This is a genomic window from Janthinobacterium saanense, assembly GCF_014200675.1.
GTDB lineage: Bacteria > Pseudomonadota > Gammaproteobacteria > Burkholderiales > Burkholderiaceae_D > Janthinobacterium.
Window position 1 is genome coordinate 56,874 of record NZ_JACHCI010000017.1, and the last position, 55,899, is coordinate 112,772.

Consider the following 55,899-nt stretch of genomic DNA (forward strand, 5'->3'; position numbering starts at 1 on the left):
CTGGCCACCTGCTTTGGCTTCCTGCTGTCGCGGCCGCTGCGCCGCATCGAAACGGCCATCGAACGGCTGGGCGACAAACGCTATGAGCAACCCATCGTGGTGGGCGGTCCTGCCGATACGCGCCGCCTGGGCCAGCAGCTCGACTGGCTGCGCCAGCGCTTGCACGACTTGGATGCCGACAAGGAACGTTTCCTGCGCCATATCTCGCATGAATTGAAAACGCCGCTGGCCGCGCTGCGCGAAGGCGTGGCCTTGCTGGAAGATGAAGTGGCGGGTAAGCTCAGCGATGGCCAGCGCGAAATCGCCGGCATCCTGCAGCAGAATACGGCCTCCTTGCAAAACCAGATCGAAGACTTGCTGCGCTACAATACCGCCGCGTTTGACGCCCAGCGCCTGGCTTGCAGCAAGGTCGATTTGCTGGCACTGCTGCATGCCGTGGTGGCCGAGCAGCGGCTGCAATGGCAGGCGCGCCGCCTGACGGTGGAGGTGCAGGGCGAGCCTTTGATGGTGCAGGCGGACCGCGACAAGCTGGCCACGGCCCTGGCCAATATCCTGTCGAACGCCGTGCGCTTCAGCCCGGAAGGCGGTACCGTGCATTTCAGCTTGGCGAGCGACGGCAGGCGCGCCAGCATCGATTGCATCGACGAGGGCAGCGGCGTGGCGCCCGAAGACGTGCAGCGTATTTTTGAACCGTTTTACCAGGGAGTGCGCCAGGCCGCCAGCGCGCGCAATGGCAATGGCATCGGCCTGTCCATCGTGCGCGAATATATTGCCGCCCACGAAGGCAGCGTCGCTCTTTTACCGCGCCCGGCCGGCGCCCATTTTCGGATAGAACTGCCCTTATGATGAATTCCCTAACTTCCCGCGCCGGCCTTGTACTGTGCGCCATGCTGCTGGCCGCCTGCGCCGCCACGCCCGCGAAACAGACGCCCGTACTGGTGCAGACGCCGCCGCGCGTGATTCTGGTGCCCGACCCCAGCCTGGCCGAATTGCTGGCCTACCATGCCAGCGTGCGTTTGATGACGCCGTCCGAGCTGGCCAAGGCCCAGCAGGATATGGCTGCGCAGGATGCGTCCGCCAAAAACAATCTGCGCCGCGCCATGCTGGCCGCCACCGTGCACGGCACGGGCGACTTGGCACGCGCGCAGGCATTGCTCGAGCCGATAGCTCAAAGCACGGACCAGCCTGCACTGGCGCCGCTGGCGCAATTGCTGTCCGCCCATTATGCAGAAACGCGGCGCCAGGATGAAGCCATCGAGAAACTCAATGGCCAGGTGCGCGACGCCCAGCGCCGCAATGACCAGCTCAATGAAAAACTCGAAGGCTTGAAAAATATCGAGCGCAGCCTGTCTGTGCGCCCCGCCGCAGGAGCGCCGAAATGACGGATCAAGCTCACACGAATCAAGCCCACATCCTGTTAGTGGACGATGATCCCGACCTGCTGCGCCTGCTGACGATACGCTTGAAGGCGGGCAATTACCGCGTCACGGCCGTGGGCAGCGCGGAAGCGGCGCTGGCCCGGCTGGCCGTGGAATTGCCGGCGCTGGTCATTACCGACGTGCAATTGCCTGGCCGCGACGGCCTGGCGCTGTTCGACGATATCCGCCGCCAGCACTCTGCCCTGCCCGTCATCTTGCTAACCGCCCACGGCACCATCCCCGACGCCGTCGACGCCACCGCGCGCGGTGCGTTTGCTTACCTGACGAAACCGTTCGATGGCAAGTTGCTGATGGAAAAGGTGGCCTACGCCGTCAACCTGTCCACCGTCATGCCCACGCCGGCCTCCAGCGATGAAAGCTGGCGCGCCGAGCTGATCAGCCGCAGCGCGCCGATGGCCGAATTGCTGGCCGAGGCGCGGCTGGTGGCCGGCTCAGACGCCAGCATCCTGATACGTGGCGCCAGCGGCACCGGCAAGGAATTGCTGGCGCGCGCCTTGCACAACGCCAGCCGCCGCGCCAAGGCGCCGTTTATCGCTGTCAACTGTGGTGCGATCCCCGAGCAATTGCTGGAGTCGGAATTGTTTGGCCACGTGAAAGGATCATTCACGGGTGCGGTGGCCAACCGCGAAGGCTTGTTCCAGGCCGCCGATGGCGGCACTTTGTTCCTGGACGAGATCGGCGACATGCCGCTTCCGCTGCAAGTCAAATTGCTGCGCGTGCTGCAAGAGCGGGCCGTGCGCCCGGTCGGCGCCGACCGCACGCAGCCGGTCGATGTGCGGCTGCTGTCGGCCACCCACCGCGACCTCGATGTCGCCATGGCTGAAGGGCAATTCCGCGAAGACTTGTATTACCGCCTGAACGTGGTGACCCTGGTCTTGCCGCCGCTGGCCGAGCGCCGCGAAGATATCGCCTTGCTGGCCAATCACTTCCTGCAAAAAGTGGCTGCCAAGTATCAAAAGCCCTTGAATGGTTTCGCGCCCGACGCCTTGACGGCGCTGGTGGGCGCGCCCTGGCCCGGCAATGTGCGCCAGCTATTCAATGTCGTCGAGCAAGTGTGTGCGCTGGCGACGGCGCCGCTGGTGCCCTTGACCCTGGTGCAGCGCGCCTTGCGCGTGCCCTCGCTGGAAGCGCTCAGCTATAACGAAGCCAAGCAGCGCTTCGAGCGCGACTACCTGGTGCAATTGCTGCGATTGACCGATGGCAACGTGGCCGACGCCGCCCGCCTGGCCGACCGCAACCGCACGGAGTTCTACCGTTTGCTGCAGAAATACGAGCTGACGCCAGCCTTGTTCAGGGGCGACGGCGAGCCTGTCGCTGATTAGCGACAAGAATAAACTGTTTAAATTCAAGGGCTTGGCATGAAACATTGATAGGCTTACCATAAGCTGTCGCTGCCAGGCGACAAAAAGCCGGATTTTTCGGGCCATGCCAGGCTGAAAAAATCGGTATTTATGCCAAGTCATTGATTTATAAGGGTTTTTAAAAGCTGGCACGGCCTTTGCTGTATGGGTAGATGTGACGCTTCAAAGTGTTGCTTTAACTTCATATTGAGAGGAACTACCATGCAAACATCGAAACTGTTCAATACTCTGGTTGCCGCCGCCCTGCTGTCGGGTGCTTCGATTACCGCTACGCATGCAGCTGACTCCGCACCGAAAGCACCAGCGGCACCTGCCGCCGACACCGTTGTCGCTGCCAACGCCGCTGCCGCCGTGCCTGATGAAACCATCACTTCCTCGGCCAAAGCCGCCCTGAGCGCCGACGCTCAAGCCGCTGCCCTGCCAGTTAATGTAGCGACCAAGCAAGGCGTGGTCGTGCTGTCGGGCGACGTGCCGAGCGCCGAAGCCGGTGACCGCGTGGTCCAGATCGTCGCTTCCGTGAGCGGCGTCAAAGAAATCAAGAACGAACTGAAAGTCAAAGCCGCCGGCTAATCACCGTTCGTGCTGTTACTCCGGGTCGCCCTGTCTGCGGACAGGGCATTTTTTTTGCCCGCAGACTTTAACCTTAGGGGCATCGTGACCAAACCGTCACGCAGGGAGCCGGGCAACCAGCGTAAAATAGTCAGCAATGGCGCCATTTCTGGCGCTTTTGTCATCCCTGGCACAGCGTTGCAAGGCTGTGCCGCTAACAGGCTATCGCATGTCCTCTTCCTCTCCCCTGGCGCTGTTGCGCAAGCTGAAACCCGATAATTTCACCATTGCCCTGCTGTGTACCGTGGCGCTGGCCAGCTTCCTGCCCTGCACCGGCACGACGGCCGTGGTCTTCGGCAACATCACCACCGTCGCCATCGGCGCCCTGTTCTTCCTGCACGGCGCCAAGCTGTCCAAGGAAGCCGTCATGGCGGGCGTCATGCACTGGCGCTTGCACCTGCTGGTGCTGGCCAGCACCTTTGTCATGTTCCCCTTGCTGGGCCTGGCGCTGCGTCCGCTGGCGCTGACCTTCCTCACGCCTGAGCTGTACGTGGGCATCCTGTTCCTGTGCGCATTGCCATCCACCGTGCAATCGTCGATCGCGATGACCGCCATGGCGCGCGGCAATGTGCCGGCCGCCATCTGCAGCGCCTCGGCTTCCAATTTTATCGGTATCTTTCTCGCCCCCATCCTGGTGGGCTTGCTGGTGGCCAAAGGCGCGGCCAGCAAATCGTCGCTGGACGCCGTCTTGTCTATCGTCATGCAATTGCTGCTGCCTTTCCTGGCCGGCCAATTCCTGCGCCGCTGGATAGGCCGCTGGGTCGACCGCAACAAGGCCGTGCTGAAATACGTCGACCAGGGCTCCATCTTGCTGGTGGTCTACACCGCCTTCAGCGAAGCCGTTGGCGAAGGCCTGTGGCATACCCTGTCGGTGGAAACTTTGGTGGCGCTGGCGCTGGTCAATTTGCTGTTGCTGGCGCTGGTCTTGGGCATCGGCACTTTCGTCAGCCGCCGCCTGGGCTTTTCCAAGGAAGACGAAATCACCATCGTCTTTTGCGGCTCCAAGAAAAGCCTGGCCAGCGGCGTGCCGATGGCCAAAGTACTGTTTTCCGCCCGTGAACTGGGCATGGTGATCCTGCCGTTGATGCTGTTCCACCAGATCCAGCTGATGATCTGCGCCGTCATCGCGCAGCGCTATGCGCAGCGGACTGAGGGGCAAGAGGCGCCGGTGACGACGGCTTGAGTACATCGTTCAGATCGATGTAAGGAATACCGCGCCCTGCGCGGTATTTTTTTGTCTATGAAACCCGATTGTGCTGCCCATCTTCAAGCAGCTTTATCGCCTGCCGCAACCCCTCAACCATCACCGCATAAGCCTCCCGCCGGCCCGTTTCATCCGGCGCCCGCAAGACATACGACGGGTGGTATACGGCGACTATCCAGCGGCCCTGATGCTGGAACGGTGCACTCAGTATGGACTGCAGGGTGGCTGTGCTGTCTTGCAGTAATGACTTCAAGGCGGTGCTGCCCAGTGCGACGATGACTTCAGGCTGCACGCGTTCCAACTCTTCTTCCAGCCACGCATGGCAGGCGGCGATTTCGCGCTGGGCGGGGGTTTTGTGCAGGCGGCGCTTGCCGCGTGGTTCCCACTTGAAGTGTTTGACGGCGTTGGTGAGGTAGACGCTGTTGCGTGACAGCTTGGCCTCTGCCATGGCCTGCTCCAGCACGGCGCCGGCCGGGCCGACGAAGGGCAGTCCTGCCAGGTCTTCCTGGTCGCCTGGCTGTTCGCCGAGCAGCATGATGCGCGCTGGCTGTGGTCCGCTGCCGGGCACGGCTTGCGTGGCGTGTTGCCAGAGTGTGCAGCGGCGGCATTGCTGCAGCGTGGTCAAGGTGTCGCGCTGGGGCAATGCCCGTTCGTGGCGGATCGGGATGGTGGCCGCGCCGCTGCGCTGCCCAACGGTGGCCGTTTGTCCGGTACGCCGTTCGCCATTGGCGGCGCCCGTGATCATGGCGGGCACGATGGCGCCTTCCGGCAGGTTTTTCCAGAAGCGCGAAGGGATATGGCTGCGCAGCAGGCCGGCATTCACGCGTGCGGGGTTGAAGATGCTGCGGTAGTAGGTCAGCCACAGCGCTTCGCCGTGATCATCGATATCGGCTGCGCCCTTGAGCAGCGCGGGGCCGGCGTGCAGGGTGGCGCCATCCCACATCATGGTGGCCGTCGGCGTGGCGATCATCCAGCTGATGCTGCCCATGCGACGTGCGAAGTGGCGAGCCACTTGCGGCAGCACTTCGTGAGTGGGTTCGAACCAGGCCACAAAGCGCGGCGCATGATCATTCGCACCGGTGTCTGTACGCTCCCTGAAACGCACGTAGGCATGCATATCGTGCTCTTCGCGGCGGACAGCCTTGACCATGCCGTGCAGGCGCGCACCATCGGCGTCGGCGGGCGAAATCACAGCGTGTTCGCCACGCTGCCAGCGCCACAGTACCTGGTAGAGAAAAGCCCAGCGGTCGGCGGCGCTATAGCAGGCAGCGCATTCTAGCAGTTCGACCAGCTGGCGCGGCAGGCGCAAGGCGGGTGCATAATTTGTTGCATAAGCTGGCGCATCATCACTCACCTCGTCCACCGCGCCTGAAAACAGGTCGCCATCATTTGCCGGCGACTGCCATTGCACCGATGCCGGCGGCACGCCGCTGGCAATCAGGCCGCGCACCGCCACGCGCCACTCCTCAAACGATTGCACCCGGCGCACGACCATATTCTTCACGCTGCCTGCAGTTCTGGCCACAGATTCATCTGTTGCGGCGCGTCCGCCATGGCGCGCCGCAGCTGGTCGGAGGGGCAGCTATCGCGCGAGGGAAAATAATCGGCCGTGATGATGAAGGGGGCGATTTTTTTCATGCTGCAGCGTAGCCGCGACAGGTCGGCATAACGCACCTGGCGCAAGCGTCGCAGGTCGACGATGCGCTGTGCATTGCGCAAGCCGATGCCGGGCACGCGGGCGATCATATGCGGTGCGGCGCGGTTCAGGTCCAGCGGGAAATGTTCGCGGTGCGCCAGTGCCCAGGCCAGCTTGGGATCGATGTCCAGCGCCAGGTTGCCGCCTTCTGCCGGCAGCAGTTCGCTGGCCTGGAATCCATAGCTGCGCAGCAGGAAATCGGCTTGATACAGCCGATGTTCGCGCAGCATGGGCGGTGGCGCCAGGGGCACGCTTTTCGGGCTGTCCGGGATGGGGCTGAAGGCTGAGTAATACACGCGTTTGAGCTTGTAGCTGCTGTACAGCGTTTCAGCGGTGGACAGGATTTTCTGGTCGTCGCTGGCGTCGGCCCCGACGATCATTTGCGTGCTCTGGCCGGCCGGTGCGAAGCGTGGCGACTTCGGTTCTGCGGCTTTTTCATCGAGCTTGCGGCGGATGGAACCCATCGCCAGCTTGATGGTATGGACGCTCTTTTCAGGCGCCAGTTTTTGCACGCTGTCTTGCGTGGGCAGCTCGATATTGACGCTGAGCCGGTCGGCATAGCGGCCCGCCTGGGCGATCAGGGCCGGGTCGGCGTCCGGTATGGTCTTGAGGTGGATATAGCCGCGGAACTGGTGTACCTCGCGCAGCTCGCGCGCTACCTGCACCAGCTGCTCCATGGTGTAGTCGGCCGACTGGATGATGCCGGAACTGAGAAACAGGCCATCGATGTAATTGCGCAGGTAAAAATCGGTGGTCAGCTTCACCACTTCGGCCACCGTAAAACGCGCGCGCGGCACGTTGGAGGTGCGGCGGTTGACGCAGTACTGGCAATCGTACAGGCAGTAATTCGTCAGCAGTATCTTGAGCAGCGAGACGCAGCGGCCGTCGGGCGTGTAGCTGTGGCAGATGCCCATGCCGGTGGTGGCGCCAAAGCCGTCCTTGCCAATGGAGTCGCGTTTGGGCGCGCCGCTGCTGGCGCAGGAAGCGTCATATTTGGCCGCATCGGCCAGGATCTCCAGCTTGTCAGTCAACTCCATGATACGCCCATATACTGTGTTTTTATACAGTATATCAGCAAACTGTCACTGCGCCAGCGATGTTTCCAGCAACAACAGCAACGCTATATATCGGTGTATATTACGGTCCTGTTCTTCATCTAAAAAGGGATACGACCATGCGCCTTAACACTCTTGCCACCTTCCTCAGTGCCGCCCTGCTTGCTACTGCCGCCTCGTCGGCTTTTGCCGGTGAAGTGGTGGTGTCGGCTGCCGCCAGCCTGACGAATGCATTCAAGGATGCCGCGCAGAGCTACGAGGCGCAGTATCCGGGCAGTAAAGTGTCCCTGAACTTTGCCGCCTCGGGCGTGCTGCTGCAGCAAATCGTCAAGGGTGCGCCGGTCGACGTGTTTGCCTCGGCCGACCAGGAAACCATGGATGCGGCGCAAAAGCAGGGCCTGGTGCTGGCGGCCGACCGCCACGATTTCGTCGGCAACAGCCTGGTGCTGATCGTGCCGCACGATAGCAAGCTCGATATCAAGCGCCTGGACGACCTGGCGCAAAAAGGCGTCACGCGCGTGGCGATTGCCAATCCGGCCAGCGTGCCGGTGGGCCGCTACTCGGAAGGCGCTTTGAGAAAAGTGAACCTGTGGGACAGCGTGCAGCCCAAGGCCATCAGCACGCAAAATGTGCGCCAGTCACTGGACTATGTGGCGCGCGGCGAAGTCGACGCGGGCTTTGTGTATGGCACCGATGCCGCCATCGTCAAAGACAAGGTCAAGGTGGTGCTGGAAATCCCGCTCGATACGCCGGTCACTTACCCTATCGCCACCATCAAGGGCAGCGCCAACGCGGCCGAAGCGAAGCGCTTTGTCAGCTATCTGCAAACGGCGCAAGCACAGGCCATCCTGGCCAAATACGGTTTCAAGAAACCATAATTTTTTACTGAAGTAGCACTGCATGGATATCGCCTGGACCGCGCTGGCCCTGTCGCTGAAGGTGGCGGCGTGGGCCACGGCGCTTAATTTATTGCTGGGCATCGGTACCGGCTATCTGCTGGCGCGCGCCCGTTTTCCCGGGCGCGACTTGCTCGACGCCTTGCTGACCCTGCCGATGGTGATGCCGCCCACGGTGCTCGGCTACTATCTGCTGGTGCTGCTGGGCCGGCGCGGCACCCTGGGCATCTGGCTGCAGGAACACTTTGGCATCAACCTGATCTTCACCTGGCAGGGCGCCGTGATCGCTTCCACGGTGGTGGCTTTTCCGCTGGTGTTCAAGCCGGCGCGCGCCGCCTTCGAGGCGGTCGATGGGCAGCTGGAACAGGCGGCCCGCGTGCTGGGCATCTCTGAAATGGGCATCTTTTTCCGCGTGACCTTGCCGCTGGCCTGGCGTGGCATCCTGGCCGGCGTGCTGCTCGGTTTCGTGCGCGCGCTCGGTGAATTTGGCGCCACCCTGATGGTAGCTGGCAGCATCCCCGGCAAGACGCAAACCCTGTCGGTGGCCGTGTATGAAGCGGTGCAGGCGGGCCAGGATGACGCCGCCAACATGCTGGTGCTGATCACCTCCGCCGTCTGCATCGTGGTGCTGCTGGCTGCCGGCCGTTTGGCGCCGGGGCGCATCGTACACAAATAAAGCCTATGCGACTCGACCTCGACATCCGCGCCACCCTGCGCTCCGGCAAACGCAGTTTTAATCTGCACGTGCAATGCACGTCCAATAGCCAGCGTATCGCCGTCTTCGGCCCATCCGGCGCCGGCAAGAGCATGACCCTGAAGGCGATTGCCGGCTTGTTTACGCCCAGCGAAGGCCATATCCGCCTGAATGGCCGCACCCTGTTCGATTCCGCCGCCGGCATCAACCTGGCGCCGCAGCAGCGCAACGTGGCATATCTGTTCCAGGATTACGCACTGTTTCCCCACCTGACGGTGCGCCAGAACGTGGGTTTCGGCCTGCGCCGGGGCTGGTTCAATCCGGGCGCACGCACCAGGCTGGAAAAAGTCGACCAGTGGCTCGACGCGTTTCATTTGCAGGAACTGGCGCACCAGTATCCCGACGAGTTGTCTGGCGGCCAGCGCCAACGTGTGGCGCTGGCGCGGGCATTGGTGTCCGATCCGGCCGCCCTGCTGCTCGATGAACCGTTTGCCGCCCTCGACCCTGTCCTGCGTGTCAAAATGCGTCTGGAGCTGAGCCAGTGGCAGCAGCGCCTGGAAGTGCCGATCATCCTGATCACCCACGATCCGGAAGACGCGCGTATTCTGGGCGAACATGTGCTTTACCTGCGCGACGGCCAGATCGATAATGCAGAAAATAAGGCGGCCTGATGGCGGATATAGAAAACAAGACAGCGGAAATCGGCCTGCAAGGCTCGGTATGGATGACGGTGGGCGGCGAAAACCTGGGCGGTGCGGGCCGCGTGGAGCTGCTGGGCGCCATCGCCGAACATGGCTCCATCACGCAGGCGGCCAAGGCCGTCAAGATGAGTTACAAGGCGGCCTGGGACGCCATCGACGCCATGAACAACCTGGCTGGCGAACCGCTGGTCGAGCGCCTGACGGGCGGCAAAGGCGGTGGTGGTACGCACTTGACGCAGCGCGGGCGCCAGCTGGTCGATAATTTCCGTATCATCGAACGCGAGCATGCACGCTATCTGCAGCAACTGGGCAGCCAGGCGGAAGGCATCGCCGACGATCTTTTACTCATACGGAGAATGGCCATGAAAACTACCGCGCGCAATCAATTCCTGGGCAAGGTCGCCCAGCTCAAGACGGGCGCCGTCAACGATGAAGTCATCCTGGAACTGCCGGGCGGGCAGCACATCGTCGCCATCGTCACGCGCGATAGCAGCGAAAGCCTGGGCCTGGCCGTGGGTGTGGAAGCGTTCGCGCTGATCAAGGCGTCATCGGTGATCCTGGTGGCCGACAGCGAAGGCGCCCGCTTCTCCGCGCGCAATCAGCTGCTTGGCAGCGTCACGCGCGTGCAGACGGGCGCCGTCAACACGGAAGTGGTGCTGGACCTGCCCGGTGGCGGCACCATCGCCGCCATCGTCACCAATCAAAGCAGCAGCGACCTGGGGATTACCGAAGGCGGCAAGCTGACGGCGATCTTCAAGGCGTCGAGCGTCATCCTTGGCGTACCCGCGTAAGCCCGGTTTTAATCCTGCAGCCGCGCCAGCCACGCGCGCGCGGCTGCCAGTACCTGCTCCAATTCTTCCCTCACGCTTGCCAGCAGCGCCGGCACCTCAGCCAGGCGTTCCGTATGGATGGCCTCCTCGGCGGCAAAAGCGGCCTGTATCAGGCGCTTGGTGCCCAGGGTGCCGACGGAGCCGCGCAAGCCGTGCAGGAGGCGCGCGGCGTCGCTGTGGCGGTTTTCCTGCAAGGCGGTCACGGCATCGTGCACGGGCGTCATGCCCTTGTTCAGCGCATCTTCCACCATGCGCCGCAAGACGCCCCTGCCCTTGGCGTCGTGCCCCATCACGCGCATCAGCGGCGCCATGGAAAACACCTCTTCATCCCCAACTGCCGACGCCGTGGCTTTTTCCATGGCGGGCGCGGGTGGACGTTCGGGCAGGTGGCGCTGAATCACTTCCATCATCTCTTCCACCACCACCGGCTTGGCGATGAAGTCGGTGATGCCGGCCGTCATGCAGCGTTCGCGTTCGGACGCCAGCACGCCGGCCGTCATGGCGATCACGGGCAGCGTCAAGCGCAGCTCGGTGCGGATGATGTGGGTGGCGCTGAAGCCATCCATGACGGGCATCTGCATGTCCATCAGCACGATGTCGTAGCGCAGCGCTTCCACGCGCAGCCGCTCCACCGCCTGCAAGCCATCGCCCACCACGTCCAGGGTGGCGCCCATGTGTTCCAGGATGCCGCGCGCCACTGCCTGGTTCAAATGATTGTCTTCGACCAGCAGGAAGTGCACGCCGGCCAGCGCCGTGCCTGCCGGTTGCGCGTGCAGGCGCGCTTCGCCGTCGTCATCCTTGGCAATCAGCGCCTGGTGCAGGGCGTCGAACAGGCTGGAGCCGGTGATCGGCTTCATCAGCACCACGTCTGCTTCGGCGGCGCTGGAGATTTCTTCCAGATGGTTGCGGGCAAAGGCATTGACCATCACCACGATGGGCTGGTGTTGTCCCGTCGCCGCTTCGCGGATAGCCTTGGCCGTGGCCAGGCCATCCATCACCGGCATATGCCAGTCGGCCAGCACCACATCGTAGGGCTCTTGCCGGGCCAGCCGTTCGCGATACAGCTCGATGGCGGCGAAACCGGAATCGACCTGGTCGACATTCCAGCCCCAGGCTTCGATCAGCTTGACGATCAGTTCGCGGCTGGTGCGGTTGTCGTCGGCCACCAGCAGGCGCAGCTGCCCCAGCGCCGGCGTGCGCCGTTCGGCCTCGGCCTGGGCCAGCACCTCGAACGGTACGCTGAACCAGAAGCGGCTGCCCTTGCCTTCGCTGCTGGTGACGGCAATCTCGCCGCCCATCATGTGGACCAGGTGCTTGCTGATGGCCAGCCCCAGGCCGGTGCCGCCGAAGCGCCGGGTGATGCTCTGGTCGCCCTGCGAGAAGGCGGTGAACAATTGTTCCTGCTGCTGCGCCGTCATGCCGATGCCCGTATCGCGCACTTCGAAGCGCAGCCATGAACGGTTTTGCTGGCCCGGCTCGTCCTGCGCCAGGCTGACGGCCACCACCACTTCGCCGCTTTCCGTAAATTTGATGGCGTTGCCGGCCAGGTTGACGAGAATCTGCTGCAGCCGCTGGGCATCGCCCACCAGGCGGCGCGGCACGTCGGGCTCGACGGCGATGGCCAGTTCCAGCTCTTTTTCGCCGGCATTCATGGTCATGGTGGTGGCCAGGGTATTCATCAGCTCATCGAGGTCGAATTCGATGGGCGACAAGTCCATGCGGCGCGCCTCGATTTTCGAGAAATCAAGCACGTCGTTCAGGATGCCCAGCAGCGACTGGCCGGCCACGCGCACCATGGTCAGGTATTTGCGCTGTTCCGTGTCGAGTCTGGTATTGCCGAGCAAGTACACCATGCCCAGCACGGCATTGAGGGGCGTGCGGATTTCATGGCTCATATTGGCCACGAAATCGCTCTTGGCGCGATTGGCAGCTTCTGCCCGGTCGCGTTCCTGTTCCAGTTCGCCAGCGCGTGCCTCGACTTCCTGCTGCAGCCGTTCGCGCTCGCTCATCAGCCCGTTGAAGGCGTCGGTCAGTTCGCCGATCTCGTCGCGCTGCCGCACCGGAACGGGGGTAAAGCGGCTGCCGCTGACGCGCAGGGCCAGCAAGGTATTGCGCAGGCGCACCAGCGGCGACAGCAAACGCACGGTGACCCAGCCCAGCACCAGGGCGGCCAGCAGCGAGGCGAAGACACTCCACAGTATCAGCCGGTACAGCACGCCGTCGAACGGCTCAAACGCATCGTCGACGGGCAAGGAGGCGGCCAGCAGCCAGTTCACCGATTTCAGGCGCTGGAAGCTGTTGACAGCTTGTATGCCCTGGCTATTGGTGCTGATCATGCTGCCTTGACCATCGTTCTTGAGCAGTTGCGTGGTGGCCAGATTGGCGTTTGGCGAACGGGGCTGCATCAAGCGGCTGGCGTCCGGGTGCAGCACATACAGGGGTACGGGGTCGCGCGTGAGCACAAAATAATAGCCATTCTTGCCGACCTTGGCCTGGCGCAAATGGCCCAGCAGATTGTCCTTGTACAGGCGCAAGACGCCGATCACCACGCCCACCACCTCGCCTTTGCCATCGAGCACGGGAGCGACCATCTGTACGATGGGCAAATGGCTGGTCTTGCCCAGCATGGGTTCGGTGATCATGGCTTTGCGCGTGCGCATCACCGTCTGGAAGTAATCGCGGTCGGCTACGTCGATACCGTTGCGCGCCGGCACTGCTGGCACATCGGCCACCACTTTGCCCTGCTTGTCGAGCACCAGCACATCATCGAACAGGGCCAGCACGGCCCGCTGTTCATAGTAGGTGCGCAACTGGCTGGCGCTCTGCATCAGTTCAGGCGGCTGGTGCTGGGCCGTCTGGGAGATGATGTCGAGCAACATTTGCAGCTTGTCGTCGAGTTCTTCCGCCGTGCGCGCGACCAGCGCCGTTTGCTGGCTCAGCAGCACCGTGGTGAAGTCGTCGCGCATGCGCTGTACCTGGATCATGGTGACCAGGGCGATCATGGCGATCGAGGTCAGGCTGGTAGCGAGGGCGACTTTTGCTTTGATGCCGAGAGGTTTCATGATTTATTTTCCTATCAATGCCCTGGCTTGGCAAGCAATCAGCAAGCGCCTTGGCGCATTGCTGCGCTGGCGAATCTTGCGCTATAGCGATGTTGCATGATGTTGCCATATAATTAAAGGCTGGACGCAGCTATTTGCACGGTTTTTCGCTGAAATTGTCACATGGCAACGTACTATGCAGTAAACTTGAATTGCATTTTTTCTAAAAGGTATACCCATGACTGTAGCGCTACTTTCGCCTATTCCACCCGTGGTGTCTGTGGAGGCGTTGCGCGCGCGTTGCTCGACGTGCAGCATGCACCAGCTGTGCCTGCCTATGGGTCTGGATGTGGGCGATATGGACCGCCTGGACCAGATCATCGGCCGCCGCCGCAAAGTGCCCCGTGGCAGCTCGCTGTTCCGTATCGGCGACGCGTTCCAGAACCTGTATGCCATCCGCCTGGGCCACTTCAAGACGTACCAGATCAATCCGGGCGGCGAAGAGCAGGTGACGGGTTTCCAGATGGCTGGCGAACTGCTGGGCATGGACGCCATCAGCGCCGACCGCCACCATTGTTATGCGGTGGCGCTGGAAGATAGCGAAGTGTGTGAAATTCCGTTTTCCAGCCTGGAGCAATTGCTGGGCAATATGCCCACCCTGCTGCGCCATTTCCACCGCATGATGAGCCAGGAAATCACGCGCGAGCAAAGCGTGATGCTGTTGCTGGGCAATATGCAGGCCACGCAGCGTTTTGCCGCCTTCATCGTCAACCTGGCTTCGCGCTATGAAGCGCGCGGCTATTCGGCCAGCAATTTCCAGCTGCGCATGTCGCGCGAAGAAATCGGCAACTATCTGGGCCTGACCATCGAAAGCGTCAGCCGCTTGCTGTCCAAATTCAAGAAGGAAGGCTGGCTGCGCGTGTCCAACCGTGAAATTGAAATCTTGCAGCCAGAAAAATTGAAAGCCATCACGGCCGGTACGGATACCTGCAAATAAGTTTTACAGTTCCTCATCTGCTCGCAGTGTGATGCTGCGCTGCACCGGCCAGGTCCAGATACCCGACAAACGCCACTCACGCTTGTGGTTTTCCACCAGCACTTGCCAGCGGCTGCGTTCCAGCATGGGCAGTGCCACTGAAAAATTCCCCTGCGCATCGGGCTGCAGCAGCAGCTTGATGTCTTTCTCAGGCAAGGTGGCGTGCGCCAGGTGCAGTTGCAGCGGCGCCCGGTAGGCCTTGCCGAAGCTGTGCACGGAACCCGTCAGCCGTCCTTGCGCCACGTCATAGGACAGGCTGGTATCCATGGCCAGATTGCTGGCGACCGTGTCGCGCCGCAAGTCCTGATTGATGGCCTTGCCCTGCTTGTAATAATCGCCGACGACCAGCGCATCGGGTTGCGTAAAAGCGATATAGGCCATGAAGCTGCCGACGATGACGGACAGGCCCGGCCCCACCATCAGCAGCCAGGGCCAGCGGTGTTTATACCAGGGAGCGACGGGCGCTTGCAGGGGCGATGGATGAGACATAAAGTTTTCCTTTTTTTTAGCGCGGTACAAAAAACACCGCTTTTTCATGGACATGCAGCGAGGCGTCGTCGACGGAGGTGAGTGCGATGCCGATCTTGTTCGAGCCTTTTGCGCCTACGCCGTGCGGCGCGCGCAGGCGGATCGGCCAGGCCAGCGTTTCCGTCGGCCCCAGAGTCACCTCGTCGCGCGTGAGCAGGCTTAAACCGGGCAAGCCGTCGACCGTGATGCGGTAGGTCTGGCGCTGTTCCGAAGTGTTCATGATTTGCAGGCGGTACACGTTTTCTATCATGCCGTCTTCTACTTCGCGCCCCAGCGAACCACGGTCGCGTATCACGTCCAGTTTCAGCGGCGTGCGCAAGAACAAGGAACTGCAGACGGCGATGGTGATCAGGGCCAGGATGGCGGTGTAGACCAGCACGCGCGGGCGCATGGCGCGCCGGCGTATCTGTCTTGAATCAAAGTTGTTGGCCAGCGCATGGTCAGTGCTGTAGCGCACCAGTCCGCGCGGGCGGTCAATCTTGTCCATCACACTGTTGCAGGCGTCCACGCAAGCGGCGCAGCCTATGCATTCATATTGCAGGCCCTGGCGGATATCGATGCCGGTCGGACACACTTGCACGCACAGGGTGCAATCGATGCAGGCGCCCAGATGCGCTTCGCCACTGGCGGTTTTCTTGCTGAGCGCGCCGCGCGGCTCGCCCCGCTTCGCATCGTAGGTGACGATCAGGGTATCCTGGTCGAACATGGCGCTCTGGAAGCGAGCGTACGGGCACATGTATTTGCAGACCTGCTCGCGCAACCAGCCCGCGTTGCCATAGGTGGCCAGGCTGTAGAACAGCACCCAGAACCATTCCCATGGACCGAAATTGAGCGTGGACACTTCATGCGCCAGTTCCTGGATCGGCGTGAAGTAGCCGACAAAGGTAAAGCCCGTCCACAGGGCGATGGCGCCCCAGGCCAGGTGTTTTATCGTTTTCTTGGCCGTCTTGCGCAAGGATGGGCCTTGCCTGTCGAGCGCCATGCGCGCGCTGCGCGTGCCTTCGATCTTGCGTTCGACCCACATGAAAATTTCCGTGTACACCGTTTGCGGGCAGGCAAAGCCGCACCAGACGCGCCCGGCAATGGCCGTGACGAGGAATAGCAGATAGGCGCAGATGATCAGCAGGGCCGCCAGGTAGATAAAATCCTGCGGCCACAGCACCACGCCGAAAATGTAGAACTTGCGCGTGGTCAAATCGAACAGCAGGGCCTGCCTGCCGTTCCAGTTCAGCCATGGCAAGCCGTAGAACGCCAGCTGGGTCAGCCACAGGCAAACCCAGCGCCAGGTGGCGTAGCGTCCCTTGGCCTCGCGAGGGTAAATCTGCTCGCGGGCCGCGTACATCTGGATGACTTGGGGTTCAGACATTATTTTGCCGGTGGCTGGGGATTCGACAAGCTCCACACATAGGCCGACAGCACATGGACTTTGGATTCGCCGAGGAATTCACCGAAGGCCGGCATGGTGTTGTTGCGTCCCTTGCGGATGGTTTCCATGATGGTGTCGGCGCTGCCGCCATACAGCCAGATCTTGTCCGTCAGGTTGGGTGCGCCCAGTTGCTGGTTGCCTTTTCCGTCCGCGCCATGGCAAGCCATGCAGGCGCCAAACTTGGCCTTGCCCAGCACCGATTTGATCGGGTCTGCAGTCGAGCCGGATAGGCTCAGCACATACTGGGCCACGTTCTCGATATCGGCTTCCGAACCGAGCGCCGCGCCCATCGGCGGCATCTGTCCATTGCGGCCATGCAGGATGGTGGTCTTGATGACGTCAGGCTCGCCGCCGTACAGCCAGTCCCTGTCGGTCAGGTTGGGAAAACCCTTGTTGCCGCGCGCGTCCGAACCGTGGCATTGCGCGCAATAGGTCAGGAACAGACGCTGGCCGATGGCCAGCGCCTGCGGATCGGCCGCTACCGTTTTCAAGTCCTGGCGCAGGTATTTGTTGAACAGCGGGCCATAATCGGCTTCCGCCTTTTTCAGTTCTTCTTCGTACTGGCCGGTGGACTTCCAGCCCAGCTTGCCCGCATAGGTGCCCAGGCCGGGGTACAGGAACAGATAGGCCAGCGCGAAGACGATGGTAATGTAGAACAGCCACATCCACCAGCGCGGCATCGGCGTGTTCAGTTCCTTCAAATCATCGTCCCACACGTGGCCGGTGGTGCCGTCGGCGGGCGCGCCAGGGGCCACCTTGATCTTCGACTGCGAGTACAGCAGCACGCCGCAGCCGATGATGCCCAGCAGGGACAGCACGATGATGTAGACATTCCAGAACTCACTGGTGAAGTCAGACATGGGTGCGCTCCTCTGCTGTCACTGCAGCGCTCTGGCCGGGATCTTCGTCATCGAAGGGCAGTTGGGCTGCCGCCTCGATATCGCTCTTGCTGCGGCTGAAGGTCCACCACAGTATGCCCACGAACGTCGTAAAGGAAACCACCGTCATGACGCTGCTGGCGCTGTCGAACAGATTGTCGATTGCCATGCTAATTCCTTGTTTTGATTAATGTACCGAGGCCTTGCAGATAGGCAACCAGGGCGTCTTCTTCCGTCTTGTCTTGCAGCTGTGCCGGCGCGGCGGCAATTTCCGCATCGCTGTACGGGTCGCCCAGGCGGCGCAGCGCGCGCATCTTCGGCATGATCTCGTCGGGCACCAGTTTGGTCTTCGCCAGCCAGGGGTAGGACGGCATGTTCGATTCGGGCACCACGTCGCGCGGATCGTTCAAATGCGTGCGGTGCCATTCATCGCTGTAGCGGCCGCCCACGCGGGCCAGGTCGGGCCCGGTGCGCTTGGAACCCCACTGGAAGGGCCGGTCGTAGACGAACTCGCCAGCGACCGAATAATGGCCATAACGTTCCGTTTCCGCGCGCAGCGGACGCACCATTTGCGAGTGGCAGTTGTAGCAGCCTTCGCGCACATAAATGTCGCGCCCCGCCAGGCGCAGCGGCGAATACGGTTTCAGGCCGGCAATCGGTTCCGTGGTGCTCTTCTGGAAGAACAGGGGAATGATCTCGACAGCGCCGCCGATGCTGATCACCAGGGTGACCAGGGCGATCAGCAGCCAGGGGTTTCTTTCTATCCATGCGTGTGAAAATTTCATTGCTGTTGCTCCTGTCAGGCGTGCGCCGCGTTCAGTTCGGGGATGCGGGCGACGGGCAATTTGCTGCCGCGCAAAGTCATGTAAGTGTTGTAGCCCATGATGCACATGCCTGACAGGTACAGCAGGCCGCCGGCCACGCGCACCACGTAGTAGGGATACGTCGCCTTCACGCCCTCGACGAAGGTGTAGGTCAGGGTGCCGTCCGGGTTGACGGCGCGCCACATCAAGCCCTGCATCACGCCGGCGATCCACATCGCGGCGATGTACAGCACGATGCCGATGGTGGCCACCCAGAAGTGCATATCGACCAGGCGGGTGCTATACATTTTGGTGCTGCCCGCCAGGCGCGGCAGCAAATAATAAATCGAGCCCATGGTGATGAAACCTACCCAGCCCAAAGCGCCGCCATGCACGTGGGCGACCGTCCAGTCGGTGTAGTGCGACAGGGAATTGATGGTCTTGATCGACATCATCGGACCTTCGAAGGTGGCGATGCCGTAGAAGGACAGCGAGACGATCATGAATTTCAGAATCGGGTCGGTGCGCAGCTTGTGCCAGGCGCCCGACAGGGTCATGATGCCGTTGATCATGCCGCCCCACGATGGCGCCAGCAACACCAGCGAAAACACCATGCCTATCGATTGGGTCCAGTCGGGCAAGGCCGTGTAGTGCAGATGGTGCGGGCCGGCCCACATATAGGTGAAGATCAGCGCCCAGAAGTGGACGATGGACAAGCGGTAGGAATACACGGGGCGCTCGGCCTGTTTCGGGATGAAGTAATACACCATGCCCAGGTAGCCGGCCGTCAGGATGAAGCCCACCGCGTTATGGCCGTACCACCACTGTATCATCGCGTCTTGCACGCCGCTGTAGGCCGAATACGATTTGCCTGCCGAGGCCGGCATCACGGCGCCGTTGACCACGTGCAGTATCGTCACGGCCAGGATGTAGGCGCCAAAAAACCAGTTGGCCACATAAATATGTTTCACTTTGCGCTTGATCAAGGTGCCGAAAAATACGATGGCGTACGCGATCCAGACGATGGCGATCAGGATGGCAATCGGCCATTCCAGCTCTGCGTATTCCTTGCCGCGCGTGAGGCCCATCGGCAGGGTGACGACGGCCGACAAAATCACCGCTTGCCAGCCCCAGAAAGTGAAGGCAGCCAGCTTGTCGGAAAACAGGCGCACCTGGCAAGTGCGCTGCACCACGTAGTAGGAAGTGGCGAACAGGCCGCAGATACCGAAGGCAAAAATCACGGCATTTGTGTGCAGCGGCCGCAAGCGGCCATAGGTCAGCCATGGTATGTCGAGGTTGAGGGCAGGCCAGGCCAGCTGGGCGGCGATGATGACGCCGACCAGCATGCCGATGATGCCCCAAACCACAGTCGCGATCGAAAATTGCTTCACGATCTTGTAGTTATAGTTCAGCGATTGATCCACAAATGCTCTCCCGGAATGACGATCTATGATGATGGCCAGAGAGTAATTGTTTGATTGTCAAAAAACTTTGATGTGGATCAAAATTCTCCAGATGGAAGCAGCGTACCGAACAGGCATGGGGTGAAACGTGATCCAGGCAAAAAAAGCCGCACAAGATCCCTGCAACAGCTCGCTTGATCTGGCGTAAAACCTGCTCATCGGCAAGGGCTTACAGTGACCAGTCCGGTTACGATGAAAGCCCGCCATGAGCGACACGCCAGGCAGCGGTCCCGACCAGCCATTCAATCCGCAAGTCGAGCTGGTGGTGGGCCAGGCCGCCGGCACCACCTGCTTCAGCCACCGCCTGCAAGACTGCTTGCAGCAGATGCCATCGCCGGGCATCATCATCTTCGTGCACGGCGTCAATTCCGATGGCGAGTGGTACCAGGCGGCCGAAGCCGGCTTGTGCGCGGGCTTGAACACGCGTTTGAAACGCTGCGACGAGCACCTGTGCCACGCGACTCCTGAAGCCGGGCAACTCACGCCGCTCGCCTACCGCGATGAATTGAGCGATGACGGCTATGTCGATCCCGATTACACGGCCAGCACTTTTATCCAGGAACAAGCCCATTTTTCGCCCGTGATCCGGTTTCGCTGGGGCTACAAGGCCAGCGATACGGAACTGCAGCGCTATGGCGACTCCGTCTACCTGAACGAATTCAATTACTGGGGCGGCGGCCCGTTTGCCAATGGCTGTTCTTCGCTGCCCGATCTGTGGGGTGAAGGTTTGAGCGATGCGCTATTCCTGTGGGTACACATCGAACACCTCAATCCCGTCAACGACCGCATCGTGTATGCCTGTCCGCCGCGCCCCTATTTCGTGATGGCCGCCTTGCGTCTGGCGCACCTGGTGGCGGCCATCCGCAAGGAACAGGCCGATGTGCCGATCACCGTGGTCTGCCACAGCCAGGGCAATATGGTGGGCATGGCGGCGGCCTTCCTTGGCAACCAGATGGCTGATGTGCAGGATGCTGCCGGGAAGAGCGGGCGCTGCGTGGCCGACACCTATGTGCTGTGCAATCCGCCGTACAGCATGTTGAAAAGAAATGTCACCGAAGGCTGGCTGCAGGGGCAAGTCAGGGATGTCGATGGCAATGTAGGCCGGCAAAGCGGCAAGGCGCGCCGCAAGACCATGGCAGCCTTTTTCGACATCATGCGGGGTCAGGGCAAGGAGCCGCCGCTGTCGCCGGTACTGGCGCAGATGGCGGCCAACGCATGCCATGATTTCACCCTGGACAAGGACAAGGCACGCTATGGCTGCAGCGCCGCCAGCACCACGCGCGGCCGCGTGACCCTGTATTGCAATCCGCATGACCAGGTGATTTCCGCCACGCCCATCCAGGGCATAGGCTGGCTGGGCATGAGCGCCGACGACATTAAGGCGACGCGCGGCGATGGCGTGTTCAGCCAGCGCGTCTTCGCACAGGGCTATCCGGTTGGCAAACAGGGCGACTATGATTACTGGGCCAACCACTACCGCCAGCCCAAAAAGGGCAGCCCGGACTTCTGGCATCCCCCGTCGTCGATCTCCAGATACGACGTCAGCAAGGGACTTAATGCCAGCAGCAGCGACCTTGGCCGGGGTGCGACCGTGCGCACCGCCGCCGCCACCTCGGCCCTGATCAAGTGGCTGAAGATCCCGATCAACGCCGTGCCACCCGACGACTGGAAGATTCCCATCAATGCGCCTGCGCTGCCGACAACGTTTGCGCCGCAAGCCATGCGCTTTGGCCACGCCAGCGAGCAGTTCGACCAGGAAAAAGACCCGCCCGGCACGCATCGCCATGCCGGCAAGCTGCGCGAGCCAGGCGAACCCTATGCTGATGACAGCATCGGCGGCACGCCGGAAGGCGACCGCCATACCGAAGCGAGCCTGCGCTACGAAGACCATGCGCGCCTGCGCATGAAGGCGCGGCGCGAAAATCTCTACCCCAAGGGCGCCAAGGTGGGCATGGAAGACGACCTGTCCACGGCCACGCCGGAATTCCTGCAATGGCGCAAGCAGGAAATCCAACAGCAACTGATCGCCACCTGCGACACCCACGCCACCGACCATTCCACTATCTTGACCAATCCCATGCATGCGGAAAGAGTGCTGGCGTATGACGTGGCAGTGGGGGTGAGTTGTATTGGGGAGGAGGCGATGTTGCAATTACGTATTGCAGCTGATTGGCGGTTATTGAAAGAACTGGATGATGGTGACAGCCAAAAGGTATTTGATGAGTATATTTTTTGGGGGAAATTTAAGAAATTATTGTTACTGGATTGGGTGCGCAGTGGTGGCAGTACGGGGGCCATGCCTGTTGAAATTGTGGATGAGCGCACGTATCAGCGCCCACTGGATGCAAACTGATGCACAAGCTAATCGCAACTGTCCCCCGCCGGCTGGGCTGGAGCATGCTCACATTCAGCCTTGTCTTTGCCCTTGCACTCTGGTATTTATCGCAAGTCATGTCGCAGGATATTCCTATTGAAGGAGGATTGCTGATGAAACGACTCTTGTTGATGCCTGGGGTATCGGCACTTACCGTATTTTTGTTCTTGTCAGCCTGTGCCAGCAAGCCACTCACTGTTGCGCCAGTGGTCACGGTTGCAGCTGAAGTCCCTACAAAGCCGTATATGGCACAGGTGGTGGGTGTGCAGTGGCTTAACCCTTTGCAGCGTCGTGACTACTCAACGGAGTGGCAATTGCTGTGGACGCTGGGATTGGCAAAGCCGAATCAGGACGATAGCAAGGTCAAGGAAAATCCTATACGTTTTGGCAAGGTGCAATCGATAGGTATGATTGCATATAGTAATAAGGGTAAAGAAACCTTCAAAGGTTATCATCATAAATATCTGACTGCGTTAATTGTACCTTTCCATGACATCTACTTTTCGAGTGAAGACTATTTTTATAATGCCCACTCGCTGACTGATAAGTCTACTCGTCGTGAACTTGCTGGCATTCGCGTTGAGTATGCGTTGCCTGAAGGGCGACTAGATCTGATCGAAGCGAACGAATATACACGCGAACTCATCAGTGACGCCTTCAGCATCGGTAACCCTCACTTCCCCAATTCCTGGACCACCGCCACCCCACCCGACGTCCGCGTCTCCATGGGCGGCGCCAACGCAGGTTTTACTTCGCTGGCAGCGGGGCTTGCCTACCTACAAGCAAATCCCGATAAAACCGTGTGGGTAATGAACTGGGATGCCCCCAGCTATCCGCCCAAGGATGAGCAGATCAATGAAAACATGGTCTTGCTGGTGCTGGCCGGCCCCGACTACAAGACGGAGCGCGCGCCGCTGGCCTGGCTGGGCTTTCCTGTCACCCGCGCGGTCAACGATTTCAAGGCCGCTAAAGGATCGCCGCCGCGCATCGTGCAGGCCTGGAACGCCGCCATCGACGATGCGGCCAGGAATGCGCAGCGCAGTGACGGCGCCATCGCCTACGTGATTCATGATGCCGGCACCGTTTATCCTGCCTCGTCCGAACGCATCGGCCCTTTGGCACAAAGCCTGACAGAACAATTACCCGATTTCGATTTCAATAAACAGACCTTCAACATGCCTGCCTTGCTGGGCGAAACAGGCGCCGGCACGGCGCTGACGAATGTGGCGCTGGCGATCGCCTATGCCAACCATGTGGGTGGTCCCGTGCTGGTGGCGGGCACCAGCGAAACACAGCAAGTGACGGCGCTGGTGGTGGCGCCGCCAGCCGTGGTGCGCCCCATCGACCACGACAAAGCCTGGTTCCGCGCCCGCGGCGGCAATACCGTCTTCTTGCCATGGTGGGGACTGCGCTACGACGCAAGGCCGGGGTCGCAGGGTTATTCGCGTTGAGGGGTTTGTGGCTTAGGGGATTCTGGTGGCGTCGTATCGTCATCCTGCAACACGCGTAATCCCGGCCCAACCAGGTCGTCGAACTGGCCACTATCGGAGGCCGTGAAGAAGACCCACAGCGCGATAAAGACGACGATGATACTGAGGGGAATCAGGAGGTAGAGTGCTTCCATGTCACACTTTCCGCAGGCGCAGGGCGTTGGCGATGACGACGGCCGAACTGGCGGCCATGCCCACGCCGGATAGCCAGGGATTCAAGAAGCCCAGCGCGGCGGCGGGAATCGCGGTGAGGTTGTACAAGGTAGCCCAGGCCAGGTTTTCACGGATGATGGCCATGCTGCGCGCGGCTGTTTTGGCGGTGTCTTGCACCGAGCGCAATTGCGACGACAGCAGCACCGTATCGGCATGCGCCTGCGCCAGTGCGGCGCCGCTCCCCATGGCAAACGACACGTCGGCCGCGCTCAAGACGGCAGCGTCATTGATGCCGTCGCCGACCATCGCCACCACCGCGCCTTGCGCTTGCAGCTGCTGCACGAAATCGAGTTTTTCATCGGGCAGGCATTCGCCGCAGGCGGTGGCAATCCCAAGCTGCGTCGCCACGCCCTGCGTCAGCGCTTCCTGGTCGCCGCTCAGCAGCACGACTTGCTTGCCACGCCGGTGGAAATAGTCGATGACTTCCTGCGCTTCCGGGCGCAAGGCGTCGCTCAGCAGGAAGCGTGCCAGCCACTGGTCTTGCACGCCCAGATACAGCGGCGTCATGCCCTGCACGCCGACGGCCGTGTCGCCCAGCGGCGGGCCAGCGATGCTTGCTACAAACGCTGCATTGCCGAGCCGATAGCGCACGCCATCGACCAGACCTTCCAGGCCCTGCCCCTGTACTTCCTGCAATTGTTCGGCGTGGCAAAGCGGTTCTCCGGCCGCGTCCAGTATCGCTTGCGCTAGCGGATGGGCGCTGCCCGCTTCCAGTACGGCGGCCACTTGCAGGCAATCGTCTTGCGCCAGGTAGCCCAGTGCCTCGATCTGTTGCAGCACGGGCTTGCCCACAGTCAGGGTGCCCGTCTTGTCGAACACGATGTGGGTGGCGCGGTGCAGGGTTTCCAAAACATGGGGCTGGACGATCAATACGCCGCGTCGCAGCAGGCTGTCGGTGGCGGCGGCCAGCGCCGTCGGCGTGGCCAGCGACAGCGCACACGGGCAGGACACGACCAGCACGGCAATCGCCACCGGCCAGGCTTGCGCTGCATCGTGCCAACTCCAGAAGGCAAACACGGCGGCAGCAAACAGCAGCAGTCCCAGCACGAACCAGGCGGCTACTTTATCGGCCCACAAGGCGATTTGCGGCTTGCCGCTGCCGGCCCGCTCTATCAGTTTCAATAAATCGGACAAGGTGCTGTCGCGCGCCGGTTTGAGCACGCGCAAGATGAGCGCTGCACTGGCGTTGATGGCGCCGCCCGGCACCCGCTCGCCCGCCTTGCGCCGCTGCGCCGCGCTCTCGCCCGTCAGCAGCGACAGATCGAGCGCGCTGTTGCCTTCGACGATGACGCTGTCGGCCGCAATCGCCTCGCCCGGTTTGACGAGAATGATGTCGCCCACGGCCAGGCTGCCTGCCGGCACCAGGGTAGCCGCGCGGCTGTCGGGAAAGCTGGCCAGCAGCGAGGCGGACGCGGGCAAGGCGTGCTGCAAGCGTTCCAGCGCGGAAGCGGCCTTGCGGCGCGCCTGCAGCTCGAAATAGCGGCTGCACAGCAAGAGGAAGATGAACATGGTGGCCGAGTCGAAATACACCTCGCCCCGCCCGGTAAAGGTGGCTACCACGCTGCCGAAAAAGGCTGCCAGGATGCCCAGTGTGACAGGCACATCCATGCCCAAGGTGCGGGCGCGCAGGCTGGACCAGGCGCCCTGGAAAAACGGCATGGCGGAATAGCAGATGGCGGGCAAGGTCAGCAGCAAACTGGCCCAGCGCATCAGGCTGGCCATATTGTCGTCCAGGGTGCCATCTTCGGCCAGGTAGGCGGGCGCCACGTACATCATCACCTGCATCATCGACAGGCCCGCCACGAACAATTGGCGGCCCAGGGTCTTGCTGGCTTGCTGCAATTGCTCGCCATGGCGCACGGCGTCATACGGGTAAGCCGTGTAGCCGACCTGGCGCACGGCTTGCAGGATATCGCCAGGCGCGCACTGTTGCTTGCTCCAGCGCACGTACATTCGTTCGGTGGCCACGTTCAGGCTGGCTGCCTGCACGCCGGGCAGGCGCAGCAACTGGCGCTCGATCAGCCAGACGCAGGCCGCGCAGCGTATGCCGACCACTGACAAGGTGGCTTCGCAGCTATCGGCGTCGCGCGCGAATTGCACATCGTCGTTGCTGTACAGCCGCAGCTCGGGCGGCAATATGGCGGTATCGGCCGCGTTGACGGCATAGGCATCGCGCTCGCGGTAATAACTGCCTTGACCAATATCAATAATCGTTTGCGCCACCGCCTCGCAACCGGGGCAGCACATGGCGCGCTCCGTCTGATCGATAGTGACGTGCCAGCGCGCACCGGCAGGCACGGGCAAGCCGCAATGAAAGCAGCTGGCAGATTGCAAGATGGCGTTCATGGGGCGTGGCCCGTCACGCACAGTGCGTCCAGCCAGCCCAGCGAGACGCCATGGGCGGCGCGCAGCAAACCCAGCAGCCCAAAGCCCAGCACCAGCAGGCCTGCCGCGAGGCGCGCGTGGCGGTGCTGCAGCCGTGAGCGCAAACGGGCGCCCAGCAGCCCCATGCCGAATACGGTGGGCAAGGTGCCCAGGCCGAAGGCGGCCATGGCGGCGGCGCCGTGCAGGGCTGAACCTTGCAGCATGGCCGTCAGCAAGGCGCTGTAGACCATGCCGCACGGCACCCAGCCCCACAGGCCGCCTACGGCCAGCGCCTTGATGGGCGTGTCCATCGGCATCAAGTGATGCAATACGGGGCGCACGCGGCGCCACAGCACGTTACCAAATGCCTCCAGCCGCGCCAGGCCGGACCAGGCGCCCATCAGATACAGGCCCAGCGCCACCAGCATGGCGTTGGCCAGCCAGTAGCCAGCCACTTGCAGGCTGGCAATGTGCAGCATGCCTGCGCCCGCCAGACTGCCCGCGATGGCGCCGGCCAGCGTATAGCTGGCGATGCGCCCGCCGTTGTAAGCGATTACACGCAGCACATTGGTTTGCAGCTGCGGGCGGGCCACGGCGATGGCGATCACGGGGCGTGCCGGTGCGGATGTGCTGATCGATAAGGCGCCCACGATGCCGCCGCACATGCCGATGCAGTGTACGCTGCCGGCCAGGCCAACCAGGAACAAAGGCAAGAGCGGTGGCAAGAGACTAAGCGTGTGCATGCGTTGGCGCTACACCGTCTGCGAGTAGCGCAGCGGCTGCACGCAATCGGGTGCGGCAGCCGCTAGCGCGCGCGCCTGCGCCAGGTGGCGGTCGAACACCATGCAGATATTGCGTATCAACAAGCGCCCTTTCGGCGTCACCGTCAGCCAGTCGTCTTCGATGATGAGCAAGCCATCTTGGGCCAAGGTGCGCAACTGCTCCAGTTCGGTGGAGAAATAGCTGCGAAATTGCACCGGATGCGCCTGCTCGATGGAGCTGATCGACAATTCGAAATTGCACATCAGCATCTGGATGATGATGCGGCGCAAGACATCGTCCGTATCGAGCTTGATGCCGCGCGCAATCGGCAGCATGCCTTCGTCCAGCTTTTCGTAATACGCGTCCAGGGTCTTTTCATTCTGGCTGTAGACGGCGCCCACCGAGCTGATGGCTGACACGCCGCAGGCGATCAGGTCGCTTTCCGCGCGCGTGGAATAGCCCTGGAAGTTGCGGTGCAGCCGGCCCTGGCGCTGGGCAATCGCCAGCTCATCGGTGGGCTTGGCGAAATGGTCCATGCCGATGTAGACGTAGCCGGCCGCCGTCAGGCGCGCAATGCACAGGCCCAGCATCGCCAGCTTGGTGCTGCTGTCGGGCATGTCCGCGTCCAAAATGCGGCGCTGCGGCTTGAACAGATGCGGCATGTGCGCGTAGTGGTACAGGGCGATGCGATCAGGGCTGGCGGCGATCACCTTGCGCAAAGTCTCGGTCATCGTCTCCAGGTTTTGCTTCGGCAAGCCGTAGATCAGGTCGATACTGATCGAGCGGAATCCCGCATCGCGCGCCGCCTGCATGATGGCCACCGTTTCCGCTTCGGGCTGAATACGGTTGACGGCCTTTTGCACGGCATCGTCAAAATCCTGTACGCCCAGGCTGATGCGGTTGAATCCTTGCGCACGCAGCGAAAACACGCGTTCGCGCGTCACCGTGCGTGGGTCGATTTCTATCGAATATTCGCCATCTTCATCTGAGGCGAATTCAAAATGCTGGCGCAGATGGGTCATCAATTCATCCATCTGTTTTTCGCTCAGATAAGTGGGCGTGCCGCCGCCGAAATGCAGTTGTTCAATCTGGTTCATGCCGGCAAACAGCCTGGCCTGCATGGCGATTTCCTGCTTCAGGTAGCTGAGGTAGGTAGCGGCCTTGCTGCGGTCTTTGGTGATGATCTTGTTGCAGGCGCAGTAATAGCACAGGGTGTCGCAAAACGGCACGTGCACGTAGAGCGACAAGGGGCGGCGCCCGCCCCGCATGCGCAGCGCGGCCAGTGCTTCGAGGAAATTGCCGTAGCCAAATTCAGCAGTAAAACGGTCGGCGGTCGGGTAGGACGTGTAGCGGGGGCCGGACTGGCTCATCTTGCCGATGATCACAGGGTCGAATTCGACCACGGCGTCCAGTTCGGCGTTAGGGATATTAAGTACTGTAGGCATGGTGTATCTCGATACGTGTAATGTCAGGCGGCCAGGCGTTTCAGGGCTGCCGGCTTGGCCGTGTTGGCGGCGGCGCCCACGATGGTCACGCGGCGCGGCGGCGGCATCTTGCCAAAATTAAACAGGCTGACGGCTTGCGACAGGCTGGCCGCTTCGTCTGCCAGGCGGGTGGCGGCCGCTGCCGCTTCTTCCACCAGCGCGGCGTTTTGCTGGGTCACCTGGTCCATATGGGCGATGGCCTGGTTGACCTGGTCTACGCCTATGCTTTGTTCACGCGAGGCGATCGAGATTTCCTGCATGATGGTGGTCACTTGCTGCACCGAGCTGACCACCTGCTCCATGGTGGCGCCAGCGCGGTTCACCTGCAGCATGCCGGCGCTCACCTTGCCGACGGAAATATTGATCAGCTGCTTGATGTCTTTGGCTGCCAGCGAGGAGCGTTGCGCGAGGTTGCGCACTTCGCCTGCCACCACCGCAAAGCCGCGTCCTTGTTCGCCGGCACGCGCCGCTTCCACGGCCGCGTTCAGGGCCAGGATATTGGTCTGGAAGGCGATGCCTTCGATCAGGCCGATGATGTCGACAATCTTCTTCGACGAGGTGTTGATTTCATCCATGGTGGTGATCACGTCGGCAACGATTTCACCGCCCTGCACCGCCACTTTCGAGGCGGCCAGCGCCAGTTCATTCGCTTGTACGGAATTGTCGGCATTCTGTTTCACGGTCGACGAGAATTCCTCGATGCTGGACGCGGTTTCTTCCAGGCTGGCCGCCTGCGATTCGGTGCGGCCCGACAAGTCCATATTGCCGACGGCAATTTGCCTGGTGGCCACGGCCATGGTTTCCACATTGATGCGCACGTCGCGGATGGTGGCGATCAGGTTGCTGTTCATCTGTTGCAGCGCGCGCAGCAATTGCCCCACTTCATCGGTGCTTTCCGTTTCAAAACTGCCCGACAGGTCGCCGGCGGCAATCGCCCGCGCCCCGTTCAAGGCCTTGCCCAGCGGCTGCAGCACCGAGCTGCGCAAGGTGTACCAGAGGAAAACGTTGATCAGGAAACCGAACAGGGTGGCGCCGAAGATGGCGTAATTGGTGATCTTGCCGCCGCTGGCAAACAGGCTGATGATGCACACCAGTAATTGCAAACAGTTGACGATGGAGGTTGCCATCCAGATGCGCAGGTTCAGTGACATATGCGTGAGCTTATGCATCAGGTGCGCCAGGCCGGGGCGCACGATCTGGCCATTCTTGATCAGGATATTGCCGCCCTCTTTGCTGCGGATGGCGGCGTAGGCTTCCTCGGCCACTTTCACCTGGTCCTTGTCGGCTTTCACGCGCACCGACATATAGCCGATGGTCTTGCCCGCTTCGCGGATCGGCGTGACGTTGGCGCGCACCCAGTAAAAGTCGCCGTTCTTGCAGCGGTTCTTGACCAGGCCCGTCCATGGCGTGCCGGCCTGGATCGAAGCCCACAGGTCGGCAAACGCCTCGGCCGGCATGTCCGGGTGGCGCACGACGTTTTGCGGTGCGCCCAGCAGTTCGGCCTCGCTGAAGCCGCTGACCTGGCTGAAATAAGGGTTCACATACACGATATTGCCGTTCATATCCGTTTTCGACACGATGGCCTGGTCCTCCAGCACGGGGACTTCACGGTTAGTCACTGGCAAATTTTGGCGCATGGTCGCGGCTTCCTGATCGGTTGAAAAAGTAAAGCTTGCATGATTGCAAGAACGGGGATCAGTGTAAGGAGTCGACCTGCCAAATTTATTGATGTAGATCAAAATCCTTAAAATTGGACTGGCTAATTTGCCGCGCTATCCTAGCAGCGCATTGTGCAAAGCGAAATTTAGCTGCCCAAACTCCTGCTAAATCCCAAGCTATGATGTGCTTGCAAAACTCGGCCTGGGAATCGACGGAGGAAGCAATGGCTTCACTGCATTGCGTCAGGGACTGACTTATGCACAGGCGATGGCGCTGCACCAAAAACCTAGCACCGCTAGTATCGAACCTTCTTGATTGCATTTTCGGGGGTAACTAGCCTTAGCTTTTTGCCTAGGGACGGCTTGATTTTCGTGGCAGCTATCCTTGATTGGCCTTGGCTGGGCTGTGCTTGAATCAGTTGAACGGATCTGGACGGCATGGTCAAGTCATTTGTTCCCGACGATGTCCTCTTGATCTACTACGGTCAAGAGGAACGAAGGGCAGAGCAGCGCCGTTGGCCCTGAGCTTGATTGAGCTACCTGTCGACCTTACTAAGACAGGCGCGTCAGCGGCGTTCAGGTTCCCGGAAGATCGGCTGTTCCCTCTGGCGCGGCGCGCGCTACATCGCGCACGTTCTTTTGCACGGCCACCGCAGCAAACAGGCTCAGTAAAAACGACATGGCATAAAAGCCCTTTTCACTGTTTTGCAGGCTGGCGTTGACCAGGCCGACCGTCAGCAACAGCAAAGCCAGCAGCACGGAAATCCAGCACAGGCCGAAATAAATGCCGGTGACGGCGATGCCTTCGCTGCGGTCGCGCACGGATTTTTGCAAGGAAATGGCGGCAAACAGGCCATACATCAGGATGGTGAAATAGTAGCCCTTTTCATTGAGCGCCATGCTGGCGTTCCACAGGCCGGACAGGTAGGTGATGGCGCCGATCAGCAGGGCAGCCCAGGAGGCGCCGATAAAGGCGGCGCTGGGGCGTTGGACTGGGGATGTCTGCATAGTTTCTCCATGGACAGTCAGGCGCCGCCGGCATGGCCGGGGCGGCGGGCACGGACGCGCCTGCCGCCCCATCAGACCAGAAAGCTTAGCGACGCGATTTGAGCATGCGCAACAAAGCCGAGACAGCCGTGACGCCGGCCAGCACCAGCGCGCCGGCAATCACGCCGCCGATGGCGTTGATCAGGCTGGGCGTGACCACCGCCAGCGCAGGCCCGATCATGGCCACGCTGGCGACCGCTACTTCTGCCTGGTGCAGCATGGCGCTGGCCCAGGGCCAGCCATGTGTGAGGATGCCGCCGCCCACCATGAACATGGCCACGGTGCCGACGATGGAAAGCAGTTTCATCAGCTTGGGGGCGGCCGATACCAGCAGGCGGCCCAGGCCGCGCACGCCATTCATCAGCTTGCCTGAGCCGGTGCGCGCAGACAGATAAAAACCCGCGTCGTCGAGCTTGACGATGCCGGCCACCAGGCCATACACGCCCACAGTCATGATCACGGCGATGCCGGCTACCACGGCCACCTGCTCGGCGAAGGTGGCGGCCGCCACCGTGCCCAAAGCAATCACGATGATTTCCGCCGACAGGATGAAATCGGTGCGGATGGCGCCCTTGATCTTGTCTTTTTCCAGCGCCACCAGGTCCACTTGCGGATCGCGCAGGGCTTGCGCCCGCTGCGCCTGGTGGCTGTCGTCCGGATGCAGAGTGTTGTGGGCGATTTTCTCGAAACCCTCGAAGCACAGATAAGCGCCGCCCAGCATCAGCAGCGGCGTGATGGCCCATGGCGCCAACGCGCTGATGGCCAGCGCAGCGGGCACCAGAATCGCCTTGTTCTTCAGGGAACCGACGGCCACCGCCCACACCACGGGCAATTCGCGCTCGGCGCGCACGCCGGACACTTGCTGCGCGTTGAGCGCCAGATCGTCCCCCAGTACGCCAGCCGTTTTCTTGGCCGCCACCTTGGTCATCAGGGCAACGTCATCGAGCACGCTGGCGATGTCGTCGAGCAAGGCCAACAGGCTGCCGCCGGCCATCTCAGCGCACTCCCATGGTGGTGATAGGAAATAGTGATACCTGGAAAGTGTTGTTTTTCATGATGTTATTCTTGGTTGTACAGCAAGATAAAGCCTGGAGACGATCTTACCCCAGGGATGGGCGGCAGCCGCGCACGCAGCGGAGTAAAATTGCTGTTCGTCATTATTTTTTTGGAATCAGCATGAGCTTCGCCACCTGGATCACCTTTGTCATCGCCGCCTCCATCATCGCTGTCTCGCCCGGTTCCGGCGCCGTGCTGTCGATGTCGCATGGCTTGTCGTATGGCGTGAAAAAAACCAGCGCCACCATCCTGGGGCTGCAGCTGGGCTTGCTGGTGGTGCTATTCATTGCGGGCGCCGGCGTCGGCTCGCTGCTGCTGGCCTCGGAAGTGGCTTTTAATATCGTCAAGACGGTGGGTGCGCTGTATCTGATTTACCTGGGCCTGTCGCAATGGCGCGCCAAGGTGGCCGTGGCGGGCGACCTGCATGCGCAAGCGGCGCTGCCATCGGGCGGCCGGCGCGTGCTGACGGGTTTCCTGACGAATGTGACGAATCCCAAAGGCATCATCTTCATGGTGGCGGTCTTGCCGCAGTTCATTAGTGCCGGCGCGCCCGTGCTGCCGCAATTGCTGATTTTGGCCGTCACCATGTGCACCATCGACCTGATGGTCATGCACAGCTATGCCTTTTTGGCGTCCTCGATGCAGCGCTTTTTCCGCGCCGCCAAGGCCGTCAAAAAGCAGAACCGTTTCTTTGGCGGCTTGCTGATGGCCGTGGGCACAGCCTTGTTTTTCGTCAAGCGGGGCGCCCACGCAACGAATTGAGCGTGCTTACGGCAGTGCATCTCATGCATTGCCAGATTTGCAAATATTTGTAAGCCCGCTTGTGGCGCGGTGTTGATCGCGCTGTAATGGTTTATGCCATTCCCTAGACCCTGCCTGGAGCGCTGCCATGCGTCCGTTCTTTTTGAAAACCCTGTGCGCGCTGGCCCTGTCGTCGGTGATGACGCTGGCGCTGGCCGATGATACGCCCACCCGCGTGGGCCGCCTTTCCACGGTCGAGGGGCAAGTGCTAGTGCGTACTGCGGATGGCGAAGCGCAAAACGCGCTGCTGAACTGGCCGGTGACCACCGACAACCGTTTCAGCACCATGCGCGGCGCGCAGGCGGAATTTCGTATGGGGGCCGTGGCCGTGCGCCTGGCTGGCGATTCTGAACTGGAAGTCAACCAGCTCGATGACGACAATTTCAAATTGCACCTCAGTTATGGCAGCGTCAGCGTGCGCGTGCGTAACCCCGATGCCCTGCGCGGTTTTGAACTGACCACCAACCAGGCCAGGCTTACCCTGACGGAGCCGGGCTGGGTGCGCATCGATGCCGAACGCCAGCCAGGCACCAGCGTGGTCAGCGTGCTCGAAGGCGTGGCGGACGTGGATGGCAGCTCGTCCAGTATCATCTTACGCGAAGGAAAGCGTGCCGAACTGACGGACGAGGAAGTGCGCACGGGGCCCTTGCAGCGCGTGGACTTCGACAACTGGCCCGAAGCGGTACCGGTGGCCACGCCCGCCTTGCGCTACGTGACGGAAGACGTCACCGGGTATGAAGAGCTGGACCGCTATGGTTCCTGGCAGGATGATGCCGATTATGGCCCCCTGTGGCTGCCGCGCACGGTGCCCGTGGGTTGGGCGCCCTACAGCGATGGCCGCTGGACCTGGGTTGCGCCGTGGGGCTGGACCTGGGTCGACAATGCGCCCTGGGGCTATGCGCCATCGCATTATGGCCGCTGGGTACTGGTGGGATCGCGCTGGTGCTGGGCGCCGGGCCGCGAGCGGGGCCGCACGCCCTGGGCGCCTGCATTGGTCGGCTGGGTGGGCGGCAATCACTGGCAGCCGCATGGCCAGCGGCCCGGCCCCGGTCCCGGTCCCGGCATCGGCTGGTTCCCCCTTTCGCCGCGCGACCGCTACGTGCCGGGCTACCGCGTCACGCCCGACTATGAACGCCGCATCAACCGGATCGCCGATGGCCGCCGCCCGTTGCCCTACGAGCGCGAGCGCCGCGACGGTTTGACGATGTTGCCGGGCGACCGTTTTGGCTCGCACCGCACGGTGGAGGTACCGCGTGGCAGCCGCGTCACCATGCCCGCGCCCCAGTTGCAAAACATGCCCTTGACGACGGCGCCGCCAGCGGCTGCCGGCTGGCAGCGGCCGCAAGTGATGCCGCGCCGCGAGTTCGAGACGCGCGAGTGGAACCGGCGCCCGGCCCGTTTGCAAACGGAAGCGCTGGAAGTGGCGCAGCCGCGTCCAGACTGGCGGACAACTGCACCGGCGCCGGTGATGAATCCGGCGGCGCCCCGTCCTCCCATGGCGCGTCCGCCGTTGGTGCGTTCGCCGATCGTGACGGCGCCGCCAGTGCCTGCCATGCCAGCGGCGCCACCCGTGCCGCCCGTGCCACCAACGCCGCAAATGCCGGCCGTGCCTGCCCTGCCGCCCGTGCAGAATCCGATGGCTTTTCCTCGCCGTGAACGTGAGCGTGATGAGCGTGCGCAGGAAGCGCCGCAGCGCTGGGAGCGCGAGCGCCGCCGCGAACCGCAGGCAGCGCCTCAGCCGCCAGCCCAGCCGCAGCCTCAGCCTCAGCCGCGCGCCATCATGCAGGCGCCCGAGCCACGGCAGGAGGCGCGTACCGAGCGCCCGCGTGAAAATCGTGAAAACCGCGAAACACGCCGTCCGCAGGATAGTCGTTCGCCGCCGCAACAGGAACGCTGAGACGCATTCTGGGCGGCGTTTTTTAACTTTCAGTCGCAGATTTCGACCGTTCGTCGCAATCTGCCACGTCGCATGGCCAGGTTTTGTTAATCTCTTGTTATTGCAAAATGCAACGGAGAAATCACCGCCCCGACCGGCCGCAAGCTGGCGCGGTGATGCGACGAGACAGCACAGCGTTTCACCCTATTTCTTTTTTTCCGATTTGAAATAGTTTTAGCCAGCCCCAGGGCTGGCTTTTTTTATACCTTGTGCGTGCGCAAGTGGCTGGTAAATGCAGCCGGTACCCGATTTTGGCTACAATACCGGCATGGGCAATGCCATCGCCTTGCCAGCTCTCTTTTTAATGTCGCACGTGATTGGAATGAATATGCAAACCATCCCCCCCAGTGAGTCGCTGATCGAATACCCCAGCGATTTCCCGATCAAGATCATGGGGCCGACGCATGTCGATTTCGCTCCCACCATGGTCGAACTGGTGCTGAGCCATGATCCGACCTTCCATGTCGGCCGCCTGGAAGAGCGTCCGTCCGGCAAAGGCAATTACACCGGCCTGACCGTGACCGTGCGTGCCGTCAGCCGCGAACAGCTTGACGCCCTGTACATGGCCCTGTCGGCACACCCGATGGTCAAGATCGTCATGTAAGCCCATGCGTCGCCTGGAAGCGGGCGACTTCGCCGAGCAGCCAGGCGCGGAAGGCCTGCACCGGTGCGCGCGCCGCCGCGCCGGGCGGGCTGACCAGGTAATACGCGTCGGGGCTGGGCGCCAGCGTATTGAACAGGCGCAGCAGCCGCCCTTCGGCCACCTCTTGCAGCACCACCACATGGCGCACCAGCGCCACGCCGTCGCCATCGATGGCCGAACGGATCAGCAGCGACAAATCCTCATACATCACGCCGCCCGTGGGTTCCGGCAGCGCCAGGCCCGCCGCCTGCAGCCATGGCTGCCATGGCTCGATCGAACGCAGCAAGTTTGCCTGCGCCAGGTCCGCCGGCGTGGCCGGCAAGTCGCCATGGCGGTAATCGGGGCTGGCGACGGGGTAATAGGCATCGCCCATCAGCGGCGTCACCAGCAAACCGGGATAATGGCCGCGCCCGAAACGGATGCCCACGTCGATGCCCTCGCCCGCCAGGTCTTGCAAGGCGCCGTTCGTTTGCAGCACCACTTCGATGTCCGGGTGGCGTTCGATGAAGCGGCCCAGGCGCGGCGCCAGCCAGCGCGCGGCAAACGAGGGAATCGACGTGATCGTCAGGCGCGTACTGCCGGATGGCGGGCGCAAGGCTTGCACTGCCGTGCCGATGTCTGCATAGGCTTTGCCCAGCACCAGCGCAAATTGCCGCCCTGCCGGCGTGACGCTCACGTGGCGGCCGTTGCGCACGAATAACGCCAGCCCCAGTTCGACTTCCAGCTTGCGCACCTGGTGGCTGATGGCGCCGTGGGTCAGGTGAAGCTCGTCGGCCGCGCGCGAAAAATTCTCGTGCCGGGCGGCCGCCTCAAAGGCGCGCAATGCTGAAAAATTAGGTAGTTTCATGTGAATAAAAATAACCAGAACGGGGAAAATATATCGTTTTGAGAGGCGTGCGGCAAGCTTTAAGATGAATCGTATTCACTTTATTCTGGAAAGCCCGTCATGTCCCTGCGCCTCTACGTCGACCATCTACGCATCAGTCCTTACGCCTTGTCCACCTTTGTCGCCCTGCACGAAAAGAAGCTGCCGTTTTCCATCAAAGACGTCAACCTGGGCGCGGGCGCCGCGCGCCAGCCGCCGTTCAGCACCTTGAGCCTGACGCAGCGCGTGCCCGCCATCGAGCATGACGGCTTTGTCTTGACGGAGTCTGGCGCCATCGCCGACTACCTCGACGATGTGTTTGGTCCATCCACCCATCCTTCGCTCTTGCCGCGCGCGATACAGCAGCGGGCCCGCGCGCGGCAGGTGCAGGCCTGGCTGCGCAGCGATTTGCTGGCGCTGCGCAATGAACGCGATACCACCGTCATCTTTCATGGCCCGCGCGCCGCGTCTGCGCCGCTGTCGCCCGAGGCGCAGGCGGCTGGCGCCAAGCTGCTGCATATCGCCGGCCAGCTGTTGCAGGGAGAATTCCTGTTCGGCACCTGGAGCATTGCCGACACGGACCTGGCGCTGGCGCTGCAGCGTTTGATACTGAGCGGCGAACCGGTCCCGGCCACCTTGCGCGATTACGCTGCGGCGCAGTGGCAACGGCCTAGCGTGCAGGCCTGGCTGGCGACGGTGCCCGTGCCCGCATAGACAGCAGATGCACGCCGGCAAAGGCCGCGCTGGCGCCTGCCGTGACCCATAGCATGGGCCGCGCGCTGCCGTCCGAAAGCGCGGCGATCAGCGCGCCGCAGGCGGCCGTGATCACCATCTGGATAAAGAAAAACAGGCCAGAGGCGCTGCCGGCCTGCGCGCCATAGGGCTGCAGCACGGCCAGCTGGCAAGCGGGTATGGCCATGCCCACTGACAACATCACCACCATCATGGGCGCCACCAGCGACGCCAGGTTCGACGGCGCCAGGCTGCCAGCGAGCAGCAGGCTGGCCGCACCCGCCACATTGAGCGCCACGGCCAGGCCCAGCATGCGGTCGGCGCCATGACGCGGCGCCCATTTCTGGAACAGCTTGGACCCGGCCATATACCCGCTCACCGTCAGGCCGAACACCAGCGCATATGCGCCCGGCGACAGCTGCATGCCTCGCTGCAAGAGCACCGACGATTCCGCGATAAAGGGAAAGTAGGTGCAATACACAAAACCGATGGCCAGCGCATAACGCATGAAATACGCATCGCCCAGCAGGCGGCGGTACAGCTGCAGCACATTGCCTTGCGGCATGGTCGTGGCAGGTTTGGTTTCCGGCAGATAGCGGGCGATCAGCAGCAAGGAAAGCAAGCCCAGCACGCATAGCACCACGAATACGGCGCGCCAGCCCAAGGTCACTTCCAGCACGCTGCCAAGCAAGGGCGCCACGATGGGCGACAGACCCATGCCCATCGAAATGCGGCCCAGCATGCGCGCCTGCGTGGCCGGCTCAAAACGGTCGCGCACCATCACTCTGCCGATGATGGTGCCGCTGCAGCCGCCAAATGCCTGCAGCACGCGCGCGGCGATCAGCACGGGAGCGCTGCTGGCGCAGGCGCAAACGATGCTGGCCAGCAGGTAAATTGCCGTGCCGGCCAGCAGCACGGGGCGGCGGCCAAGCCGGTCGGCCAGCGGGCCGCAAACCAGCATCGAGGCGGCCGAACCGGCCATGAACAGGCTCAGGGTCAATTGCAGTTGCGCATCGCTGGCGTGCAGCGCATCGGCCATGGCGGGCAGCGACGGCAGATAAATATCGATGCTGATGCGCGACAGACACACCAGCAGCAAGAGGATGGCGCTCCAGGCCCACAAGGGCAGCGGTTTATGCATGGTTATTCACAGGGACGGTTTCAGTGGAGCGCTGAGAATAGAACGGTTGTGGTTTAATAAGAAGCACCGGATATGAGAAATCTTATTAGACCACTTGGACGAGCATCATCATGCCGCGAGGAAAATCACCACAGGCGCTGGACTTGCCCCGTCCCGCCAACTGGCTGGACCAGGAAGGCGTCAGCAAACAAACCGGCGCTTATGAAGCGCTGCGTTCTGCCATCCTGGGCAAATTGCTGCCGGCCGGTAGCCGCTTGCCGTCCAGCCGTACCCTGGCCGAACGCTGGCAAGTGTCGCGCGGCACCATCGAAGCCGTGTTTGACCGCCTGCATGCGGAAGCCTATGTGACGCGCATCCCCGGTTCCGGCACCCGCGTGTGCGCCGTGGTGCCGGAACGTTTCCTCATGGCAGGATTTGAAGATGCCACCCCGGCCGGGCCATTTTCCGAGCCGGCACCGGTGTCCGATACGGGCGTGCGCGAGGGTTTGCCGTTTGTTGCGCGGCGCGCCGACGCCAGCCTGTTTCCCATGGCCGCCTGGTCCAAATGTGCGACGCGGGCGCTGGCTGCCGCCACGCCTGAGCAACTGTGCAGCGACGATCCGGCTGGCGACCCAGGCTTGCGCCGGCACATCGCCGATTACCTGGGCAAGTACCGGGGCGTGCGCTGCAGCCCGCAAGACATCGTGGTGACCACCGGCATCCGCCACGGGCTCGATTTGCTGGCGCGCAGCATCGTGCGTGCGGGCGATAAAGTCTGCCTGGAAGACCCAGGCTACCCGGCTGCGCGCGCCCTGTTTGCCATGAGCGGCGCCCTGCCGGTGGATATTCCCGTCGACGCAGAAGGCATCGATTGCGCCGCCCTGCGCCAGCATGCCGACGCCAGCCTGGTGTATGTGACGCCGGCGCACCATTCGCCGCTGGGGGTGACCATGTCCGTCACGCGCCGCCTGGAATTGCTCGAATGGGCCCGCGACAGCGGCGCCTGGGTGGTGGAAGACGATTACGACAGCGAATTCAATTACCACAGCGCCCCGCTGGCAGCGCTGAAGGCGCTGGATCAATACCAGCGCGTGGTGTATTGCGGCAGTTTCAACAAGACCTTGTTTACGGGCTTGCGCGTGGGTTTCATGGTGCTGCCGCCCGGCCTGCTGCCCTTGCTGCTGCGCACCTTGCAAGCGACGGGCCGCTCGGTCGGCATGACGGAACAGCTGGCGCTGGCCGCCTGGATGGAAGACGGCGCTTTCGTGCGCCATCTGCGCCAGGCGCGCCACGCCTACAAGGAAAGGCGCGACCTGCTGCTGGCCTGCCTGGAGCGCGATGCGCCCGGACGCTACACGATTTCCGGCCAGCAAGCGGGCTTTCATTGCATGCTGTGGCTGCCGCCAGGCAGTGATGAACGCGTGTTTTGCCTCCAGGCGGCGCAGGCAGGGCTGGCGCTGCAGCCGCTGGGCGATTTTTGCCACGGGGTGCAACTGGCGCCAGCCGTGCTGATCGGCTACACGGCCCTGAGTCTGGCCCAAGTGCGCCATGCAGCGCAAAAACTGGCCCTTTTATTGCTCATTGATTAAGCTTGTCGGGCGGTGAAGCGCTTGCCGCCCTGAAGTAATTGCGGGCCTGCTTTATAATCACGGCTACGCCGCCGACTACAGAGTTGTCATGACCACCACCCACACTGAAGCTGCGCTGATCCGCGAGCTCGGTCGCGTTGATTACGAACCGACCTTCGCCGCCATGCGCGCCTTTACCGATGCCCGTACCACGGAAACACGCGATGAGCTGTGGATCGTCGAGCACCCGCCCGTGTTTACGCTGGGGCTGGCGGCCGACCGTGGCCATTTGCTGGCCGGCGCCGAGAACGTACCGGTAGTGCAGACCGACCGTGGTGGCGAAGTCACTTTCCACGGCCCCGGCCAGGTGGTGATTTATCTGTTGATGGACTTGCGCCGCAACAAGCCGGGCGGCAAGCTGTATGCGCGCCAGTTCGTGCATAAAATCGAGCAAGCCATCATCAATGTGCTGGCGGCGTATAATCTTGCAGGCGAGCGCATCGATGGCGCGCCTGGCATTTATATCGCCGGCGGCCCGGACCAGGGTGCAAAGATCGCCGCGCTGGGCTTGAAAGTGCGCGGCAACGGCTGCACCTACCATGGCGTATCGCTCAATGTGGCGATGGACCTGGCGCCGTTTTCCTGGATTAACCCTTGCGGTTATTCCGGCCTGAAGACGGTGGACATGCGCAGCATGGGCGTGGAGGTGCCGTTGCTTGAGGTGCAGCGCGCGCTGGCCCATGAATTGACCGTATTACTCGATGTAACTGAAGTGAATAGCGCCGCAGGCGCGCCTCAGGCAGTCGTTGCCTGAGCAAACAAACCAACACGCCCGCAAGGGTACGCAGCCATGACTTCTGAGACCATTTCCAGCAACGCCCCCGTCGCTACCGCCGCTCCCGTCTACAACCCGAGCGAAAAGCAAAAAGGCGCCAGCAAGACTTCGCGCATTCCGATCAAGATCATTCCGATCGAACAGATCGAGCGCCTGAAAAAGCCGGACTGGATCCGCGTCAAGGCCGCCTCCGCATCGACCCGTTTCTATGAAATCAAGGACGTGCTGCGCGAAAACAATCTGGTCACCGTCTGCGAAGAAGCCAGCTGCCCGAACATCGGCGAATGCTTCGGCAAGGGCACGGCTACCTTCATGATCATGGGCGACAAGTGCACGCGCCGCTGCCCGTTCTGCGACGTGGGCCATGGCCGTCCTGATCCGCTGGACAAGGAAGAGCCGGCGAACCTGTCGAAAACCATCGCCAAGCTGCGCCTGAACTACGTCGTCATCACCTCGGTCGACCGCGATGACTTGCGCGACGGCGGCGCCGGCCACTTCGTCGAGTGCATCCAGCAAACGCGCGCCCTGTCGCCAAACACCCGCATCGAAGTGCTGGTGCCCGACTTCCGCGGCCGCCTGGAAAAAGCCCTGCTGCTGTTCAAGGATGGCTTGCCTGACGTCATGAACCACAACCTGGAAACGGCGCCGCGCCTGTACAAGGAAGCGCGTCCCGGTTCGGACTATATGCACTCGCTGAAACTGCTGAAAGACTTCAAGGCCATGTACCCTGGCGTAAAAACCAAGTCCGGCATCATGGTCGGCCTGGGCGAAACAGACGAGGAAATCTTGCAAGTGATGCGCGACATGCGCGAGCACGACATCGACATGCTGACCATCGGCCAGTACCTGGCGCCATCGAACAGCCACTTGCCAGTGCGCCGCTACGTGCACCCGGACGTGTTCAAGATGTTCGAAGCCGAAGCCTACAAAATGGGCTTCACCCACGCCGCCGTCGGCGCCATGGTGCGCAGCTCCTACCACGCAGATGAACAGGCGCACAGCGCCGGCGTGGAATCGGCACTGAACTTTTAAGCCGATTTCCATTCAAAATAACCGCCCGCCGCAAGCCGGGCGGTTTTTTTTGCCTGATTGAATGGATGTACAACATCCTGTACAATTATTGTGGGGGCGGCTGTCGCCTGTGGCTACAGAAAAGGACAATACGGCATGAATATCCTGACGTTCAGCGAGGCGCGCGCGGGCCTGAAAAGCGTGATGGACGATGTGTGCAACGACCACACGCCGACGGTGATCACGCGCGTCAATGGTGAGCACGTGGTGATGTTGTCCTTGTCGGATTACAACAGCATCGAAGAAACCATGTATCTGCTGGGCTCGGCAAAGAATGCCAGCCGGCTGATGGAATCCGTGGCGCAAATCAAGGCGGGCAAGGCCAGGACACGGGAATTATTGCGCCATGAAAAACAAGAAGGCTGAAAACAAGCAGCAAGCCAGGTCCGCCGTACTGGCCTGGAGCGATCATGCCTGGGAAGATTATCTGTTCTGGCAAGACGCGGATCTGAAAATTCTTCAAAGAATCAACGACTTGATCGAAGAATGCCTGGCCGATCCATTCAATGGTACGGGCAAGCCGGAACCATTAAAAGGCGATCTGACGGGTTGCTGGTCACGCCGTATCGACCGCCAGCACCGCCTGGTCTACCTGCCTGACGCGGGATGTATCTATGTGGCTGCATGCCGCTATCACTACGACGACAAGTAAGTTTTGAAAATCTGATGGATAGGATACGCCATGGACGTACGCATCGAAGCCTCATGGAAAGCGCGGCTGCAGCCGCAATTTGAGCAGCCCTACTGGGACAAGCTGTCGGCCTTCGTGAAGCAGGAATATGCGGCGGGGCCGTGTTTTCCCCCAGGCAAAGCCATTTTTCGCGCGTTTGACCTGACGCCTTTCGAGCAGGTGAAAATCGTGATCCTGGGGCAAGATCCGTATCACACGCCGGGCGCTGCCATGGGCTTGTGTTTCTCTATTCCGGAAGGCAACCCTCCCCAGCCCAGCCTGCAAAATATCTTCAAGGAATTGCACAGCGATCTGGGCCTGCAGCGCAGCCGCACGGATTTGTCGGACTGGGCCGAACAAGGCGTTTTTTTGCTCAACAGCGTGCTGACGGTGCGCGCCGGGGAAGCGGCGTCGCATGCGGGCAAGGGCTGGGAAAAGTTGACGGATAGCGCGATCCACACCTTGTCGAACGAGCGCGACAAGCTGGTCTTCATACTATGGGGAGGTTATGCGCAAGCCAAGCGCAGCTTGATTGATGCCCGCAAGCATCTGATCCTGGCGGCGCCCCATCCGTCACCGTTATCGGCACATCGGGGTTTCTTTGGCAGCAAGCCGTTCAGCCAGGCCAATGATTACCTGGTGTCAAAAGGAAAAAGTCCAATCAGCTGGGCTTGAGCGGGCTTCCGGTTTGCTCCGCATGCGGTCACGGTAGCGGCCTGGACAAAGCTGGTCAAGCAAAGAATCCGCGTATTTTCAGAAGCTTTCTTAAGCTGTCCACCCGCCGCAACGCTGCAGAAGCTATCTCTTTTGTTTCGGGTTTTTACGCTTGACGCAGGAAATGGCGCTGCCTACACTCGCCCTGTTTTCACTTTCATGGAGTCCTTGCGTGGGCGCTAGTTCCGATTGTAGTTGTTGCCAAAAAATGTATTTGGTCCTGTCCCGGTAAGATTCCGCAAGCACTGCCTTGCCACTATCTTGCCGTCGGCGGATGGTGGTATTGCTCTCTGCGCGCAGCCTGTCGCGTAGCTTCTGCTTACTCCCACTACACATATTGATTGCCAGGTCTTCGGTGCTTGTCCGAGGCCCCGGCACGACCTGATACCGCCCGGCTTTCCCGGCTGAGCGGCTGTGATGCGGCGCGCGCCGCAGGCACGCTGTCGGGCTGCGCGAACGGTGGTCCGATGCCTGGCTTTCCATGTTTATACACAGAGGAGTTAGCCATGTTTCAAAACAAAAAGAAGGTCGCCATCGTTTTCCTGCTGGGGCGTCTGCTGTATCTGCCACTGTCGCTGCATGCGCAGGAAACCATGCCCGATGAAAACTGGAACGCAAATTTCCAGACCACTTATCTGTGGCAGCACAAAGATGCGTTTTCTGCGCCGTACTCGGGCGACAACAGCCTGATGCCGGGGCGTGAAAAATCGTACTCGCTGACCGCCACCGCCTATTTCGGCTACCGGCCGTGGCATGGCACGGAGCTGTATTTCAATCCGGAAATGATCCAGGCTGTGCCGTTTTCCGATCTGCATGGCCTGGGTGGCTTGACCAATAGCGAGCAGCAAAAGACCAGCGGCCCCAGCCCGACATTTTATCGGGCGCGCTTGTACCTCAAGCAAACCTTTGGTTTTGGCGGCGGCCAGGATGCGGTCGCATCGGGACCCAACCAGCTCGCCGGCATGGTCGACCGGCGCCGCCTGGTGATTACTGTGGGCAATATGAGCATCATCGATATCTTCGATAACAATAGCTATGCCCATGACGCGCGCACGCAATTTACGAACTGGGCCTTACTGACCCACGGCGCCTTCGATTATGCGGCCGATGCGCGCGGCTACACCTGGGGCGCCGCCGCCGAGTATTACGACGGCGACTGGGTTTTCCGTGCCGGCCGCTACCTGGTGCCGGTGATTGCCAACGGCCAGCCGCTCGATACCCGCTACGGCAGGCTGCATGGCGACCAAGTCGAAATCGAGCGTGACTATGCCTGGGGCAGCCAATCGGGCAAGCTGAGGCTGATGGCTTTCCGCAACCATGAAATCATGGGTAGTTTCAACGATGCCATCGCCGCAGCCAGGCTGACCGGCGGCATTCCTTCCGTGATGGATGTGCGCAAGGAGCAAAACAAGGTCGGTTATGGCCTCAGCCTGGAACATGCGCTGCGTCCCGATGTCGGCCTGTTCGCCCGCGCCAGCTGGAACGATGGACAGACCGAAACCTATTCCTTCACCGAGATCGAGCGTTCGCTCAGCGGCGGTGTGTCGCTCAATGGCAGCAGTTGGCATCGGCCCAAGGACAGCTTTGCCGTGGCGTATGCACAAAATGGGCTGAGCCAGGCGCACCGCGACTATCTGGCCCTGGGCGGGCTGGGTGGTTTCATCGGTGATGGCCGGCTCAATTACAAGCCGGAACAGATCATGGAGGTCTATTACAACTTGAATCTGAAGGGCGCCACCTCGCTGATGCTGGGCTTTCAGCATATCAACAATCCTGGCTACAACACCGACCGCGGTCCGGTGAATGTCGACACTGTCCGGCTGCATGCCGAATTCTGAGGTGCATCATGTCCAACACTTTACTCAAGCAAGTTGCCCCTGCGCCTGTTCACGCCGGCGCTGTCCTGGATGAGGCCCATGTCGGCGATATCCATGGCGCCTTCGGTTCGATCAGCGCCCATGACCATGCGCCGCGTCGTACCTGGTGGGCCAAATTCAAGACCCTGCTGGCGATTATCGGCCCCGGCCTGATCGTGATGGTGGGCGACAATGACGCCGGCGCTTTTGGCACTTATACCCAGGCTGGCCAAAACTATGGCACCACTTTGCTGTGGACCTTGCTGATGCTCATTCCGGTGCTCTACATCAACCAGGAAATGGTGCTGCGCCTGGGCGCGGTCACTGGCGTCGGCCATGCGCGTCTGATCTTTGAACGCTTCGGCAAGTTCTGGGGTTCGTTCAGCGTGATCGACTTGTTCGTGCTCAATGCCTTGACCATCGTCACGGAATTCATCGGCATCAGTCTCGGCCTCGATTACCTGGGCGTGTCGAAACTGTGGGGCCTGGTGGCGGCCGCCATCATCATCATGGGCGTGGCGACCACCGGTAATTTCAGACGCTTCGAGCGTTTCGCGATGCTGCTGGTGTTCGGCAGCCTGCTGCTGGTGCCGGTGGTGCTGATGATCCATCCGCCGGTCGGGCAGATGGCGCATGACTTGCTGATACCGGGCTTGCCGCCGGGCAGCAAATTAAGCGAAGTGATGTTACTGATTATCGCGATTGTCGGTACCACTGTGGCGCCCTGGCAACTGTTCTTCCAGCAAAGCTATGTCATCGACAAGCGCATCACGCCGCGCTTCATCAAGTATGAACGCATCGACTTGTGGCTGGGCATCGTGATCGTCATCGTCGGCGCGGCCGCGATGATGGCGTTTTGCGCGCAGACCTTCGGCGGGCGTCCCGAGTTTGGCAACTTTGTCGATGCCGGCGCGGTGGCCCACGGCATCGAGAAATATTATGGCCGTTTGCCCGGCATCCTGTTCGCGCTGGCCTTGATCGACGCCAGCATCATCGGCGCTTCGGCGGTATCGCTGTCGAGCGCCTATGCCCTGGGTGATATCTTGTCGTTGAAACATTCGCTGCACCGCAAGGCGGGCGACGCCAAGGGCTTTTATGCCGTGTACTGCGGTTTGATCGCGATCGCGGCGGCGCTGGTACTGACGCCGGGCGTGTCCTTGGGCCTGCTGACGAATATGGTGCAAACCCTGGCCGGCGTCCTGTTGCCGGGCGCTACAGTATTCCTGTTACTGCTCTGCAATGACAAGCAAGTCCTCGGCCCATGGGTCAACTCGCGGCTGATCAATTACGGCGCCGGCGCCATCGTCGCGGCACTGGTGATGATGTCGATCATCCTGACCGCATCGGTCTTGTTCCCGGCCATCTCCGGTACCCAGATCGTCTGGATACTGGCTTCAGGCAGCTTGCTCACGGTGGCTTCGGCGATTGGCGTGAAATGGTATGAAAAGCTGCGTGGTGTTGCCAATGTGCAGCATATTGCCATCGACAAGAGCTTGCGTGACAGCTGGCGCATGCCGCCGATCGAGCAATTGGAACCGGCTCAGATCAGCTTGCTGAACCGCTTGTGGATGGCGGCCTTGCGCGGCTATCTGATCATTGCGGCCTTGATGCTGATGTTCAAGATGTTCCAGCTGGTGTTTGGCGCCGAGTAAGGCGGCTGGACGGGAATAAAAGAGGGACGCCAGATGGCGTCCCTTTTCATCACGGCAATCACAGTTACCAGGCGAGAGCTCTGTAGCCCCGCCTGGCGTCGCTGTTCAGGATCAGAAGCTGGTCGACAAGCCGGCGTACAGGCTGCGGCGTGCGCCGTATTGCGGCGCCCCCACGCCTACGCCGGAACCGTCGCGCAGCAGATAGGATTTATCAAACAAGTTGATCAGGGCCAAGCGGCCTTCGACCTTGCCCACTGGGGTGTTTTTCCAGGTGTGGGTCAGTGCCGTGTTGACCGTGAAGTAATGCGGCAAGTGGCCGGAGTTCGGCGCTGCGCCATCCGGTGTATCGCGCAAGCCGCTGCCGTACAGGAAGTCAGTGCTGACTTGCGAATCGCCAAAGTGGTAATGCGCGCCGCCCGACATGGTGTAGGTCTGGTCGTGGTCGAGGTAGATGTAGTTCTTGCTGATGTAAGCCAGTTCATCTGCACCGAACAGCGATTGGCCCGAGATGATGTTGCGGCCTTGCGCTTTTTGCGTGCTGGCGTTCAGGAAGGCGCCCCAGTTTTTCTCGCTGTAGATCGCCGACAATTCCAGGCCCTTGGCATAACCTTCGGCATAGTTGAATGGCGACAAGATCAGCGCCTGGCCAAACTGGCCTTCGTCCAGCAGGTTGGTGATTTTCTTGTAGTACACGTCTGCCGTCACCGTCAGCTTGGACGTGACTTGATGGGTGAGGCCGACATCATAGTAATGCGTGCGTTCGGCCTTGACGTTGTCCGAGGTTGGTACGGCTGGCGCATTGGTGGTGTTTGCATACAGGTCGATACTGCTTTGCGCTGCCAGTTCTTGCGGTGGCGGCGTGAAGTAGCGCGAGTAGCCGGCATGCAGGGCCGTGCCAGGCGCCACCTGGTAAGCCAGGTTGACGCGTGGGCTCCATTGCTGTTCGCTGGTGAAGGCCGACACTTTATCGAAGCGGGCGCCATAGTTCAGGGTCAGCGGCTTGCTGATATGCCATTCATCTTGCAGGTAGAAACTGGCCAGTGTGCCCGTCCTGCCGCTGTTGTCGACGATGGTGGTCGGCGTGGTCGAGTTTTGCGAGCCGTCGTCGCCGGTGGTGAATACGCCCACCGTGTTGTTGCTGATGGTTTTTTGGCGCGTGTAAGCCAGGCCGGTGCGCAGCGTATGGGTAGGATTGAGTTTGTAGCTGAGGTCAAACTGGGCGCCCGAAGCGCTGTTCGAGCGCAGCGTGTCGGACGCCACGCCGTTATAAATCAGGTCGCCGATCGAGTCTGGCGTGAAATGCAATTCCGAATACTGGTGGAAAGCCGACACCTGGTAGTTCAGGTCGCCCAGGCTCTTTTGCAGCGACAGCACCAGGAAGCGGTTCACTTCGCTCTGGTTTTCATTGAGCTGCGACGATGGCAGGGTGGATGTGCCGGCAGCGGCATCGCTTTGGCCAGCCAGCGAGAAACCTGGCGCCTGGTCCGGATTGTTTGGAATCTGGAAGCGGCCGTTGTAGGTGCCGAACATGGCGCCCAGGCGGGTATTGTCATCGAGGAAATACGACAGGCTGCCGAACGATTTGTTCTGGCGCGTCTTGTCATGCAAGGGGCTGCGCGTCGGTTGCGGGTTTTCCACGCCGATCGAGTTGCCCAGGTAGCTGCCGGACAGGTAATAGTTGAACTTGCCTACGCTGCCAAAGAATTCAGCACTCGGCTCGACATAGTTGTTGCTGCCGACCAGGACGCCAACGCGGCCGCCTGGCGTCACGCCACCTTCCTTGGTTTCAATGTCGACGATACCGGCGGTGCGCAGGCCGAATTGGGCAGGCAGGGCGCCCGTGACGAAATCCGTGTTGGCGACCAGACGCGTATCGATCGACTGACCGAAACCGGAGATGCTTTCTGGCAACTGTACGCCATTGATGCGGTATTGCACGTTTGCATGGTCATCGCGCACATGCAGCGCACCGGAACCCTTGGAGTCTTGCGAGACGCCTGGCAGGCGCAGCAGTACTTCATTGAATGGCGTGTTGTCGCCCTGGCCCAGCATATTCACCATGTGGCTATCGATGCTGTAGACAGTGGTGCCGATCTTCGGCGATAACTCGATGCGGGCGCTCTTCAAATGGGCTGAAGTGACCTCGACCGTTTGCATATCCTGTGCTGCTGCAGCATCGGCGCTGGCATCGGCAGACGAACTCAGGTCGGCGGCAGGCGCTGGCGCAACATCGGCGGCATAGGCGGAAACGGAAAACAGGCTGGCAAGGGCGAGCGACAGCGCGCTCAGACGTGGAGTGTGTTGCATGGAAAACCTCAAAAATAGTCAACGCCAGACGATGCCTGCGGCGCGCGTAGACGCGGCCTGGCGTTGCCTGAAAAAAAAAGAAAAAACAGCGTGGGAACTACAAGGAGATCGACGGCGGGCCGCGCACGGGCGGCAGCAACAGGGGAATGGCGGGTGTCAGCGTGACTGGCACGACGGCCAGCAAGCGGTAGGGCAATAATTGGGCGACCGGTTCAAGGATGACCGGTGGCAGGGTCAGGTCGGCGACCTTGTCGATGACGGCGGCGCACAGCGTGCAATCCTCCGCCGCCAGTGCGCTCTTGTGCAGATGCGTGACAGCGGTCGACAGCAGGAACACCAGCGCCAGTGCACTGAACATGGCCAGGCACACGCGCCATGGCGCAATCGCGAAGCGGGACTTCGCGTGGCTGGCTGGTTTGCGGTGTGGCTGGCGGATAGACATGAACGAATAGTAGCAAGAAAACCGCTATTCTGTCATCTTGTTGCAATCAACTTGCTTTAGACTGTGGCCCGCAGCTCGCGGGGCGACAGGCCATACCGCAGGCGGAAGCGGGCCGCGAAGCGCGAGGCCGAGGCGTAACCGCAGGCGGCGGCGATGTCGCCTATCGGAGAGATACCAGCTTGCAACTCTTGCAGCGCCATCCCCAGACGCACATCGTCGAGGATATCGCGGAAATGGCGGTTCTCAAGGGCAAGCTGGCGCCGCAGGGTCGACGCGCCCAGCTTTAACTGGGCCGCCACCCGTGGCACACTCCAGTCCGCAGCAGGATCGAGCAGCAGCACTTGCTGCACCCGTGCCGCCAGCGGGTCGCGGCGGTCCATCAGCAGCGGACCGCAATGGCCTTTCAACGCCAGCACCAGCAACAAACCTTCCGCCTGATGCGCTTGCAGGGCGGGCGGCGCGCCATTGGCCAGGCTGGCCATCAGTTGATCCCAGGCCAGCGCCGCATGGCTATCGAGCGGCACGCACAGGCTGGCCGTGGCCGCCTGGCGCAGCTGGCCATCGATCAAGCCGCCATGGCGCGAGCGGAAACGGGCGATCAGCGCTGGCGAAAAACTCACCATTTCCGCCAGATATCCTTGGCTGCCTGGCAAGTTGGCCACGCCCAGTTCTTGCCCGGCAGGCATCAATACCAACTCGCTGCTACCGGCGCGCATGTGGCGCTCCCCCCATTCCAGCAACTTTTCGCCCTGCCGTATGCGGCATAAGCTGGTCTGGAATACGGGCACCCGGCGCAAATTTTGCGCGCGGCGCGCCTCGATGGTGCCGCGCGCGATGCGCAGCTCGCTCGAACCGACTTCCTGCATGTCGGTGACGGACTTATCGGCCATACACTGGTGTGATGCGGGCCTTGCCCAGCGCGTTGGCGTTCAGCATATAGCCGAGCATGGCGGCGCTGGATTGCTGGTCCAGCGGCAACTTGTCCACTTTCAAGGCCCACACCGTGACCTGGTAGCGGTGCGGCTTGTCGCCGGCCGGTGGGCAGGCGCCGCCAAAGGCATTGTTGCCATAATCGTTGCGGCCTTGCACTGCGCCAGCAGGCAAGGTAGCGGCCGTCGCGCCATGCGGCAGCGACGAGGTGCTCGCTGGCAAGTTGAACACGCTCCAGTGCCACCAGCCGCTGCCGGTCGGTGCATCGGGGTCGTACACGGTGACGGCGAAACTCCTGGTGCCGGCTGGCGCATGCTGCCACGCCAGTTGCGGCGCCAGGTTGCCGCCTGAGCAGCCAAAACCTTCGTAGACTTGCGCGCTGCCCATCATCTTGCCATCGGCCACATCGTCACTGCTGACAGTGAAGGCGGGCGCGGCGTGCACGCCAGCGTGCAGGATGAGGCCAGCGATGGCGGCGAGGAGTGTGGTGTTTTTCATGGTGTTCCCTTTCGATAAAGTATAAGAGAAAGTGTATGCCGCGCCAGCGTTCGCCATGATGCCGATCCGCTCGGCGATAGTGCAGAAACGCTCAAAAACCCGTATTTTTAGTTTATTCCAGGGCGCTTGTGCACGATTCACGTGGGGCAGGCTGTCGTTGATTGATAACGATACGCATTCGCGCGCTTTCATGCTATGGTTCTGCAGCCAAAAATTTCCTTTCTACCTGTCAAGAAATCGCGCCATGTCCAAACGCCTGAGCAAGCTGTTGATCGGCAAGCTGCACCTGTATGCCGGTCTGTGGTTCGGCGCCCTGTTCGTTTTGCTGGGATTGACCGGCTCGGCGATTGCCTGGATGCCGGAACTCGATACCTGGCTCAATCCCACCTTGCTGCAGGCCAGCAAACCGGCCCAGGGCCAGGTATTCCAGGTGACGCCCGCGACGGTGCAAAGCGTGGTCGACCTGCTCACGGCTGACCCGGCCTACGGCAAACCCAGCCAGATCAATCCACCGTCAGACGAGCACGACGTCTACCTGGCCAGCTATCGCCAGAAGGGCAAGCCCGACGCCTTCCAGGTCGCCATCGTGCGCCAGGTGATGGTCGACCCCTACACCTTGCAAGTGAAGGGCGAGCGCGAATGGGGGCGTTTCGGCCTGACGCGTCCGCTCTTGATGTCCGGCATGTTCCATTTGCACCGCTATCTGTTGACGGGCGACGTGGGCAAGACCATCACCGGTATTTCCGGCGTGGCCTTGCTGTTGATGGCCTTGAGCGGCCTCTGGCTGTGGTGGCCGCGCTTGCAGTGGAAAGCCATCCGGCGCGCCTTGACGGTGTCGCACGGCGGTTCCTGGCCCCGCTTCAATTACACCTTCCACAAGGCGGCCGGCTTTATTGCCGCACCGGTGCTGGCGCTGCTGGCCTTTTCCGGCATTTATTTCAACTTGCCGCAATTGGTCGTGCCCGTGGTCGGCATGGTGTCTGGCGTGATAGACAAGGATAAGCTCAGCAATGTCAGCCAGCATGGCCCCGTGATCAGCGTGGCCGCTGCGATGGCGGCGGCGCAGCAGCTGTATCCGCACGGGCAAGTGTCGCGCATCGCCTTGCCGGCCAAGCCGAACGTGCCCTACGACATACGCATGCGCCAGCCCGATGAAATCGCCCAGGGCGACGGCGCCACGCGCATTACGCTCGACTCCCGCAGCGCACAGTCCTTGCGCGTGTATGACCCCTTGACGGCGTCGGCTGGCCAGCGTTTCCTGGGCTGGCAATTTCCCTTGCACTCGGGCCAGGCTTTTGGTGTGGTGGGACGCAGCATCATCATGCTGTTCGGCCTGATGCCGCTGGCATTCTTGCTGACGGGCAGCATGATCTGGTGGAAGCGGCGGCGCAGCAGGAAATAAGCGCCCTTCTGAGCCTTGCGGGAAAAATTGCTATCATCGTAGTGTTCTCGGACAGCCTGGCTGTCCGCATACCACTGACGATAACAAGGATAAGAGACCATGAGCAATCCCGACATCACCCTGGAAGTACTCAATGAACGCGGCATCGGCCGCCTGCCCGGCCACTTGGGCATTGTCATCACCTCGGTGGGCGATGGCCAGCTGACGGCGGAATTACCCGTCTTGCCACATTTGCTGGCGCCCAATGGCTATCTGCACGCCGGCAGCGTGGTAACCCTGGCCGACACGGCGTCCGGTTATGGCTGCATCGCCAACCTGCCCGAAGGCGCCAGCAACTTCACCACCATCGAGTTGAAATCGAACCACCTGGGCACCGCCCGCGATGGCACCATCATCTGCACCGCCAAGGTCGAGCACAAAGGCCGCAACACCCAGGTGTGGGACGCCGTGGTGAAAAGCAAGGAAACGGGCAAGACGATTGCCCTGTTCCGCTGCACGCAGATGATTCTGTATCCGAAGTAAGCTTAGATTTTTACCCAGTTACCCTTGTAAAGAATCGGCCCCGTCGGTCCATCCGGATTCGGCGAGCCGCCTTTTGGTTCCAGGGTAACCGCCAGCAGGGCGACGTCGTTGCCGATGGCGCGCTGGTTCAGGGCCAGCTTCACGCTGCCCTTGTCGGCCAGCAAGCCCAAGGAGCGCGGATTGCCGCTCTTCGGCACGGCCCACAGTTCCAGGTCCTTGTCGCTAGGCACGGGCGCGTTGCCCACCATGCGCACTTCCAGCGCACCGTGGCGGCTGTCGGCCGTCAATAACAGGGCGGTTTGCGCTTTTTCATCGGTCAGGCTGGCCACATAGTTGATTTGCGGCGCCTCCAGCACGCGGGTGGCCACCACGATCACCAGCAGGGCCGCGATGGCGCTGGACGCCATGCCGAGCGAGCGCCAGAACGACAGCGAATCGCGCCACAGTGCCCAAGCGCCTTGCGGCGCCAGGTGCAAGCGTTGTTCGATCTGTTTCCAGACCCGTTTTGGCGGCGCCACCGGCGTGGCGAATTCCGCCATCGGCTCCAGGCGCTGGCGCCATTCGGCCGTGATATTGCGCAAGTCGGCGTCATTGTGCAGCCAGCCTTCGAAACGGCGCCGCGCGCCGCCCTTCAGGGTGCCCAGCACGTATTCGGAAGCCAGTTTCTGGCGCAGCGTATCGTTGCCGCGGATATTCATGAGGCCTCCCGTTTCGCCAGGCACGTGCGCAGCCGCTCAAGGCTGCGCCGTATCCACGTCTTCACGGTGCCGATCGGCAGCGACATCTGCTGCGCCACTTCGCTATGCGACAGGTCATGGTAATACGCCAGCGCGACCACCTGCCGGTGCAGCCCTTCCAGGGCCGACATGCAAAACGCCAGCGCCTTGGCATCGCCGCTCATTTGCAGCGACTCTATCGGCGTGGCCTGGGGATCTCGTAGTGCATTCATGACTTCGCTATCAAACTGTTCGGCATCGATTTCCACTGTGTCGTCGCTGCGCCGCAACACATCGAACGCCTTGTTGCGCACGATGGTGGCCATCCAGGTCATCGGCGCCGCCAGATGGCTCTGGTAGGAGGCGGCGTTGTTCCAGATGGCGACGAAACCCTCTTGCAAGGCTTCTTCAGCAAGCTCTTGCTTATGTAATATACGCAGCGCGAAGCCAAACAGTTTCGATGATGTGGATTGATATAGCAGACGGAACGCGGAAGCGTCCTTGTTGCCGGCGGCGAGTAGCCAGGTTTTGAGTTGTTGCGGGTCTAACGTTTGGGCGTCGGAGGACACGGCTGGCCTTCACAAGATGAGCGGAAATCACGCAGAGGCAGGTTATAACAATTTTGCAATGCTTAGCAACAAAGTTTTCTGCAGTGTTTTACTGTGCTTCAGCCTGCCAGCGCCGTTTCCAGCAATTTGTGCAGTTCGGCAAATTCCGGCTTGCCCACGTAGCGCTTGAGGATCTTGCCCTGCTTGTCGAGCACGAAAGTGGTCGGCGTGAGGGCCACGTCGCCATACGCCTTGGCCGCGTCGCCCGAGGCGTCCAGCGCCACCTTGAAGGGCAGCTGGCGCGTTTCGGCGAAATTGAGGACATAGTTGGCGGGGTCGTACTGCATGGCCACGGCCACGAATTCCAGGCCCTGTCCCTTGTACTTATTGTAGGTGTCGACCATTTCGGGCATTTCTGCCACGCAAGTGGTACACGAGGTGGCCCAGAAATTGACCATCACCACCTTGCCGCGCAGGCTGTTTGATGTAATCGTTTCGCCGCTGATGGTGTGGAAGCTCACATCCGGTGCGCTTTGTTTTTTGCTGACCGACGCATACGCTGCGGCCGCCACGCCAGCCACGAGCACGGCGATGAGGGCTGGCTTGAGCCAGGACTTGGCAGCAGGAGTCGATGTTGGCATGATTTTTACACAAAATGCGGGACGATGCGGCCATTATAGCCGTATCGCCGCGATTCAGTTATTGGCTGGCTGTATTGCTGCTCGTGCTTTTTTGCGGCGGATCTGGCTGCAATTGTTTCAGCTCGGCTTCCGTGATGTAGTCGAAAATCTTGACCACTTTTTGCACGCCGCCCACGCCGCGCGCCACGTCGGAAGCGACGGTGCCTTCGCGCTGGGTCACGCGGCCCATCAGGAAGACGGTGGCGTTTTCGGTCACGACCTTGAACGAGGCGGCAGAAATGGTTTTCATGTCCACCAGGCTAGCCTTGACCTTGGTGGTGATCAGGGCATCGTTGGAGCGCGAGGTGTAGCTGGCGGGGCCGGCAATGATCAGTTCATTGTCCACCGATTGCACGCCTTCGATGCCGCGTACCTCGTTCTCGACGGCACGTTTCATCGCTTCATCGCGCACTTCGCCCGTCAGCAGGACGCGGCGGTTGAAGCTGGTGACGTTCACATGGCCGATATCGCCAACGATGGCCGGTATGCGCGATTCACCTTTCAATGCGATCGACTTGTCTTCGGTCTGGGCGCCCAGGGTGCGGCGGTCTGCCGCAGCGACTCCGCCCATCACTGCGCCGCCGACCATCAGTTCGATGCAGCCGGTGAGTGAGGTCATCATGACGCTGCACAACAAAGCGGTCGCCAGTGGGCGTTGTACGCGTTTCCAGCCTGGGCCAGTACCGAATTTAGTCATTCACATCTCCTCCGAATAAAGCAACGTCGATACCGTCGCAAATACAGTGTATGGTTGTCAAATGTACTTCCTGGATACGCGCCGTGCGCGAGGCAGGCACGCAGATATGCACGTCGGCGTCGGTCAGCATCTTGCCGATGGCGCCGCCGTCCTTGCCGGTCAGTGCCACCACGCGCATTTCGCGCTCTAGCGCTGCTTCTACCGCCGCCATCACATTGCCCGAATTGCCCGACGTCGAGATGGCCAGCAGGATATCGCCAGCCTGGCCGAATGCCTGCACCTGCTTGGAGAAAATCTCGCGGTAGCTGTAATCGTTGGCAACGGCCGTCATGATGGACGTGTCCGTGGTCAGCGCCAGCGCCGGCAGCGGAAAACGTTCGCGCTCGAAACGGCCTACCAGCTCAGCAGCAAAGTGCTGGCAGTCGGCCGCAGAACCACCATTGCCGCAGGCGAGAATCTTGTTGCCATTCGACAATGCGGAAAACATCAGCTCGATCGCTTCTGCAATCGGTTGTGCCAGTACCGTAGCGGCCTGGATCTTGAGTTCGGCACTTTCGTGGAAGTGCGAGAGGATGCGTTGATTATT

The 55,899-nt window shown here is 61.4% G+C and carries 53 protein-coding genes (2 of these 53 running past the window's edge); 26 read left to right on the forward strand and 27 right to left on the reverse strand.

From position 1 onward, the window contains the following. From HDE72_RS20560 to HDE72_RS20580, 5 genes are all read left to right on the forward strand, one after another. Positions 1-846, forward strand: partial view of a HAMP domain-containing sensor histidine kinase gene (locus HDE72_RS20560; RefSeq protein ID WP_183744794.1) — the 3' portion only. 567 nt of this gene lie to the left of the window's left edge; only the last 846 of its 1,413 coding nucleotides appear in the window; the start codon falls outside the window, past its left edge; the stop codon is at positions 844-846. After that, on the forward strand, positions 843-1,382 hold the full coding sequence (locus HDE72_RS20565) for a hypothetical protein (protein WP_183744797.1): 540 nt from the start codon (positions 843-845) through the stop codon (positions 1,380-1,382). Before HDE72_RS20560 ends, HDE72_RS20565 begins: the two co-directional genes overlap by 4 nt. Beyond that, positions 1,379-2,761: a sigma 54-interacting transcriptional regulator gene (locus HDE72_RS20570; RefSeq protein ID WP_183744800.1), complete on the forward strand. Its 1,383-nt coding sequence runs from the start codon at positions 1,379-1,381 to the stop codon at positions 2,759-2,761. Before HDE72_RS20565 ends, HDE72_RS20570 begins: the two co-directional genes overlap by 4 nt. 240 nt (positions 2,762-3,001) lie before the next feature. Next, complete coding sequence (locus HDE72_RS20575; protein ID WP_183744803.1) at positions 3,002-3,370, forward strand: BON domain-containing protein; 369 nt, start codon at positions 3,002-3,004, stop codon at positions 3,368-3,370. Between the two features lie 208 nt (positions 3,371-3,578). Further along, on the forward strand, positions 3,579-4,592 hold the full coding sequence (locus HDE72_RS20580; RefSeq protein ID WP_183682254.1) for a bile acid:sodium symporter family protein: 1,014 nt from the start codon (positions 3,579-3,581) through the stop codon (positions 4,590-4,592). 55 nt (positions 4,593-4,647) lie between these two features. On the opposite strand, the gene HDE72_RS20585 is transcribed toward HDE72_RS20580, so the two are convergent. Next, the gene (locus tag HDE72_RS20585; protein WP_183745043.1) at positions 4,648-6,108 is read right to left on the reverse strand and encodes a UdgX family uracil-DNA binding protein; all 1,461 of its coding nucleotides are present in this window, start codon (positions 6,106-6,108) and stop codon (positions 4,648-4,650) included. Between the two features lie 5 nt (positions 6,109-6,113). Continuing rightward, positions 6,114-7,346, reverse strand: coding sequence for a putative DNA modification/repair radical SAM protein (locus tag HDE72_RS20590; protein WP_183744805.1), 1,233 nt, complete (start codon positions 7,344-7,346; stop codon positions 6,114-6,116). Between the two features lie 137 nt (positions 7,347-7,483). On the opposite strand from HDE72_RS20590, the gene modA reads away from it, so the two are divergent. The 4 genes from modA to HDE72_RS20610 are packed head-to-tail and all read left to right on the forward strand — an operon-like array spanning position 7,484 to position 10,446. Further along, the gene (gene modA, locus HDE72_RS20595) at positions 7,484-8,242 is read left to right on the forward strand and encodes a molybdate ABC transporter substrate-binding protein (protein ID WP_183744808.1); all 759 of its coding nucleotides are present in this window, start codon (positions 7,484-7,486) and stop codon (positions 8,240-8,242) included. A gap of 22 nt (positions 8,243-8,264) precedes the next feature. Beyond that, a complete protein-coding gene (modB, locus tag HDE72_RS20600) occupies positions 8,265-8,936 on the forward strand; it encodes a molybdate ABC transporter permease subunit (RefSeq protein WP_183682262.1) in 672 nt (223 codons plus the stop codon). A gap of 5 nt (positions 8,937-8,941) precedes the next feature. Continuing rightward, positions 8,942-9,625, forward strand: coding sequence for a sulfate/molybdate ABC transporter ATP-binding protein (locus HDE72_RS20605; protein WP_183744823.1), 684 nt, complete (start codon positions 8,942-8,944; stop codon positions 9,623-9,625). Next, the gene (locus tag HDE72_RS20610) at positions 9,625-10,446 is read left to right on the forward strand and encodes a TOBE domain-containing protein (RefSeq protein ID WP_183744827.1); all 822 of its coding nucleotides are present in this window, start codon (positions 9,625-9,627) and stop codon (positions 10,444-10,446) included. The genes HDE72_RS20605 and HDE72_RS20610 overlap by 1 nt, the downstream gene beginning before the upstream one ends. 8 nt (positions 10,447-10,454) lie before the next feature. On the opposite strand, the gene HDE72_RS20615 is transcribed toward HDE72_RS20610, so the two are convergent. Further along, positions 10,455-13,547 (reverse strand): response regulator, encoded by a 3,093-nt coding sequence (locus tag HDE72_RS20615; RefSeq protein WP_183744831.1) that lies wholly within the window; start codon positions 13,545-13,547, stop codon positions 10,455-10,457. A 217-nt stretch (positions 13,548-13,764) separates the two neighbouring features. Here HDE72_RS20615 and fnr point away from each other — a divergent pair, with 217 nt between their 5' ends. Further along, positions 13,765-14,523 (forward strand): fumarate/nitrate reduction transcriptional regulator Fnr, encoded by a 759-nt coding sequence (gene fnr / locus HDE72_RS20620; protein ID WP_183744834.1) that lies wholly within the window; start codon positions 13,765-13,767, stop codon positions 14,521-14,523. Positions 14,524-14,526: 3 nt separating this feature from the next. Here fnr and HDE72_RS20625 read toward each other — a convergent pair whose 3' ends face one another. Genes HDE72_RS20625 through ccoN form a run of 6 tightly spaced genes read right to left on the reverse strand, consistent with a single transcriptional unit; the run spans position 14,527 to position 19,621 of the window. Then, positions 14,527-15,051, reverse strand: a complete 525-nt coding sequence (locus HDE72_RS20625) for a FixH family protein (RefSeq protein ID WP_183744837.1) — start codon at positions 15,049-15,051, stop codon at positions 14,527-14,529. A 16-nt stretch (positions 15,052-15,067) separates the two neighbouring features. After that, the gene (gene ccoG, locus HDE72_RS20630) at positions 15,068-16,456 is read right to left on the reverse strand and encodes a cytochrome c oxidase accessory protein CcoG (protein WP_183744840.1); all 1,389 of its coding nucleotides are present in this window, start codon (positions 16,454-16,456) and stop codon (positions 15,068-15,070) included. Then, on the reverse strand, positions 16,456-17,376 hold the full coding sequence (ccoP, locus tag HDE72_RS20635; protein ID WP_183744843.1) for a cytochrome-c oxidase, cbb3-type subunit III: 921 nt from the start codon (positions 17,374-17,376) through the stop codon (positions 16,456-16,458). Before ccoP ends, ccoG begins: the two co-directional genes overlap by 1 nt. Continuing rightward, positions 17,369-17,563, reverse strand: coding sequence for a cbb3-type cytochrome oxidase subunit 3 (locus HDE72_RS20640; RefSeq protein ID WP_183744846.1), 195 nt, complete (start codon positions 17,561-17,563; stop codon positions 17,369-17,371). Before HDE72_RS20640 ends, ccoP begins: the two co-directional genes overlap by 8 nt. 1 nt (position 17,564) lies before the next feature. Further along, positions 17,565-18,179: a cytochrome-c oxidase, cbb3-type subunit II gene (gene ccoO, locus HDE72_RS20645; RefSeq protein WP_183744848.1), complete on the reverse strand. Its 615-nt coding sequence runs from the start codon at positions 18,177-18,179 to the stop codon at positions 17,565-17,567. Positions 18,180-18,193: 14 nt separating this feature from the next. Continuing rightward, on the reverse strand, positions 18,194-19,621 hold the full coding sequence (gene ccoN / locus HDE72_RS20650; protein ID WP_183744851.1) for a cytochrome-c oxidase, cbb3-type subunit I: 1,428 nt from the start codon (positions 19,619-19,621) through the stop codon (positions 18,194-18,196). Positions 19,622-19,865: 244 nt separating this feature from the next. Here ccoN and HDE72_RS20655 point away from each other — a divergent pair, with 244 nt between their 5' ends. Together HDE72_RS20655 and HDE72_RS20660 are read left to right on the forward strand one after the other, a co-directional pair. Beyond that, positions 19,866-22,013, forward strand: a complete 2,148-nt coding sequence (locus HDE72_RS20655; RefSeq protein WP_183744855.1) for a T6SS effector phospholipase Tle3 domain-containing protein — start codon at positions 19,866-19,868, stop codon at positions 22,011-22,013. Then, complete coding sequence (locus HDE72_RS20660; RefSeq protein ID WP_183744858.1) at positions 22,013-23,485, forward strand: virulence factor; 1,473 nt, start codon at positions 22,013-22,015, stop codon at positions 23,483-23,485. The genes HDE72_RS20655 and HDE72_RS20660 overlap by 1 nt, the downstream gene beginning before the upstream one ends. On the opposite strand, the gene ccoS is transcribed toward HDE72_RS20660, so the two are convergent. The 7 genes from ccoS to HDE72_RS20695 all read right to left on the reverse strand — a co-directional run bounded on the left by ccoS (position 23,473) and on the right by HDE72_RS20695 (position 32,046). After that, on the reverse strand, positions 23,473-23,658 hold the full coding sequence (gene ccoS, locus HDE72_RS20665) for a cbb3-type cytochrome oxidase assembly protein CcoS (protein WP_183744862.1): 186 nt from the start codon (positions 23,656-23,658) through the stop codon (positions 23,473-23,475). The genes HDE72_RS20660 and ccoS overlap by 13 nt on opposite strands. 1 nt (position 23,659) lies before the next feature. After that, entirely contained in the window at positions 23,660-26,083 is a 2,424-nt protein-coding gene (locus HDE72_RS20670; protein WP_183744865.1) for a heavy metal translocating P-type ATPase, read from the reverse strand. Next, on the reverse strand, positions 26,080-26,844 hold the full coding sequence (locus tag HDE72_RS20675) for a sulfite exporter TauE/SafE family protein (protein WP_183744868.1): 765 nt from the start codon (positions 26,842-26,844) through the stop codon (positions 26,080-26,082). Before HDE72_RS20675 ends, HDE72_RS20670 begins: the two co-directional genes overlap by 4 nt. A gap of 9 nt (positions 26,845-26,853) precedes the next feature. Further along, positions 26,854-28,308, reverse strand: coding sequence for an oxygen-independent coproporphyrinogen III oxidase (gene hemN / locus HDE72_RS20680; RefSeq protein WP_183744871.1), 1,455 nt, complete (start codon positions 28,306-28,308; stop codon positions 26,854-26,856). A gap of 23 nt (positions 28,309-28,331) precedes the next feature. Next, positions 28,332-29,984, reverse strand: a complete 1,653-nt coding sequence (locus HDE72_RS20685; protein WP_183744889.1) for a methyl-accepting chemotaxis protein — start codon at positions 29,982-29,984, stop codon at positions 28,332-28,334. Between the two features lie 597 nt (positions 29,985-30,581). Beyond that, positions 30,582-31,013 (reverse strand): inner membrane protein YiaA, encoded by a 432-nt coding sequence (gene yiaA, locus HDE72_RS20690; protein WP_183744892.1) that lies wholly within the window; start codon positions 31,011-31,013, stop codon positions 30,582-30,584. An 85-nt stretch (positions 31,014-31,098) separates the two neighbouring features. Beyond that, positions 31,099-32,046, reverse strand: coding sequence for a DUF808 domain-containing protein (locus tag HDE72_RS20695; RefSeq protein WP_183744897.1), 948 nt, complete (start codon positions 32,044-32,046; stop codon positions 31,099-31,101). Positions 32,047-32,228: 182 nt separating this feature from the next. Here HDE72_RS20695 and HDE72_RS20700 point away from each other — a divergent pair, with 182 nt between their 5' ends. The 3 genes from HDE72_RS20700 to HDE72_RS20710 all read left to right on the forward strand — a co-directional run bounded on the left by HDE72_RS20700 (position 32,229) and on the right by HDE72_RS20710 (position 35,449). Beyond that, entirely contained in the window at positions 32,229-32,870 is a 642-nt protein-coding gene (locus HDE72_RS20700) for a LysE family transporter (RefSeq protein ID WP_183744900.1), read from the forward strand. A 127-nt stretch (positions 32,871-32,997) separates the two neighbouring features. Continuing rightward, the gene (locus tag HDE72_RS20705) at positions 32,998-34,806 is read left to right on the forward strand and encodes a DUF6600 domain-containing protein (protein ID WP_183744903.1); all 1,809 of its coding nucleotides are present in this window, start codon (positions 32,998-33,000) and stop codon (positions 34,804-34,806) included. Positions 34,807-35,173: 367 nt separating this feature from the next. Then, a complete protein-coding gene (locus tag HDE72_RS20710) occupies positions 35,174-35,449 on the forward strand; it encodes a DUF493 family protein (protein ID WP_183744906.1) in 276 nt (91 codons plus the stop codon). Here the strand turns inward: HDE72_RS20710 and gcvA are convergent. Continuing rightward, entirely contained in the window at positions 35,442-36,335 is an 894-nt protein-coding gene (gene gcvA, locus HDE72_RS20715) for a transcriptional regulator GcvA (protein ID WP_183744909.1), read from the reverse strand. The genes HDE72_RS20710 and gcvA overlap by 8 nt on opposite strands. Before the next feature lie 99 nt (positions 36,336-36,434). Between gcvA and yfcF the strand changes: the two genes are divergently transcribed. Next, the gene (yfcF, locus tag HDE72_RS20720; RefSeq protein WP_183744913.1) at positions 36,435-37,067 is read left to right on the forward strand and encodes a glutathione transferase; all 633 of its coding nucleotides are present in this window, start codon (positions 36,435-36,437) and stop codon (positions 37,065-37,067) included. On the opposite strand, the gene HDE72_RS20725 is transcribed toward yfcF, so the two are convergent. Beyond that, positions 37,024-38,226 carry a multidrug effflux MFS transporter gene (locus tag HDE72_RS20725; RefSeq protein ID WP_183744916.1) on the reverse strand — a complete coding sequence of 401 codons (1,203 nt, stop codon included), beginning with the start codon at positions 38,224-38,226 and terminating at the stop codon, positions 37,024-37,026. The genes yfcF and HDE72_RS20725 overlap by 44 nt on opposite strands. 110 nt (positions 38,227-38,336) lie before the next feature. Here HDE72_RS20725 and pdxR point away from each other — a divergent pair, with 110 nt between their 5' ends. The 8 genes from pdxR to HDE72_RS20765 all read left to right on the forward strand — a co-directional run bounded on the left by pdxR (position 38,337) and on the right by HDE72_RS20765 (position 46,571). After that, a complete protein-coding gene (gene pdxR / locus HDE72_RS20730) occupies positions 38,337-39,794 on the forward strand; it encodes a MocR-like pyridoxine biosynthesis transcription factor PdxR (RefSeq protein ID WP_183744919.1) in 1,458 nt (485 codons plus the stop codon). Positions 39,795-39,882: 88 nt separating this feature from the next. Continuing rightward, complete coding sequence (lipB, locus tag HDE72_RS20735; protein WP_183744922.1) at positions 39,883-40,587, forward strand: lipoyl(octanoyl) transferase LipB; 705 nt, start codon at positions 39,883-39,885, stop codon at positions 40,585-40,587. 36 nt (positions 40,588-40,623) lie between these two features. Beyond that, on the forward strand, positions 40,624-41,640 hold the full coding sequence (lipA, locus tag HDE72_RS20740) for a lipoyl synthase (protein ID WP_183682327.1): 1,017 nt from the start codon (positions 40,624-40,626) through the stop codon (positions 41,638-41,640). 135 nt (positions 41,641-41,775) lie between these two features. Then, complete coding sequence (locus HDE72_RS20745) at positions 41,776-42,045, forward strand: type II toxin-antitoxin system Phd/YefM family antitoxin (protein ID WP_183744926.1); 270 nt, start codon at positions 41,776-41,778, stop codon at positions 42,043-42,045. Then, the gene (locus HDE72_RS20750; RefSeq protein WP_183744929.1) at positions 42,026-42,331 is read left to right on the forward strand and encodes a Txe/YoeB family addiction module toxin; all 306 of its coding nucleotides are present in this window, start codon (positions 42,026-42,028) and stop codon (positions 42,329-42,331) included. Before HDE72_RS20745 ends, HDE72_RS20750 begins: the two co-directional genes overlap by 20 nt. Before the next feature lie 30 nt (positions 42,332-42,361). After that, complete coding sequence (gene ung, locus HDE72_RS20755) at positions 42,362-43,024, forward strand: uracil-DNA glycosylase (RefSeq protein ID WP_183744932.1); 663 nt, start codon at positions 42,362-42,364, stop codon at positions 43,022-43,024. Positions 43,025-43,569: 545 nt separating this feature from the next. Continuing rightward, the gene (locus tag HDE72_RS20760; protein ID WP_183744935.1) at positions 43,570-44,901 is read left to right on the forward strand and encodes a carbohydrate porin; all 1,332 of its coding nucleotides are present in this window, start codon (positions 43,570-43,572) and stop codon (positions 44,899-44,901) included. Positions 44,902-44,909: 8 nt separating this feature from the next. Beyond that, the gene (locus HDE72_RS20765) at positions 44,910-46,571 is read left to right on the forward strand and encodes an NRAMP family divalent metal transporter (RefSeq protein ID WP_183744938.1); all 1,662 of its coding nucleotides are present in this window, start codon (positions 44,910-44,912) and stop codon (positions 46,569-46,571) included. 111 nt (positions 46,572-46,682) lie between these two features. Here HDE72_RS20765 and HDE72_RS20770 read toward each other — a convergent pair whose 3' ends face one another. The 4 genes from HDE72_RS20770 to HDE72_RS20785 all read right to left on the reverse strand — a co-directional run bounded on the left by HDE72_RS20770 (position 46,683) and on the right by HDE72_RS20785 (position 50,748). Next, positions 46,683-48,878: a TonB-dependent receptor gene (locus HDE72_RS20770; RefSeq protein ID WP_183744942.1), complete on the reverse strand. Its 2,196-nt coding sequence runs from the start codon at positions 48,876-48,878 to the stop codon at positions 46,683-46,685. 97 nt (positions 48,879-48,975) lie between these two features. Continuing rightward, positions 48,976-49,320 (reverse strand): hypothetical protein, encoded by a 345-nt coding sequence (locus tag HDE72_RS20775; protein ID WP_183744945.1) that lies wholly within the window; start codon positions 49,318-49,320, stop codon positions 48,976-48,978. A 56-nt stretch (positions 49,321-49,376) separates the two neighbouring features. After that, positions 49,377-50,210, reverse strand: coding sequence for a helix-turn-helix transcriptional regulator (locus tag HDE72_RS20780; protein WP_221291341.1), 834 nt, complete (start codon positions 50,208-50,210; stop codon positions 49,377-49,379). Then, positions 50,200-50,748 carry a YbhB/YbcL family Raf kinase inhibitor-like protein gene (locus tag HDE72_RS20785; protein ID WP_183744949.1) on the reverse strand — a complete coding sequence of 183 codons (549 nt, stop codon included), beginning with the start codon at positions 50,746-50,748 and terminating at the stop codon, positions 50,200-50,202. The genes HDE72_RS20780 and HDE72_RS20785 overlap by 11 nt, the downstream gene beginning before the upstream one ends. A 244-nt stretch (positions 50,749-50,992) precedes the next feature. On the opposite strand from HDE72_RS20785, the gene HDE72_RS20790 reads away from it, so the two are divergent. Both HDE72_RS20790 and HDE72_RS20795 read left to right on the forward strand, forming a co-directional pair. After that, positions 50,993-52,150, forward strand: coding sequence for a PepSY-associated TM helix domain-containing protein (locus HDE72_RS20790; protein WP_183744952.1), 1,158 nt, complete (start codon positions 50,993-50,995; stop codon positions 52,148-52,150). A 99-nt stretch (positions 52,151-52,249) separates the two neighbouring features. Then, entirely contained in the window at positions 52,250-52,672 is a 423-nt protein-coding gene (locus tag HDE72_RS20795; RefSeq protein WP_183682349.1) for a PaaI family thioesterase, read from the forward strand. Positions 52,673-52,674: 2 nt separating this feature from the next. Here the strand turns inward: HDE72_RS20795 and HDE72_RS20800 are convergent, their stop codons facing one another. The 5 genes from HDE72_RS20800 to HDE72_RS20820 all read right to left on the reverse strand — a co-directional run. After that, positions 52,675-53,370 (reverse strand): anti-sigma factor, encoded by a 696-nt coding sequence (locus HDE72_RS20800; RefSeq protein WP_183744955.1) that lies wholly within the window; start codon positions 53,368-53,370, stop codon positions 52,675-52,677. Then, a complete protein-coding gene (locus tag HDE72_RS20805) occupies positions 53,367-53,957 on the reverse strand; it encodes a sigma-70 family RNA polymerase sigma factor (protein ID WP_183744958.1) in 591 nt (196 codons plus the stop codon). Before HDE72_RS20805 ends, HDE72_RS20800 begins: the two co-directional genes overlap by 4 nt. Before the next feature lie 98 nt (positions 53,958-54,055). After that, positions 54,056-54,577 (reverse strand): peroxiredoxin family protein, encoded by a 522-nt coding sequence (locus tag HDE72_RS20810; RefSeq protein WP_183744961.1) that lies wholly within the window; start codon positions 54,575-54,577, stop codon positions 54,056-54,058. 58 nt (positions 54,578-54,635) lie between these two features. After that, on the reverse strand, positions 54,636-55,313 hold the full coding sequence (locus HDE72_RS20815; RefSeq protein ID WP_183744964.1) for a BON domain-containing protein: 678 nt from the start codon (positions 55,311-55,313) through the stop codon (positions 54,636-54,638). Next, positions 55,306-55,899: the 3' portion of a phosphoheptose isomerase gene (locus tag HDE72_RS20820; RefSeq protein ID WP_183744967.1), read on the reverse strand. 3 nt of this gene lie beyond the right edge of the window; the window shows 594 of its 597 coding nt (coding positions 4-597); its start codon lies off the right edge, out of view — the gene reads right to left on this strand; its stop codon occupies positions 55,306-55,308. The genes HDE72_RS20815 and HDE72_RS20820 overlap by 8 nt, the downstream gene beginning before the upstream one ends.

Excerpts from the sequence above, each read along its gene's own strand:
- HDE72_RS20565 (WP_183744797.1), top strand. The coding sequence starts at position 843 with ATGATGAATTCCCTAACTTCCCGCGCCGGCCTTGTACTGTGCGCCATG.
- HDE72_RS20570 (WP_183744800.1), top strand. The coding sequence starts at position 1,379 with ATGACGGATCAAGCTCACACGAATCAAGCCCACATCCTGTTAGTGGAC.
- HDE72_RS20575 (WP_183744803.1), top strand. The coding sequence starts at position 3,002 with ATGCAAACATCGAAACTGTTCAATACTCTGGTTGCCGCCGCCCTGCTG.
- HDE72_RS20580 (WP_183682254.1), top strand. The coding sequence starts at position 3,579 with ATGTCCTCTTCCTCTCCCCTGGCGCTGTTGCGCAAGCTGAAACCCGAT.
- HDE72_RS20585 (WP_183745043.1), bottom strand. The coding sequence starts at position 6,108 with ATGGTCGTGCGCCGGGTGCAATCGTTTGAGGAGTGGCGCGTGGCGGTG.
- HDE72_RS20590 (WP_183744805.1), bottom strand. The coding sequence starts at position 7,346 with ATGGAGTTGACTGACAAGCTGGAGATCCTGGCCGATGCGGCCAAATAT.
- modA (WP_183744808.1), top strand. The coding sequence starts at position 7,484 with ATGCGCCTTAACACTCTTGCCACCTTCCTCAGTGCCGCCCTGCTTGCT.
- modB (WP_183682262.1), top strand. The coding sequence starts at position 8,265 with ATGGATATCGCCTGGACCGCGCTGGCCCTGTCGCTGAAGGTGGCGGCG.
- HDE72_RS20605 (WP_183744823.1), top strand. The coding sequence starts at position 8,942 with ATGCGACTCGACCTCGACATCCGCGCCACCCTGCGCTCCGGCAAACGC.
- HDE72_RS20610 (WP_183744827.1), top strand. The coding sequence starts at position 9,625 with ATGGCGGATATAGAAAACAAGACAGCGGAAATCGGCCTGCAAGGCTCG.
- HDE72_RS20615 (WP_183744831.1), bottom strand. The coding sequence starts at position 13,547 with ATGAAACCTCTCGGCATCAAAGCAAAAGTCGCCCTCGCTACCAGCCTG.
- fnr (WP_183744834.1), top strand. The coding sequence starts at position 13,765 with ATGACTGTAGCGCTACTTTCGCCTATTCCACCCGTGGTGTCTGTGGAG.
- HDE72_RS20625 (WP_183744837.1), bottom strand. The coding sequence starts at position 15,051 with ATGTCTCATCCATCGCCCCTGCAAGCGCCCGTCGCTCCCTGGTATAAA.
- ccoG (WP_183744840.1), bottom strand. The coding sequence starts at position 16,456 with ATGTCTGAACCCCAAGTCATCCAGATGTACGCGGCCCGCGAGCAGATT.
- ccoP (WP_183744843.1), bottom strand. The coding sequence starts at position 17,376 with ATGTCTGACTTCACCAGTGAGTTCTGGAATGTCTACATCATCGTGCTG.
- HDE72_RS20640 (WP_183744846.1), bottom strand. The coding sequence starts at position 17,563 with ATGGCAATCGACAATCTGTTCGACAGCGCCAGCAGCGTCATGACGGTG.
- ccoO (WP_183744848.1), bottom strand. The coding sequence starts at position 18,179 with ATGAAATTTTCACACGCATGGATAGAAAGAAACCCCTGGCTGCTGATC.
- HDE72_RS20655 (WP_183744855.1), top strand. The coding sequence starts at position 19,866 with ATGAGCGACACGCCAGGCAGCGGTCCCGACCAGCCATTCAATCCGCAA.
- HDE72_RS20660 (WP_183744858.1), top strand. The coding sequence starts at position 22,013 with ATGCACAAGCTAATCGCAACTGTCCCCCGCCGGCTGGGCTGGAGCATG.
- ccoS (WP_183744862.1), bottom strand. The coding sequence starts at position 23,658 with ATGGAAGCACTCTACCTCCTGATTCCCCTCAGTATCATCGTCGTCTTT.
- HDE72_RS20670 (WP_183744865.1), bottom strand. The coding sequence starts at position 26,083 with ATGAACGCCATCTTGCAATCTGCCAGCTGCTTTCATTGCGGCTTGCCC.
- HDE72_RS20675 (WP_183744868.1), bottom strand. The coding sequence starts at position 26,844 with ATGCACACGCTTAGTCTCTTGCCACCGCTCTTGCCTTTGTTCCTGGTT.
- hemN (WP_183744871.1), bottom strand. The coding sequence starts at position 28,308 with ATGCCTACAGTACTTAATATCCCTAACGCCGAACTGGACGCCGTGGTC.
- HDE72_RS20685 (WP_183744889.1), bottom strand. The coding sequence starts at position 29,984 with ATGCGCCAAAATTTGCCAGTGACTAACCGTGAAGTCCCCGTGCTGGAG.
- yiaA (WP_183744892.1), bottom strand. The coding sequence starts at position 31,013 with ATGCAGACATCCCCAGTCCAACGCCCCAGCGCCGCCTTTATCGGCGCC.
- HDE72_RS20695 (WP_183744897.1), bottom strand. The coding sequence starts at position 32,046 with ATGGCCGGCGGCAGCCTGTTGGCCTTGCTCGACGACATCGCCAGCGTG.
- HDE72_RS20700 (WP_183744900.1), top strand. The coding sequence starts at position 32,229 with ATGAGCTTCGCCACCTGGATCACCTTTGTCATCGCCGCCTCCATCATC.
- HDE72_RS20705 (WP_183744903.1), top strand. The coding sequence starts at position 32,998 with ATGCGTCCGTTCTTTTTGAAAACCCTGTGCGCGCTGGCCCTGTCGTCG.
- HDE72_RS20710 (WP_183744906.1), top strand. The coding sequence starts at position 35,174 with ATGCAAACCATCCCCCCCAGTGAGTCGCTGATCGAATACCCCAGCGAT.
- gcvA (WP_183744909.1), bottom strand. The coding sequence starts at position 36,335 with ATGAAACTACCTAATTTTTCAGCATTGCGCGCCTTTGAGGCGGCCGCC.
- yfcF (WP_183744913.1), top strand. The coding sequence starts at position 36,435 with ATGTCCCTGCGCCTCTACGTCGACCATCTACGCATCAGTCCTTACGCC.
- HDE72_RS20725 (WP_183744916.1), bottom strand. The coding sequence starts at position 38,226 with ATGCATAAACCGCTGCCCTTGTGGGCCTGGAGCGCCATCCTCTTGCTG.
- pdxR (WP_183744919.1), top strand. The coding sequence starts at position 38,337 with ATGCCGCGAGGAAAATCACCACAGGCGCTGGACTTGCCCCGTCCCGCC.
- lipB (WP_183744922.1), top strand. The coding sequence starts at position 39,883 with ATGACCACCACCCACACTGAAGCTGCGCTGATCCGCGAGCTCGGTCGC.
- lipA (WP_183682327.1), top strand. The coding sequence starts at position 40,624 with ATGACTTCTGAGACCATTTCCAGCAACGCCCCCGTCGCTACCGCCGCT.
- HDE72_RS20745 (WP_183744926.1), top strand. The coding sequence starts at position 41,776 with ATGAATATCCTGACGTTCAGCGAGGCGCGCGCGGGCCTGAAAAGCGTG.
- HDE72_RS20750 (WP_183744929.1), top strand. The coding sequence starts at position 42,026 with ATGAAAAACAAGAAGGCTGAAAACAAGCAGCAAGCCAGGTCCGCCGTA.
- ung (WP_183744932.1), top strand. The coding sequence starts at position 42,362 with ATGGACGTACGCATCGAAGCCTCATGGAAAGCGCGGCTGCAGCCGCAA.
- HDE72_RS20760 (WP_183744935.1), top strand. The coding sequence starts at position 43,570 with ATGTTTCAAAACAAAAAGAAGGTCGCCATCGTTTTCCTGCTGGGGCGT.
- HDE72_RS20765 (WP_183744938.1), top strand. The coding sequence starts at position 44,910 with ATGTCCAACACTTTACTCAAGCAAGTTGCCCCTGCGCCTGTTCACGCC.
- HDE72_RS20770 (WP_183744942.1), bottom strand. The coding sequence starts at position 48,878 with ATGCAACACACTCCACGTCTGAGCGCGCTGTCGCTCGCCCTTGCCAGC.
- HDE72_RS20775 (WP_183744945.1), bottom strand. The coding sequence starts at position 49,320 with ATGTCTATCCGCCAGCCACACCGCAAACCAGCCAGCCACGCGAAGTCC.
- HDE72_RS20780 (WP_221291341.1), bottom strand. The coding sequence starts at position 50,210 with ATGGCCGATAAGTCCGTCACCGACATGCAGGAAGTCGGTTCGAGCGAG.
- HDE72_RS20785 (WP_183744949.1), bottom strand. The coding sequence starts at position 50,748 with ATGAAAAACACCACACTCCTCGCCGCCATCGCTGGCCTCATCCTGCAC.
- HDE72_RS20790 (WP_183744952.1), top strand. The coding sequence starts at position 50,993 with ATGTCCAAACGCCTGAGCAAGCTGTTGATCGGCAAGCTGCACCTGTAT.
- HDE72_RS20795 (WP_183682349.1), top strand. The coding sequence starts at position 52,250 with ATGAGCAATCCCGACATCACCCTGGAAGTACTCAATGAACGCGGCATC.
- HDE72_RS20800 (WP_183744955.1), bottom strand. The coding sequence starts at position 53,370 with ATGAATATCCGCGGCAACGATACGCTGCGCCAGAAACTGGCTTCCGAA.
- HDE72_RS20810 (WP_183744961.1), bottom strand. The coding sequence starts at position 54,577 with ATGCCAACATCGACTCCTGCTGCCAAGTCCTGGCTCAAGCCAGCCCTC.
- HDE72_RS20815 (WP_183744964.1), bottom strand. The coding sequence starts at position 55,313 with ATGACTAAATTCGGTACTGGCCCAGGCTGGAAACGCGTACAACGCCCA.